The following is a 40,533-nucleotide window of genomic DNA, read 5'->3' as shown; positions in this document are numbered from 1 at the left end:
CTCCCCGGAAGAGGGCGCGGCCGCAGCGTACGCGGCGGAAAGGGAACGCACGGCCTCGCGATAGAGGGCCGCCTTTTCCGGGCCGAGGGCCGCGATATCGGCGGCAAGGCGCCGGTCGGCCTGAAAATGGGACGGGGGGAAGGGCGCATGAAGCAGCGCGGCGTGAAAGCGCGTCTGAAGGACGAAGAAGCGGCGCTCGGCCTCAAGGCGGGCATATTCGCTCACCAGAAGATCGAGATTCGGAGAAAAGACGGCAGAAAACGCTTCGGACGCCCTGCTCCACGCCTCGGCGGAAAGACGGCCGTGCTCCTGCGCTGCGGAGGCGAGAAGAAGCACGAGCCTGTCTTCCGAAGAAAGCTCGGGAGGGGCGGAGCCGGGAAGAGGCGGCATGATATCCGCAGCGGTGACGGCAGGGCCGGTGATCTCAGTATGTTTTTCCATGTCACGCTTCCCCGAAGTCTGGATGAGGGAGGCCCGAAGCACCGGCGGGAAAGGGAAGCTGCGCCGCACGCTCCGGGAAGAAAGAGTCCGGGTTCTTTTTATGATACGCCACTTTTTTGCCGGAGTCCATGGCCTCCCTTCCCCCATGCATCGGGACTCCTGTAAAGAACAGATGCCTTCCGCACCGCCCCTCCGCCACTCTGCAGAACTCTCACTTCTCCTCCCGGAGCAGGATTCCGGCATGGCCGATGCTGCCCCTGTGTACCCGCAGGCATTTCATACCGACTCCGACAGGCAGGCCCGCCGCGGCCCGTAACCGGGCTTCCGGCCTTCGGAAAACTCCTTCGCCCGCCGAGAGGCTGTTTTTGCCGTATCGGCAGCAGAACCCGCCGTCGTGATAAAGGAATTTTCGGTCTCCTGACTGCCGTATGTCGTTCCACAGGCCGCCCTTCCCGTTCCCGCTGCTCCTCGGCCCCCTCACAGGACACGGAACTCTCGGAATAAACGTCCCTTTCCGTACTCTTCGTCATATCTGCCCGCCGCCTCTTTCTCCCCGGCATGGAAAGGATGCCATACCTTGAGGCAGTCTCCGCCGCCTTCGGCATACGCCGGATTCCCCGCATCGTCCGTTATGCCTTCCCCGGTCTTCCCGGGGCGGGGTCGACAGCTCCCTCACGCTTCGGGCAGATCAAGGGCGCCTGTTCCCGACTGCAAACATGATGCCCCATCTCCGTCTGTTTGTTTCGTTTAACCAAAAAGCCGGTTCCCCGAAGGAAACCGGCTCCCGGAAAAAACGGGACTGGCGGACTACTTGTGGTAGATCTTCACCAAATTGGTGCGGCGGCGCATTTCACCGGGCGCATATTCGCCGGCGGTGATGACTACGTCCTTGCCCATGGGGAACTTCGGGCTCGTGGCGATGAAGTTCTGCACGCGGCGCAGGTGGGAAATGCTGCTGTCGCTCACGGGGATGCAGTAGGGCTGCACGCCCCACACGAAGTTCAGGGCATGCTCCACGCGGGAGTTGGAGGTGAGGGCGTAAATGGTCTGGGTGGGGCGACATTCGGCGAGCATGCGGGCAGAGCCGCCGCTCACGGAATGGGCCACAATGGCGCAGGCGTCTTCCGTGTTGGCCAGAAGGCAGGCGGTGTAGGCCAGGAAGCGGGAAGAGTCCTTCTCGTCCTTGGGGGCTTCCAGCTTGCGGGAGGAGAACATGTACCTTTCCGCCTCATCGGTGATCTTGCGCATGTAGCGCACGGCCTCGATGGGATAGTTGCCGGCGGCGGTTTCATCGGAAAGCATGACGCAGTCGGCGCCGTCGAGCACGGCGTTGGCCACGTCGGTCACTTCCGCACGGGTGGGCACGGGGGTGTTCACCATGGAAAGCAGCATCTGCGTAGCCACGATGACGGGCTTGCCCGCACGGTTGCAGGTGTGGATGATGTGCTTCTGCAGGGCGGGAAGCTCGGGCATGGGGCACTCCACGCCGAGGTCGCCGCGCGCCACCATGACTACGTCGGTGGCTTCCACAATGGCTTCGAGGTTCTCCACGGCGGCGTTCTGGCGTTCCAGCTTGGCCACCACGGGAATGTCGTCGCGGCCGTAGGAATGGAGCAGGGCCTTGAGCTGCTGCACGTCTTCCACGGTCTGCACAAAGGAAATGGCCACGGCGTTCACGCCGAGCTCCATGCCGAGGGCCAGCTTTTCGCGGTCCTGCTCGGTAATGGCGGGCAGGGCCAGAGACTTGCCGGGCAGGGCCAGGCCCTTGCGCGAGGAAATGGCGCCGCTTTCCTGTGCTACCATGAGGAAGCGCTCTTCCTCAAGCTTTTCCTCAATGCTGAAGCGCAGGCCGCCGTCGGCGAGCACCAGAGTGTCGCCGGGCACGAGGGCGGCAAGGATGCGGGGATGGTCGAAGGGAATGAAGGGCAGCTCTTCCTTTTCCCTACGCTCGCGGCCGAGAATGAGCTTGTCGCCGCGGCGCAGCTCAATCCTGCCTTCGGGCAGGATGCCTATGCGGATCTTGGGGCCGGGCAGATCCTGCATGATGGTCAGGGGGCGGCCACATTCCTTTTCCACATCGCGGATGTTGGAAACCACGTTGCGGAAAAAGTCAGGATCACCGTGGGAGAAGTTCAGACGAAAGATGGAAACGCCTTCATCGGCCAGCTGGACGATTTTTTCCCGCTCACAGGTGGCAGGACCAATGGTGGCAACAATTTTGGTACGCATATATGCACTTCCTTAAAAACGAATGACTGACATACCCTGAAGGAAAAACCCGCATTCCCCCGGCGTCCGTCGTTGTTCGGGCAGTCTGCCCTTTTTTGGGAAAAAAGTCGAGAGGCGAAGCCCCTTCTGCCGGAGCGACGGCAAGAAAACGCCCGCCCCCCCCGTTCCGGAAAAGGAAAAGGCGGCCTTCCCGCCGGAAGGCCCGCCTCCGGGAAGCGCAGGGCTTTTCGCCCTTTCGGCTGTGCCTGCGCACCGGGGGGGGAGGCACAGCTCCCCGGAAAAGGATTTCCCGCCGGGCATGAGACCGGGAAGAAAAAGGGGGCCAACCTCCCCTGTGCCGGGATTTTTCCTGCGCTTTCTGCTCCGCCTCGCCCAGGCATCCGCCCCGGAAGGGCAGGCCCGGCGCGGAAACTTCTTCGCCAAAACGCCCTCCGGCCCGCAGGCGCGCAGCCTCCTTGCCCGCCGCAGGGAGGGTACCCTCCTCTCCCCCCTCCTGATTTTTCTTTTGATATATGCGGCAGGTCCTCCACAATCTTTCCTCCGGCCTTGACAGTTTCTTTTTTATAGGCAAAAAGTGGGAAAAAGTGGCAGAAAGTGGAAAAGAGCTATGGTTTTCAGAGGAAGGTATTCCCGCAACCTCGATCAGAAGGGCCGTCTGATGCTCCCGCCGGAACTGCGTTCCGCCCTCCCGGCGGAAAAGGACGCAGGGCCGGAGTCTTCCGGCGCGGCCTTCGTGCTCACCACCTACGACGGCTGCCTTGCGGCGTTCCCCTGGAAGGACTGGACCGAGCTTGAAGAAAAATTCATGCGCATCCCCAATCCTTCCCCGCGCGTGCGCGCCTTCCGCCGCCTGGTCATAGGCGGGGCGGAAAGGCACGTCCCCGACGCCCAGGGCCGTATTCTGCTTTCCCCCGATCACCGCGCCTATGCCGGGCTGGAGCGGGAAGCCACCATTCTCGGCCTTGTGGACCGCTTTGAAATATGGAACCCCGCCGCGCTCCGGGCTTCCATGGCGCCGGAAAATCTGGAAGGCGTCACGGAGGAGCTCGCGGCAAGCGGCATCGATTTTTCCCTCTAGCCCCTTTGCGCCATGCCTCATCGTTCTTCCTCCTCCCTGCACGTCACCGCCGAAAACGCCGGGCACGTTTCCGTACTTCTTCCCGAAGTGCTGGAAGCTCTCGCCCCGCGCCCGGGCGGCCGCTATCTCGACGGCACGCTGGGCCTTGCCGGACATTCCGCGGCCCTCATGGAGCGCGCACGGGGCGAGGCCTTTCTCTGCGGGCTGGATCGGGACCCGCAGGCCCTCGTACGGGCCGAAAAGCGCCTTGAGCCCTACAAGGAGCACTGCCGCCTCTTTTCCCTGGAATACGCCTCCTTTGCCGACGCGCTGGACGCCCTCGGCTGGGACTGCGTGGACGGTGCGCTTCTGGATATCGGCATCTCCTCCCTTCAGCTCGACGTAGCCGAGCGGGGCTTTTCCCTGCACGGCGACGCGCCGCTCGACATGCGCATGGACATGGGCGGCATCGCCCATGCGGAGCGGGAGCCGTGGGCCGAATCGGCGCGCACGGTGGTGAACATGGCGGATGTGAACACCCTGCGCCGCATCATCGAAACCTACGGGGAAGACCCGCAGGCTCCGCGCATCGCCCGGGCCATTGTGGAGGCAAGGCAGCTTGCCCCCATAGAGACCACGGGACAGCTTGCCGATATCGTATGGCGCGCCTACCCCGCGAAGTGGCGGGAAACGGCGCGCAACCACCCGGCCACGCGCACCTTCCAGGCCATACGCATGGTGGTCAACGACGAGCTCGGCCAGCTTGAACGCTTTCTCGACGCCATACTGCCGAGGCTGGCCGTGGGAGGCAGGCTTGCGATCATCACCTTCCACTCGCTGGAAGACCGCATCGTCAAGCAGCGCTTCCGCACCTGGAGCAGCGACTGCCTGTGCCCGCCGCACCTGCCGCGCTGCGTGTGCAACCATCACGCCGAGGCTCGGCTTCTGACAAGGAAACCCATCGTCCCGGGAAAGGACGAAATTCTCATCAACCCGAGAGCCGGCAGTGCGAAGCTTCGCGTCGTGGAAAAGCTGCCGCCGTACAAGAAGGAGGAGCTGTCATGAATTCACACACCGCCACGCTCGGTTCCGGAGGCTGGTTCCTCATGCTCATCGTCTCCATCCTGTTCAGTCTCATCATGGGCGTGGCCCTCACCTGGCTCAGCATCGACAGGAGCGACACGGCCTACACCATCCAGAAGATGCAGAGGCAGACAGACTCCGCCCGCGCCCACGTCGCCAAGCTGGAAGTGGAGCGCGACAGCCTTCTTTCGCCCTACGTTCTCGGAAAAACCGCCGAACAGCTCGGCATGAGCATGGCCGATCCCGGCCAGATCCGCCGCATCAAGGCGGGCAGGAACCAATAATCCCATGCGCCCGAACAGCTCTTCCTCGTCGTCGCCCCGCCTGCCGGGGCGACGGCGCGCCAATCGCCGTCTTCCCGCCAGCCAGCCCTCTGCCGCCCAAGGCAAAGGGCTGTTTGCGCGCCTGCGCGCGCGCTGGGTCTGGCTGCTCGGGCAGCGCTTCCACTATGCGGCGGCGCTTTTCATTGTGTGCTGGGTGCTTTTGTGGCTGCGCGCCTTCGAAGTGCAGGTGCTGCTCGGGCCCGTGTACGGCGACATGGCCGAACGCCAGCACACCTATACCGAAGTCATAGAAGGGGCGCGCGGCAGCATACTCGACCGCAACGGCCGTGTGCTGGCCCGCAGCGTGGCCTGTCAGTCCGTATACGCCAATCCCCGCGTCATGGAAGATATCAACGATGCGGCCAAGCGCCTCGCCCCGCTGCTCAAGAGAAGCCCCGACGAGCTTGCCGCCGTATTCCGCAAGAACCGGGCCTTCATCTGGCTCGCCCGCAAGGTGGACGACGCCACGGCCACGGCCATACAGAAGGAAGGCATACCCGGCATCGGCCTTTCGCGCGAATTTGAAAGAGTGTACCCCTACCGGCACCTTGCAGGGCAGCTCCTCGGGTTTGTGGGCGTGGACAGCCACGGCCTTGAGGGCGTGGAGCTCGCCTACGACGAAAGGCTGCGCGGCACCAGCGTGAAAAGCCGTGTGTCCCGCAACGCTGCGGAGCAGATACTGAACCGGAAGGAAGAGCCTTCGGAGCAGCGCGGGGAAGATATCACCCTCACCATCGACGTGCAGGTGCAGTTCATCGCAGAGGACGTCATTGCCGACGCGGTACGCGCCTCGGGGGCGCACTGGGGCGGCGTGCTCGTTTCCGAGGTGGAGAGCGGGGAGATCCTCGCCTGGGCCCAGTACCCCTTCTTCAACCCCAACAATTACCGGGAAGCGAGCTCCTCCGTTTACCGCAACCGCCTCGCAGGAGACGGCCTGGAGCCCGGCTCCACCTTCAAGCCTCTGGTCATGGCCACCGCGCTGGAAGAGAAGCTCGTCACCCCGGAAACCAGAATTTTCTGTGAAAACGGCGTGTGGCGCACCCGCTACGCCCCCATACGCGACGATACCCATGCCTACGGCGAACTCACGGCCACGGAAATCATTTCCCGCTCCAGCAATATCGGCATGGCGAAGATAGGGCTCACCCTGGGCGTGCCCAAGCTTCATTCCTACCTCTCCCGCCTGGGATTCGGGCAGAGAACGGGCATAGGCATCCACGAAAGCCGGGGCATACTGCGCGCCCCGCGGAACTGGAGCGAGCTTGATCTCATGTCGGCATCCTTCGGCCAGAGCCTTTCCGTTACGGGCATACAGATGCTCCAGGCCTACACCATTCTGGCGGACGGCGGGGAATTCCGGCCTCTCCGCCTGGTCATGGACGAGCCGGGGCAGAGCGAGACGGCCTCGGGCCAGCGCATTTTCTCCAAAAAAACCACGCGCACCGTGCTCAAGATGATGGAAGAGACCGTGGACGGCAACGGCACGGGCACGCGCGCCCGCATCCCCGGCCTCAGGGTGGCGGGCAAGACGGGCACGGCCCAGAAGGCGGACAAGTCCGGCCGGGGCTACAGCCGCAAGCGCCTGGCCTCCTTCGGGGGCATAGTGCCCGCAGACGCGCCGCGCTACGTCATCTACGTCATGCTCGACGAGCCCACCACCACAGGCTACGGCGGCGCCATTGCCGCGCCCGTGTTCCAGAAGGTGGCCTCGCGCACCCTGGCCTACAACGGCTATCTGCCGGACGTTACTTTCGCCATGGCCGAGCAGGCACAGGAAAGGGCGCTCACCCCCGCCCAGAGGGAACAGCGCAGAAAAGACGCCATATACCTCGCCAACCTTGCCAAATACCGCGCGGAAAAGGCCAGAAAGGAACGCGAGCGCGCCCTGAAAATGGCCGGGAAGGCCCTCGCGGACAACACCCTCATGCCCAACCTCCAGGGGCTCACCCTCAGAAAGACCATAGAAACCTGCGTCGCAAGGGGCATCATCCCCACCATGGAAGGAAGCGGCACCTTCGTCCTCAGGCAGAGCCCCGCACCGGGCAGCCGCATCAGCGAGGACAGCACCTGTACCGTATGGCTCACCGACACCCTTCCCCACTCCGAAACTTCCCCCTCCGCCGCAAAGGAGTAAATCCATGCGCATCACTCCCTCCAAGCTCTGCGAAGAACTCCGCACCGGTTCCCGCAATATCCAGACCGACTCCCGCCTCGTGCAGCCGGGCGATGTTTTCGTGGCCCTGCCCGCCGCCGTGCCCGGCGAACGCAGCAAAACGGCGCAGCACATACGCATGGCACTGGAAAAGGGAGCCTGGGGTGTTGTCGCGCCCACCCGCAGCATGGCCCGGATGAACATCAAGACGCGGGGCGACAGGGAGCACGCCTGGCTTCTATGCGACGATTCCCGCGCCATGCTCGGCGCCCTGGCCGCCGCGCGCTTCGGCACGGATAAAAGCGAGGCGCCGGTGATCGCAATCACGGGCACCAACGGCAAGACCACCTGCGCCTATCTTCTGGAGCACCTCTACAAGTCCAAGGGCATCCCCGTGGGGGTGATGGGCACCATAAGCTACCGCTGGCCCGGGCATGAGGAGGCCGCGCCCCTCACCACGCCGGGCTGCCTCACGCTGCACCGTTCCCTTCAGGCCATGCGTGAGGCCGGGGCAAAGGCCGTGATCATGGAAGTCTCCTCCCACGCCCTCGACCAGAAGCGCGTGGCGGGCATCAATTTCAGCGCCGCGGCCTTCACCAACCTCACGCAGGACCACCTCGACTACCACAAGACCATGGAAAACTACTTCCTGGCCAAGCGTGCGCTTTTCGCAAGTTTCCCCCTGCGGCGCAAGGCCATGGTCATCACCAACGACGACCCCTACGGCCACAGGCTGCTTGAGGAATTTCCCCTGGCCATGGGCGTGGGCATACGCACCCCGCTCGTGGGCCGTCCCTTCCTTCTGGCCGACGTGCGCCGCGCCGACACCGGGGGCCTTTTCCTGCATTTCTACTGGCAGAAAAACCGCGAGGAGCGCCTCGACTGGACGCTGCACAGCCCGCTCATCGGCCTGCACAACGCCAACAACCTGTGCACGGTCTGCGGCGTGGCCCTCAGCATGGGCTTTTCCGTGGAAGATCTCGCATGCCTTTCCCGCTTTACGGGAGTGCCGGGCCGCCTGGAACGCATCGTCGTGCCCTCCGCCGCCGGGCATGAGGACCCGCAGGCCGGCATTTTCGTGGACTACGCCCACACCCCCGACGCCCTCGCCCATGTGCTCAAGACACTGCGGGACGCGAAGTTCCGCCGCCTCATCACGGTGTTCGGCTGCGGCGGCGACAGGGACCGCACCAAACGCCCGCTCATGGGCGAGGCCGTGGCGAAGATGAGCGATATCGCCATAGTCACTTCCGACAACCCGCGCACGGAAAACCCCGAGGCTATCATCGACGATATCATGCCCGGCCTGGCCGGGGCGAAGCACGTCTACCGCGAAGGCGACCGACGCAAGGCTCTGGAACTTGCCGTGAGCCTGCTTCAGGAAGGCGACGCCCTGCTCGTGGCGGGCAAGGGGCATGAAGACTATCAGATCATCGGGACAACGAAACATCACTTCAGTGATCAGGAAATACTCAGGGAGCTGATCTCGTGCAGATGACGCTGGAACAGGCCGCAAGGCACGCAAAGGCCACGGTGCTCTATCCCTCTTCCGTGACTATCACGGGAGCCTGCACGGACAACCGCCGGGTTGCGCCGGGCGATATCTTCGTCGCCATACCCGGGGAAAAGGCGGACGGGCACGATTTTGCCGCCTCCGCCGTGAAGGCCGGGGCCGCGGCAGTACTCGCCGAGCGCGACCCCTTCCGCGGCGAGCCCCTCGCCCCGGTGCTTCTCGCGGAAAACAGCGTAGCGGCCCTCGGGCGCATGGCCCGCGCCTGGCGGAAAAACTTCGGCGGACGCGTGGCGGGCATCACCGGCACGGCGGGCAAAACGACCACCAAGGAACTTCTGGCCAACATCCTCGCCGTGCACGGCAAGACGGCAAAGAACCGCATGAACCTGAACTCGCAGATAGGCATGCCCGTCTCCATGCTTTCGGCGGACGGCGACGAAAAATTCTGGGTCATGGAAGCGGGCATCAGCCGCCCGGACGACATGGATGAGCTCGGGCCCATCCTTGAGCCCGACCTTGCCGTCATTCTCAACGTAGGTCCGGGCCATGCCCTGGGCCTCGGGGACAAGGGCACGGCGTATTACAAGTCGCGCCTTCTGGCGCACCTCGCGCCGGGCGGGCGGGCCCTTGTGAGCGCCGATTACGGCGACCTCGCAAAGGAGGCTCTCGCCCTCAGGCCGGATACGATATTCTTTTCCATCACCGGGAAGGACGTTCCCTACAGGGCGCGTTATCTCGGACTTGACGAAACGGGCCGGGGAAACTACGGTCTGTGGCTCGACGGCGAAGAGCTCACCGTGCAAAGCGCCCTTTCCGGCCCCTACGCGGCGGAGAACATCATTGCCGCCGCCGCTGCGGCCCGCCTTTTCGGCCTCTCTGCCGAAGAGATAAAAAAAGGCGTGGCGGATGCCCCCTTCCCGGCCCAGCGCTTCGCCCGGCACGAACTTCCCGGCTGGACGCTCATCGACGACACCTACAACGCCAATCCCCTTTCCGCCCGGCGCATGCTGGAGGCGGCGGCGGAGCTTGCGCAAGGCAAAGATCTTGTCTGCGTCATGGGCGCCATGGGAGAACTCGGCAGCGTGGCGGAAGAGGAGCACCGCGCTCTCGGCAGGGAACTCGCCGGCACGGGATGCCGGGCCGTGTTCTGGCTGGGCGCTCACGCCGCCGAAGTGGAGGAAGGGCTGAAAAGCCTCTCCTTCGCAGGCTTCTTCGCCGCCCTTTCCGGGCCGGAGGATTTTCTTCCCGCCTTCGGGCATTGGGAAAAAAGCCGGGCGGCACAGCGCCCCGGCCTTGTGATTTTCAAAGGTTCGCGCGTCAACCGTATGGAACGCCTCGTCACCCTCTTCATGGAACAGAAAAACCATGCTTTATAACCTGCTTGTCCCCTTCAGCCAGGATATTTCCCTGCTGAACGTGTTCCGCTACATCACCTTCCGCTCCGCGGGGGCGCTCATCTGCGCCCTGCTCTTCACCATACTCGCCGGGCCGTGGTTCCTGAAAAAGCTCACGGCCCTCAAGGTGGGGCAGCCCATACTCTCCTATGTGCCGGAACATCAGGCCAAGGCGGGCACGCCCACCATGGGCGGGCTGCTCATCATGGCCGGGGCCGTAGCCTCCACCCTGCTGTGGGCCGACCTTGCCAACGTGTACATCTGGCTCACGCTCTTCGTCTTCGTGGGCTTCGGCGCGGTGGGCTTCGTGGACGACTACGCCAAGATACGCCATCATGAGAACAAGGGCCTCTCCCCCCGCGCCAAGATGCTGGGCCTCATCATCGTGTCCGTGCTGGCCATAAGCCTTCTGCTCATGGAACCGGCCTATTCCAGCCGCCTTTCCGTGCCCTTCTTCAAACAGTTCATGCCCGACCTCGGCGTGTTCTATGTGGTCTTCGCCGTGGTGGTGCTCATCGCATCCTCCAACGCCGTGAACCTCACCGACGGGCTGGACGGCCTGGCCATACTGCCCGCCGTCATGTGCTTCATGGTCTACGCCATATTCATTTATGTGGCGGGCCATGCGAACTTCGCCCAGTACCTCCAGGTGCCCGCCGTGCCCGGCGTGGGCGAAGTCACAGTGCTCTGCTGCGCGCTCATGGGCGCTGGGCTCGGCTTTCTGTGGTTCAACTGCTTCCCGGCCCAGGTCTTCATGGGCGACGTGGGCTCCCTCAGCCTCGGCGGCGTGCTGGGCTTTCTGGCCGTCCTCTGCAAGCAGGAGCTCATCCTCATCGTGGCGGGCGGCGTGTTCGTCATGGAAACGGTGTCCGTCATCATGCAGGTGGGCTTTTTCAAGGCCACGCACGGCAGAAGGCTCTTCCGTATGACTCCCCTGCACCATCACTTCCAGAAAGGGGAACACCCCCTGCCGGAATCCAAGATCATCGTGCGCTTCTGGATCATTTCCGTGCTTCTGGCCATTATTTCCCTTTCCGTCCTCAAACTGCGCTGAGGTGCATCATGGCTTCCTTTTCCCTTGAACATCTCCCTGTAGCCGTGGTGGGCGCGGGCAGAAGCGGCAGGGCCGCCCTGCGCCTGCTCCATGAGGAGGGCGCCAGCGTGCGCCTTCTGGAAAAATCGCCGGAAAACATGCCGGAAGATTTCTCCGCCTGGCTTTCGGAGCGGCATATTCCCGTGTTCGGCGGGGAACATGTTCCCGCCTATTTCGAGGGCGTGGAGCTCGTCATTCCGAGCCCTGCGGCGGCAAAGGCCGTGATCGAGCCTCTTCTTCCCCTGCGCGCGGACGGCACAAAGGCCGAAATCATGGCCGAAACCGAGCTGGCCTGGCGCCTTCTGGAAGGGGAACCCGTCGTCGGCGTCACGGGCACCAGCGGCAAGACCACCACCACGAGCATCATCTCCGCCATGCTGAAGGCCCACGGCCTTTGCGTGTTCACGGGCGGCAACATCGGCGTGCCCCTTTCGGAATATGTGCTCGCAAGAAGGCGCGGGGAGAAGAAGGCCGACGTCATAGTGCTCGAACTTTCGAGCTTCCAGCTCCAGACCTGCTCCACCCTGCGCCCGCGCGTGGGCGTGCTGCTCAATATTTCCGAAAACCACCTCGACTTCCACAAGGACATGGAAGAATACACCGAGGCGAAGATGCGCCTCTTTGTCAGGCAGACGGAAGAGGACACGGCAATCCTCTCCCCCACGCTCCGGCATCTGCCGGAAAAGTTCGGCATGAAGGCGCGCGTTCTCTTCCTCACGCCCGGGGCGCGGCCCTTCCCGGAAACAAGGCTCATCGGCGCGCACAACCAGAGCAACGCGGAAGCGGCCTTTCTCGCGGCCTCGGCCTTCGGCGTGACGAAAGAAGAAGCGGCGCGCGCCATGCGGGAATTTACGCCCATCGCCCACAGGCTGGAACATGTGGCGGACATTGCGGGCGTACAGTATGTGAACGACTCCAAATGCACCACCATCGAGGCGCTCAAGGTGGCGCTTTGCGCCTTCGAGCGGCCCGTCATACTGCTGGCCGGGGGCAAGTTCAAGGGAGGCGACGTGGAAGGCATGAAGCCGCTTCTGGCAAAGCATGTGCGCGCCGTGGTCCTGTACGGGGCCTCGCGGGAGCATTTCGAGCCCGCCTGGAAGGATACCGTGCCCGTCACCTGGGATGAAACCATGGACGAGGCCCTTGCCCGCGCCCGCTCCCTGGCAAGGGAAGGCGACGCGGTGCTCCTCGCCCCGGCGACTTCGAGCTACGACCAGTACAGGAACTACATGGAGCGCGGCGGGCACTTCCGCACGCTGGTGCTGAAAATGAAGGAAGAAAGGCCGTAGCCGGGCCTGCCCGGGGCCCTTCCCCCGGACGGAAAAGCCCTGCGGCAAACGCGCCCCCGGCCTACAAAAAAACGGCGGCAGGTCCCGGCCCCGCCAACGAGCCCCGGCCTCCCTCCGGGACGATGAAGAAGAGGATTGCATGAACCTGCGCATGAAAAAACAGCCTGCCCCCGAACCGGAAATGCCCTTCGGCCCGGTGGACTGGTGGCTGCTCGCCCTGCTGCTTCTGCTTTTATGCGTCGGCCTTGTGGCCGTCCTTTCCGCAAGCGGGCCCATCAGCCAGCGCACCTACGGCGAATCCTACCACTTCTTCCACCGCCAGCTTCAGACCATGCTGCTCGGCGGGGTGTTCGTGGCGCTCCTCTGCTGGCTGCCGCGCTCGTTCATCAACAAGCTGCACTACTGGGGCATAGCCGTGGTCGTGGTGCTGCTTCTGCTGTGCCTGCTCATAGGGCCCGTCATCAACGGCGCGCAGCGCTGGCTCGATTTCCACTTCATGATGGTGCAGCCCATGGAGTTCGCCCGCATCGCTCTCGTCATGTACCTTGCCTATTTCATGAGCAGCAAGCAGAGCATGATCCGCGAGTTCAGCCGCGGCCTTCTGCCGCCCACGCTCATCACGATGCTCATCTGCGCCCTGCTCGTGCTCCAGCCGGACCTCGGCGGCACCATCATCATGCTGGCCATACTCTTCTTCATGTGCCTCGGCGGGGGCACGCGCGGCTGGTATCTCGCCATGGTGCTCGTCATTGCGGCCGTGCTCGTGGTGGCGCTCATCATCGTGGAACCCTACCGCTGGGCGCGCTGGACGGCCTACCTCGAACCCTTCGCCAACGCCAAAGGCTCGGGCTATCAGATAGTGCAGAGCCTGCTCGCCCTGGGCAGCGGCGGCATCTTCGGCGTGGGCCTCGGCGGCAGCATACAGAAAACCGTGTACCTGCCCGAAGCCCACAACGACTTCATCATGTCCATTGTGGGCGAGGAAACGGGCTTTGTCGGCATCACCGTCGTCATGGTGCTGTTTGCGCTCTTCTTCTATCGCTGCTATCGTGTGGCGCTCGGGCAGCGGAACCTCAGGGACAGGCTTTCCGCCTACGGGCTCACCCTGGTCATCGCGCTGAGCTTTCTGCTCAACATGGCCGTCATTCTCGGCAACGTCCCGCCGAAGGGCATCGCCATGCCCTTCATCAGCTACGGCGGCAGCAGCCTGCTTGCAAACATGATCTGCGCCGGGCTTCTGCTCAACTATTCAAGAACCATGCGGGAGTAGGCATGCCTTTTCGCATCATCATCACCACCGGAGGCACGGGCGGGCACATTTTCCCCGCGCTTGCCGTCGTCGAGGCCCTCAGGAAAAAACATCCCGACGTGGAAGTGCTCTTCGTGGGCGGGCTCTACGGGCCGGAAAAAGATCTCGCCTCCCGTGCGGGCGTGCCCTTCAGGGGGCTGCCCGTGCGGGGCTTTCTCGGGCGCGGCGTAAAGGCCCTTTCCGCGGGCGCGGCCATGCTCGCGGGAGTGTGGCGCGCGCTTTTTCTCGTGCGTTCCTTCCGGCCCGACGCCGTCATGGGCTTCGGCGGCTACGCGGCCTTTGCCGCCGTACTTGCGGCCTACCTTCTCGGCCGCCCCTGCGCCCTGCACGAACAGAACGCCGTGCCCGGCGCGGCCAACAAGGTTCTCGGCAGGCTGGTGCGCCGCATCTGCCTTTCCTGGCCGCAGAGAAAAGACGACCCTTCCTTCCCTGAAGAACGCTGCGTGCTGACGGGCAACCCCATACGCGAAGGCATCGCCGCCCTCGGAGCGCAGGAAAGAAAAGGCGGGAGAACCCTTCTCGTCATGGGCGGTTCCCAGGGCGCGCGGGCTATCAACAACATGGTCATATCCATGCTCCCCGCCCTTCGGGAAGCGGGCGTGAACATCGTGCATCAGACGGGCGCGGGCGAATATGAAAGCGTGCGCCTCGGCTACATGGAAGCGGGCTTCAGCCGGGAGGAGACCGACACCGTGGTGCGGCCCTTCATCCACGACATGGCAGAGGCCTACGCCTCCTGCGACCTCGCCCTGTGCCGCGCCGGGGCCACCAGCCTTGCGGAACTTGCGGCCACGGGCACGCCCTCGGTGCTCATCCCCTTCCCCTTTGCGGCCCACGACCATCAGACGGGCAACGCCCGCGCCATGCAGGACGCAGGCGGCGGCATACTGCTGCCGCAGAAGGATGCGCAGCGCATGGCTGAGGAAGGGAGCCTCGCCCCCATGATCCTGGAACTTCTCGGCAACAGGGAGCGCCTCCTTGCCATGCGCAAGGGCGCGCTTTCCCTCTCCCGGCCCCATGCGGCAAGCGACGTGGCCGATGAGCTTCTCGCCCTCGCCTCCCACAAAAAAAGTAATACATGGTGATATATGAACAATAAAATCCGTGCCATACACATGATAGGCATAGGCGGCTCCGGCATGAGCGGCATTGCCGAAGTACTGCTCAACTTAGGCTACAGCGTCCACGGTTCCGACCTGTCCACCGGAGCGACGGTGCAACGCCTGCGCTCTCTCGGGGCCGTCATCCACACCGGGCACTCGGCCGAGAACCTGGGCGACGCGCAGGTGGTGGTACGCTCCTCTGCCGTCTCCGACTACAACCCCGAAGTGCAGGCCGCACGGGAGCGGGGCATACCCGTCATCCCGCGCGCGGAAATGCTGGCCGAGCTCATGCGCCTGCGCACGGGCATCGCGGTGGCGGGCACGCACGGCAAGACCACCACAACCTCGCTCACGGCCTCCATCTTCGACGCTGCGGGGCTCGACCCCACCGTCATCATCGGCGGCCTGTTCAACGCCTACCGCTCCAACGGGCACCTCGGCCAGGGCGAATACCTCATTGCGGAATCCGACGAATCCGACGGTTCCTTCCTCTGCCTCTTCCCCATCATCAACGTGGTGACCAACGTGGACTATGACCATGTGGACCACTACGGCAGCCAGGAAGCCATAGACGATGCCTTTGCGGCCTTCATGAACAAGGTGCCCTTCTACGGCATGAACATCATCTGCTCCGACGACCCGGGCGTGCGCCGCCTCATCCCGCGCATCAAGCGCCCGTTCCTCACCTACGGCTTCGGCAGGGACTGCCGCATCCGGGGCGAGATTGCGGAATGTGGGGCGACAAGCCGCTTCCATGTGTGGCTGCGCGACCGCGACGGGCAGGAAAAAAAGCTTCTTGAGAACGTCACCCTCACCCAGCCGGGCCGCCACAACATCCTGAACGCGCTCGCGGCCATAGGCGTGGCGCTTCAGGCGGGCATTTCCCCGGAAAAGTGCGCGGAAGGCCTTGCCGGATTCTCCGGCGTGGGCCGCCGCTTCGAGCTCAAGGGCGAAAAGGAAGGCGTCACAGTCATCGACGACTACGGCCATCATCCCACGGAAATCCAGGCCACCATACGCACGGCCCGCCAGGTCTTCCCGGGCAGGCGCCTCGTCATGGTGTTCCAGCCGCACCGCTTTTCCCGTACGCAGGCGCTGTTCGGGGAGTTCTGCCACACCTTCGAGAATGTGGACAGGCTCTACCTCACGGAAATCTACCCTGCGAGCGAATCGCCCATCCCGGGCGTGAACGGCGTGAACCTCGCCCTCGGCATACGCCAGTTCTCGAAGACGGACGTAACCTACAAGCCGAACTTCGACGAAATCGTGGATGCGCTCAAAGACGACCTCCGCCCCGGCGACGTGCTCATCACCCAGGGCGCGGGCAGCGTGACTACCGTCGGCCCCCGGGTACTGGAGAACATGGCGTGATCATCACTTCCCGCCCGGCCCTCGCGCCCCTCACCACCCTCGGCCTCGGAGGATACGCCCTTGCCGGGATCACGCTGGAGCAGCCCGACGACTGTGCGCGCCTCGGGGAGGCCCTCGCTCAGACGGGGGGGCTGCCCTGCGTGCTCGGGGGCGGGAGCAACCTGCTCATCCACGACGGGGAGCTGCCCGTCACCGTGCTGCGGCCTCTTTTCGGCGCGAAGGACGCGGAGCCGGAAATCTTGGGCGAGGAAGAAGAAGGCGGGGCAAGGCGCGTCCTTTTCCGCGCGGGCGCGGGCATGCCCATGCCCCGGCTTCTTGCCTGGTGCGCGAAGAAGGGCCTTTCCGGACTGGAGGGCCTCGTGGGCGTGCCCGGACGCCTCGGCGGGGCCGTGGCCATGAACGCCGGGGCCTACGGATGCAGCACGGCGCCGCTTCTGCGCTCGCTCTCCGTGTACACGCCGGAAAAGGGCCTGCATACGCTTTCGCCGGAAGGCTGGAGGGCGCGCTACCGGCACTTTTCCCTTGTCGCGCCCTGCGCCTGGTACATGAGCGTTTCGGCCGTGCTTTCCCTTGCCCTGGCGACGCCCGAAGCCGTGCGCGGGCGCATGAAGGAGAACTTCCTGCGCAAGAAGGCGGTGCAGCCCGTGCACGAGCGCACGGCGGGCTGCGTATTCCAGAACCCGGAAGGCGAATCTGCGGGCAGGCTCCTGGATCAGGCGGGCATGAAGGGAAAAAGGCGGGGGGCGCTCTACTTCTCCCCCATGCACGCGAATTTTCTCGTGCATGAAAGAACTTCCGGCGCGGCAGGCAGGAGCGAGGACGCCCTTTTCCTCATCGGTGAGGCGAAGCGCGCCGTGCGCGAGCGCTTCGGCGTGGAACTTCAGCTCGAAGTCAAGGAGTGGCCGCCATGTCGTTGCTGAACCGCCAGAGCCGCCGCAACACCTACGCACAGAGAAAAAAGAGCGCGGCCGAGCCTTCCTCCCGGCAGCGCAGGAGCAGCGCAAACCGCAGGAAAACGAAGGAAGCGCCGAAAAAGACGCGCCGCTCCCCGAAGCTGCACCTGCCCTCCGTCCATGTGAGCGCGAAGGGCTTTCTGCGCCTTGTGCGCTGGAGCGTCCTTCTGGCCGTGGCGGCGCTTTTTCTCTACGGCGCGGCCGTGGGGCTGGTGAAAGCCTGGAATTTCTGCACCACAAGCGCCTATTTCACCATAGAAAAGGTGAGCGTTGAAGGAAACAAACAGATAAAAACGGCGGACATTCTGGAAGAGTGCGGTATACGCAAGGGGGAGAACAGCCTGCTTGTGAACGTGCACGAGGCAGAACAGAAGCTGGTGTCCAACCCGTGGATAGAGCATGTCTCCATCAAGAGGGAACTGCCCGGCTCCTTCCACATCACGATCAAGGAGCGCGTGCCGCTTTTCTGTGCGCGCAAGGACAACACGCTCTACTACATCAATGCCGAGGGCCGGCTCATCGCGCCCGTGACTACGGAGAATTTCCGCTCCCTGCCGGTGCTGGAGATAGGCCCGGGCGGGGAGGACGCCCTGCCCATGGTGGCGCAGTTCGTGGAGGAGTTCCGCCATGCGGGCTTCCCCTTTGACATTTCCCAGATTTCGTGGATACGATTGAGTGCTGGCGGGGGCTTCGAGCTCTACTGGGAAACGCGCCGGCTGCGGCTCAGCATCGGGGTGGAGAACTGGAAGGACAATCTGAAGCGCATCGCCTCGGTCGTTACCGACATTGAAAAAAGAAAGGAAACCGTGATGGTCACCAGCATCCGCGCGGCGGACGGGCAGGTATGGATGACCAAGTCCGGAAGCTAGGGGCAGAACAGCACCAACTGACTCGGGAAAGCCGTTCTTTCAGAGTGTTGCGGCACAGCAAGTCATGCGTGTTGTCCGGCAAAAAAATGCTGGACAATGCTGCATTTTTGTGCTGCTCTTTTTCCAGTCTGTATTAACAAGGCACTCCTTTCACAGGTATGCTCAGGGCATGGGGAGCTTACAATGCCAAAATCCGAACTCATCGTCGGCCTTGACATAGGCACGACAAAAATCTGCGCCGTTGTCGGCGAACCCTCCGAAAACGGAATAGATATCATCGGGATAGGCACAAGTCCCTCCAACGGCCTGCGCAAGGGCGTGGTCGTCAACATCGATCAGACCGTGCAGTCCATCCGCAAGGCGGTGGAAGAAGCCGAGCTCATGGCGGGCTGCGAGATCAAGTCGGTGTATGCGGGCATCGCGGGCAGCCACATCAAGGGCGTGAACAGCCACGGCGTCATCGCCATAAAGGGCGGCGGCGAGGTGACGCAGCACGACGTGGAAAGAGTGCTCGACGCGGCCAAGGCCGTGGCCATTCCCATGGACAGGGAAGTGATACACATCCTGCCCCAGGGCTACATTGTGGACGAGCAGCGCGGCATAGCCAATCCCATCGGCATGTCGGGCGTGCGCCTTGAAGCCAACGTGCATATCGTGACGGGCGCCGTGACTTCGGCGCAGAACATCATCCGCTCCTGCAACAGGAGCGACCTCGACGTTTCCGACATAGTGCTGGAATCTCTGGCCTCCTCCAAGTCCATCCTCACGGAGGAGGAGCGGGAGATAGGCGTCGCCATAGTGGACATAGGCGGCGGCACGAGCGATATCGCCATATTCGTCAACAATGCCATAAAGCATACGGGAGCTGTGGCCCTCGGAGGCCACAATCTGACAAGCGACATAGCCTTCGGCCTGCGCACCTCCATATCCGCGGCCGACAGGATAAAAATCAAATACGGCTGCGCCCTCACCGACATGGTCCGCCCTGAAGAGACCATCGAGGTGCCCGGGGTGGGCGGCCGGCCCTCGCGCACGGTGGAGCGCCGCGTGCTGGCCGAAATCTGCGAGCCCCGCATGGAAGAAATCCTTGCGCTGGTGTATCAGGAACTTGAACATTCCGGGCTGAAGCGTCAGCTTGGCGCGGGCGTGGTGCTCACGGGCGGCGCGGCCCTCATCCCGGGTTGCGCAGAACTGGCGGAGGAAATCTTCCAGCTGCCCACGCGCCTGGGCTATCCCCGCAACGTGGGCGGCCTCAAGGACGTGATCAACAATCCCAAGTTCGCCACGGCCGTGGGCCTGCTTTTCTATGGAGCGGAAAAAGAAAGCGAGGAAGCGCCCACGCGTTTTGCCAATGCGCCCTCCTCCGCCGCCGAATCCAGCATGTTCCACGGAGTGTGGGAACGCATGAAGCGCTGGTTCGGCGATATCCGTTAAATCAATTCATGTAGAATACCCGGAGCACAGAACTATGGACGATATGGTTCCCGATACGGAACAGGCCGCAAAAATCAAAGTCATCGGCGTGGGCGGGGGCGGCGGCAACGCCGTGCAGAACATGATCAACTCCCGCCTGGAGGGCGTATCCTTCATCTGCGCCAACACCGACATGCAGGCGCTTTCCCGTTCCCTTGCCGAAGAACACATACAGCTCGGCAAGGAACTGACGCGCGGCCTCGGCGCGGGCGCGAAGCCCGAGGTGGGCCAGGCGGCGGCGGAAGAGAGCGTGGAAGACATTCGCCGCGCCGTGGACGGGGCGGACATGGTCTTCGTCACGGCGGGTATGGGCGGCGGCACGGGCACGGGTGCGGCCCCGGTCATTGCCAAGGTGGCCAAGGAAAAGGGCGTGCTCACCGTGGGCGTAGTCACGAAGCCCTTCCGCTTTGAAGGCGAAAAGCGCATGAAGGCGGCTCTCAAGGGCATTGAGGAACTCAAGCAGCATGTGGACAGCCTCGTCATCATTCCCAACGACCGCCTTCTCGCCATTGCGCCCAAGAACGCCAAGGTTACGGAAATGCTGAAGAAGGCCGACGACGTGCTCTACGACGCAGTGCGCGGCGTGACCGACCTCATCACCAAGCCCGGCCTCATCAACGCCGACTTTGCGGACGTGCGCACCGTCATGAGCCGCCAGGGCATGGCGCTCATGGGCGAAGGCCGCGCCTCGGGCGACAACCGCGCCCTCGACGCCGCGAAGCGCGCCATTACGAGCCCCCTGCTGGAAGACCTCTCCATCACGGGCTGCAAGGCCATGCTCGTCAACATTACGGCCAATGAAGACCTCGGCATGGACGAGTTCAGCACCGCCGCCTCCTACATCGAAGAAGCCGCGCGCGGGGCCAACGGGGAAGACCCGGAAATCGTGGTGGCCATGTCTTTGGACGAGAGCTGCAGCGAGGAGATCCGCATCACGGTCATCGCCACGGGCATAGAACCGGCGACGGAAAAGCCCGCCAAGGCCACGGGCACCGTGGTAACCATGAACGAAGGGCGCAACGAAGCGAATGTCCCGCCGGTAGTGCAGGGCTATTCCCGGCAGAACCGCCATCGCGACCCGACCGTCATCCTGTCCCGGTACAGACTGCCCAGCGACTATCCGCAGGACGATACCGACACCCCCGCCTACCTGCGCTACCAGGAACGGGCGAAACAGTATCAGGAACCGGCGGAGGATTTCACCATAGAGGAAGACGACAGCCCCGCCTACCTGCGCAAGCAGAACCATTGATCCCCAAGCCCCCGGCACAATGCCGGGGGCTTTTCTGATTGGAGCCCGGCCGTTCTCAGGGGGAAAACCATAGTGTCCCATGTGATGAAAAACTCCTTCTGATTTCTGAGAAAGGGCCCGGCAACGGCGCCCCGGGCCGATCAAAAGGATGCCTCGGGGAACTTCAGCGCACAGGCAAGAAAACAAGCACAGGGCTTTTGCCCCGAAATATCGCAGGCAGCTTTTCCAAGGCGGGAAGAAAAAGGCGGCCGACGAAATATGGTGAACACTTGGAAGGGGCAAGGAGAACGAAGGCGCAATGTTGCCCCGGCCATATCCCTATCTTGCCGGAAATACCGCCGAAGATATGTGTATCGTCGATTTCAGGGAAGAGCAGCCTGATGCCGTGCGGGCCGTCCGGAGAGCTGCGACATGGCCCTCTCAAACTCTGCGCGGTATTTACTCAATGGATACGGGGCAGGAACAAGGCAAAAATATCTGGGCATCGGGCATCCTCCGGCCGAAGATATGCCTGGCGGGCGTTGCGCATCCCGTGGGCCTAAAGCCCGTTTACGGGCCGCCTGCACAAATACTGAGGCCAGACCGCACATGCGCCTGTCCGGGAAGCAAGAGAATCTTACAGGCGCGCAAGAGAAAGTACCGGCCATACGGGGAGGGCTTTCTGCCCCCGGGGAGCCCCGCAGACCTCTCCCCGCGCAGACAGGACCACCACACCGAGCCTTCTGCCCTGCCGCGCCCTTCCCGAAATCCCCCGTCCGGCCAGGAAAAGGACGACTCGCCGGGGCAACCCGCCCTGCCGCCGACGTGATCGCGCACAAAGGGAGCCGCAGAGAACCCGCAGGATTGCGCCCAGCGCAAGGAGCCGCGCTCCACTTTTTTGCCGCCACGGTGCGCGTCCGCAGCTTCGCTGATAAAAGCCGGGAAAAGCCCTGCCGCGTTCCGCGCCGAAGCGCCCCTTCTGTGCGCCGGGCAGCTCTTCGCCCGGCGGGAACAGCGCAAAGGCCGCCCGTTTTTCCGCCCGAATGTTGCTCTCCCACGCGGCGCAAGGATGCCGCAACGCCCTCCGGAGCACGCGCAAAACCGCCATGACGACGGTATACCCGTTGAAAGAAATCGTTACAAACGTAAAAATCCGCTCTCCACAAGGAAAATCAGAAAAAATACATATTAATGCCGTATTTTTGAGGCTTGCGCTTGTGCACAATATCCGGCATACAGGATTTCCGGCCCAAGGCGTCTTTCCCGATGGTGAAAGTATTGTCATTACGGCGCGTGCTGCTTTTTAAAGTAACATGGCGCTGCAAGGAAGCAACTGTCCTGTTGCTGCTTTTTAAGGAGTTTTTATGTCCCTTTCCCGCCTTTGTGCAACCGTCCTGCTCTGCCTCACGCTTCTTGCTACCCCCTGCCTTGCCTGGGAGCTGCCCGAACCGGGCAGGCTCAGCCCCGCCGAGGCCACGGAAGTAGTGCAGAATCTTCAGGATGATCTCGTAATTCTCGACGTGCGTACCCCCGGGGAATTTGCCGAAGGGCATGCGGAAGGCGCGCTGCTCATTCCTCTGGAAGAACTCGCCTCCCGCGCGGATGATATCCCTGAAGAAAAGCCCGTGCTCATCCTCTGCCGCTCCGGCAGACGCGCGGCTGCGGCCTTCGATATCCTTGCCCGTGCCGGCAGGAACATGGAAGAGGTGTGGTATCTCGAAGGCTATACCGATTACAAGGCCGGCGAACCGCATTTTCATCGTTGAAAAGCAGGGCGCTGAACGGCGGCCTTCTGCGCGGCGCATCACGCGCAGGCCTGCCTGAGCCTCCTTTCTCCCACACCGCCGCCGGGCTTTTCCCGGCGGCGTTTCCGTTTAAGCCAGGATCACCGTACCAAGGCGAGTTCCTACAAGATTGCCGGGTTCGGCACGATTTCCGGCTCCTCGCCGATACGGCACCGGTTCGAGCATAGACATGAAGAGCCTGTCCCTGCTCACCGGCCTTGCCTGAAGCGCGCCTCTCACCCCCGGCACGTTCTTTGAAGACGGCAACGGCTCCTACGCCCCCTGGAACTCATTCATCAACACATCATCCGTGCACGGCGACGCCTGGTATGCGGGCGGCGGCGTTCTGCGTCCCACAGCGCAGGCTCCCAGCACAACGATTACGACACGGCCTGCGTGAATTCTCCGGCAGGCAGGCCGCCTACGACGGCAGTTCCGCCTATTACGGACTGCATGCCGGTCCCGGCCATGTCCGGAACATCGCCGACAACGCAAGCCTTGCAGGAAGGAGAAGGCCTGACCCTGTCCGCAGGCGAGCACCTGCGCCTCGGCGGACGCCTCTCCCGCATCGTGAACGAACATCTGCGCCCCTGCATCGGCGCGGCATGGGAACACGAGTTCGACGGCAGGGCGCACGCCGCGGCCAGCGGCTTCGCCATCGACAGCCCGAACCTCAAGGCGATACCGGCATAGGCCTGCCCCCCACACCCTCCGCAGACCTGCCGCTCACCCTCGGCCTCGGCGTGCAGGGCTATACCGGCGCGCGCAAAGGGTGACGGGCGCTTTGCTGATCCACTGGAAATTCTGGGCCTTTCCGAAACTTCCCGCTCCCGGCGCCTGCGGCAACGCGGGCGCCGGGGGTACATCGCCTGAACTCGGCCGGGGCATGCGCGATTCCTCTGCCCTCCGACGCCGAAGGAGCGTTGAGAAAAGGCGATGCCTTAAAGTACGGGCAGCATGAAGGGCGGCCCGGAATTTTGCCCGAAAACATCTTTTCCGTCCTTCCTTTGACACCACGGCCCGCAACGCCGGGACGGCCCTGCACGACGCGCTCACACCGATTTGGCGGCAGGAGCACGCCGGGGCAAATCTTTCCCGCATCTGTCCGTATGGGCGGCAAAAAAATTTCGTCCCTCTCCGAAACGCTCCAAAAAGCCGGGCGTCGAAAAGGGGCTTCTGCCCTTTTCTGCGCGCGGCCCTGCCGGATGCAGGGGCCCGCGCCACGGCTTGCCTGTGCGCGCTTTTCCGGCATTTCCTGTGCTGTTGCCCTTGCCTTTTCGGGGCAAGGGGTCTAACGTGTGGCCGCCTCTCTTTTTCATGAGAGCTTCACGTCTAGCATCTTGGGGAATGTATGGACAGCCTTCTTCTCGCCCTTCTGGTAATGGCGGCGGGCGCGCTGATCACGGGGCTTACGGCCCTGCGGCCGGTGAGCGCAGCCACGAACAGGACGGCCAACGTATTCGGGCCGGGGGCGGCGGCGGTCGCGTGCCTTCTGGGCCTGCACGGGCTTTTTTCCGGCGGCTGGAGCAGTGCGGAGAGCTTTCTTCTGCCCTGGGGGCTGCCTTGCGGGGCTTTTGCGCTGGGGCTCGACCCTCTTTCGCGGCTTTTTCTTCTGCCGGTATTTGTATTGGGCTTCACCTGCGCACTTTCCGGCTGCGCATCGCTCAGGCACAGCGACCCTTCCGAGCACAATCTCGGGGCGCACTGGCTTTTCTATCTCCTTCTTCTTCTGGGCATGACGTGCGTGATGACGGCGAGGGACGCGGTGTTCTTCATGCTGGCGTGGGAAATCATGTCGCTTTCGCCCTTCTTCCTCATTGATTTCAACGACCGCGACCGGCTGGTGCAGGACGCCTCGTGGGTGTACCTTGTGGCGGCTCATCTCGGTGCGGTGCTGCTCATCGCGTTCTTTGCGCTCCTGTGGCAGGAAAGCGGCTCCACCTTCTTTTCCGCCATGGCCATGCATCATCCGGCGAACGCCACGGCGCTTTTCCTGCTTGCGCTTTTCGGCTTCGGGGCCAAGGCGGGGCTTGCTCCCCTGCACGTCTGGCTGCCGGAGGCGCATCCTGCGGCTCCGAGCCACGTTTCCGCCCTGCTTTCCGGCGCCATGCTGAACGCGGGGCTGTACGGCATCATCCGCTCCTTCGACTTCTTCGGCCCTGCGGACTCCATGCCCCTCTGGTGGGGCTGGCTGCTCATGGCCCTGGGCGCGGCAACGGCGCTCATGGGCATACTGAAGGCCCTTGCCCAGAGCCACCTGAAAAGGCTGCTCGCCTATTCCAGCGTGGAAAACATGGGCATCATGATTATGGGCGCGGGCATCGGGCTTGTGGGCATACACAACGGCAGCGCGTGGACGGCGGCGCTGGGCTTTTCCGGCTGCCTTTTCCACATGCTGAACCACGCCGCGTTCAAGGGCCTGCTCTTTCTCGGCGCGGGCGAAGTGCTGCACGCCGTGGGCACGGCGGACATGGCGCGCCTCGGCGGGCTGCAGAAGAAAATGCCTTTCCTGGGGGCGCTTTTCGCGCTGGGCGCGGCGTCCATCGCCTGCCTGCCGCCGTTCAACGGCTTTGCCGGGGAATTTGTGCTCTCCCTTTCCATGGCCGCATCCCTTTCCCTCCCGGGACTTGAGCAGAAAATAGCCATGATCGCCTGCCTGACGGCCCTCATGCTCACGAGCGGCCTTTCCGCCGCAGTGTACATCAAGGCCTACGGCATGACTTTCCTCGGCCAGGCGCGCACCCGCTTCGCCGCCGAGCCCCACGTCCCGGAAAACCGCCTCCTCATGCCCCTGTGCATCCCGGCGGCGGCATGCCTTTTCGGCGGGCTTTTCGCGCCCCTGGCCTTTGCCATGGTCCAGCCCACGCTGGACTTCATTCCCGCCATGCATGAAGGCGTGGCGGAAGGGGCGCGCCTCGCCATAGCGCAGACGGAACATCTGCTCGGCAACATATCCCTGTTCGGCTGGGCGGGCATCGGCCTTGTACTTGTTCTTGCGCTCATACGCCGCATGCTCCTTGCGCGCAGGGGCGTGAAGCGCGGCCCGGTGTGGGGCTGCGGCTATCAGTACGGCACAAGCCGCATCCAGTATACTCCCGCATCCTTCGCGGAACCCGCCACCCGCATCTTCGGGCCCGTCATGGGCACAAGGGTGCGCGCGGTGAAGGGCGAAGGGCTTTTCCCCGCCCGCGCCTCCCTGGGCGTGGACGCGCCGGACGTGGTGCGCGGCAAGGGCTACACGCCGCTCTTCCAGCTCATGGAGCGCGCCTGCAACGCGCTGAAAATCGTGCAGAACGGCCTGGTCAACATCTACATCCTCTACATTCTCGTCACGCTGGTGGCGCTGCTCATCTGGGGGGTGGCGTAATGGACATGCAGCTCTACCTCGCGCATTTCGTGCTCGCGCTTATCCTCGCGCCGCTCCCCCTCGGCATCATCGCCAAGGTCAAGGCGCTTTTTGCAGGCAGGCACGGCAAGCCCCTGCTTCAGCCCTACTACGATATCGCCAAGCTCCTTTTCAAAGGAGAAGTCACAGGCGAAGGCACAACCTGGGTCTTCTCCGCCGGGCCAGTCATAGCCCTGGCCTCGGCCGCGGCTGCACTCGCCCTGCTGCCCCTCGGCGGCGTATCCTCGCCCTTCGCCTTTCAGGGCGATTTCATACTCTGCGCCTACCTCCTGGGCATGGGGCGCTTCGCCACCGTGCTCGCAGCTCTCGATACCGGTTCCCCCTTCGAGGGCATGGGCGCAAGCCGCGAAGCCCTGTTCGGGGCCATTGCGGAACCCGTGCTCTTTCTGGCCTTCCTCGCCCTTATCGGCACGGCCGGGAGCCTGGGGGAAGGTTCCCTTTCCCTCTCCGGCCTGTTCAACGGCTTCCCCGTCACGGCCTGGACGCAGGGCAGGCCCGAACTTGTGCTGCTTGTGTTCGTCATAGGCGTGCTGCTCCTTCTGGAAAACTGCCGCATCCCCGTGGACGACCCCACCACGCACCTGGAACTCACCATGATCCACGAAGTCATGGTGCTCGACCATTCAGGCCCCAACATGGCCTTCATCCTCTACGGCTCCGCCGTGAAACTGTGGATATTCTCCACCCTGCTCATCGGCCTCGTCGTCCCTCCCCTGCCCTTCCCCCTGCACGCGGCGGCCTCCCTTTGCGCCACGGCCCTCGTCGCCTGCCTCGTGGGCGTGGTGGAATCAGTCATGGCGCGCCTGCGCATGCACGTCGTGCCCGCCCTGGTGGGCCTCGCCGGTTCCGTGGCCGCCTTCGTCCTCATCCTGACTCTGGTCCGGTAAGCCTATGTACCCGCTCTTCCAGTTCGTCATACTGCTTCTGCTCGTCGCCGACCTCATCATGCTCTGGTCGGGCCGCATCCTCATGCTCATCCGCCTCTCGGCCGTGCAGGGCGTGCTGCTCGCCGCGCTGCTGCTCCTGCCCGTGGACGGAAAGCTCAATGCGGAACTCGTGTTCCTTTCCCTTGCCGTGTTCTGCCTCAAGGGCGCGGGCTTTCCCGTGTTCCTGCGCCATGTCTGCCGCAAGCTCGGCCTTGAACCCGTGGTGCGCCCCCGCCTCGGCCGCATGTATCCCATGGCCGGGGGCCTCGCCTGCCTCGCCTTCTCCCTGTGGCTCGAAGGCCGCATCCCGGCGGCGGAAGGCCTCTTCCCCCCGCTGCTCTTCCCCGTGGCCCTCACCACCCTCTTCTGCGGGCTCATCCTTGTGGTGGGCCGGGCCAAGGCGCTCGCCCAGGTCGTCGGCTACCTGGTGGTGGAAAACGGCATCTTCCTGCTCGGTATCCCGCTCATGACCGAAGGCTCGGTGTGGTTCGAGCTCAGCATCCTGCTCGACGTGTTTGCCGCCATATTCGTCATGGCCATTGCCATAAACCACATAAGCAGCGCCTTCGACTCCATCGACGTGGCGCGCTTCCGCAACCTGAGGGACTGACATGACGCTCGCGCTGCTTCTCATCATCCCGCTTCTGGCCGGGCTTCTCATGTTCCTTCCCGGGGCATGGCCGCGCCGGGGCCTGCTCACGGCCACGGCCTTTTCCCACCTCGCCCTTTCCTGCCTCACCCTGCGCGCCGTGCTGAACGACGAAAAGCCCTCGGCGCTGTTCGGCCTGCTCCAGCCCGACGCTCTCGGCGTGGTCTTTCTCATGCTCGCCTCCGTGCTTTTCACCGCCGCCTCGGTGTACGCCGTAGGCTACCTCAGGGAGGAGGAGAAAAAACACGTCAAGCGCGACATTCAGAAGGGCCAGCTCTTCACCAACGCGCCGGAAACGCGCTTCCTCTCCTGCCTGTGCTTCTTCGTGGCCGCCATGACGCTCGTCACCGCCACGGCCAACCTCGGCGCACTGTGGGTGGGCATAGAGATCACCACCCTGGCCTCGGCCCCGCTCATCTATTTCCACCGGCACCAGAGCTCCATGGAAGCCACCTGGAAATACCTCATGATCTGCTCCGTGGGCATCGCCCTTGCGCTGCTCGGCAACATCCTCATGAGCGTGGCCTTCCACAACCCCGCCGCCCCTGCGGCCGAGGGCATGGACCAGCTCTCCGCCTTCATGGCAAGGGCGCGCGAGGTGCAGGGCACGGGCCGCGCGCTCTGGCTCAAGGCCGCCTTCATCTTCCTTCTCGTGGGCTACGGCACCAAAATGGGCCTCGCCCCCATGCACACCTGGCTGCCGGACGCGCACAGCCAGGCCCCCTCCATGGTCTCGGGCATGCTCTCGGGCGCGCTGCTCAACTGCGCCCTGCTCGGCATACTGCGCGGCCATCAGATCATGCGCGCCGCCGGTCTCGGCGACTTCAGCGGCGGCCTTCTCGTATTCTTCGGCCTCTTTTCCATGGTCACGGCCGCCGTGTTCATCGTGGGACAGGGGCACTACAAGCGCCTTCTCGCCTATTCCAGCGTGGAGCACATGGGCATACTCGCCCTGGCCTTCGGCGTGGGCGGCGGCGCGCTCTTCGGCGGCATGCTGCACGCCGTGTGCCATTCCCTCACGAAATGCATGCTCTTTCTCGTGGCGGGCAACATCCTCACCCGCTACCACACCCTCTCAAGCTACGACGTGCGCGGCCTCCGGCAGGACATGCCCCTTTCCGGCGCACTGTGGACGGCGGGCTTCCTCGCCATTGTCGGTTCCCCGCCCTTCGGGCTTTTCATCAGTGAATTCACCATCCTGAAGGGAATCTTCGCCCACGGCGGCCTCACGGTGGCCTTTGTCTACCTCGCCGCGCTGGCCGTCATCTTCGTGGGTATGTCCATCCCCGTGCTGCGCATGGCCCAGGGCACGCCCCCGCGCGACGTGCCCATGGACTACCATGAATCCCTCTTCAGCGTGCTTCCGCCCGCCGCACTCTGCCTCATGGTGCTCTGCCTCGGCCTCTATGTGCCGGACTGGCTTGTGGAAACGCTCAACCGCGCCGCCGCGCTTCTGGGGGCCTGATGTTCCACTATCAAGAATCCATCGCCTGGGCCGATATCCCCGTCCTTCCCATGGAAGAGCTCTGCCGCTCCGTTGCCGGCCGCTGCCGCAAAGGCTGGCGCATCCTGGCCTTCTTCGGCCTGCCGGGCAGGGAAGGCACGGAACTTGTCTGCATCCTTGCCGACGCCTCGACGCGCCTTCTCGACGCCGTGCGCGCCCTGCCGGGGAAACGCTACGACGCCCTCACCCCCTCCTGCCCGCAGGCGCATCTCTTCGAGAGGGAAATCTTCGAGGCCTGGGGCGTGCAGCCCCTGGGGCACCCCTGGCTCAAGCCCGTGCGCTACCGCCCGCAGGAAGGGAGCAGCCGCGCCCTGCGCCCCGGCCCGGCGGAAACCTCCTATTACCGCGTGGACGGGCCGGAAGTGCACGAAGTGGCCGTGGGCCCGGTGCATGCGGGCGTCATAGAACCCGGGCATTTCCGCTTCCAGTGCTACGGTGAAAACGTCATGCACCTGGAAATCCAGCTCGGCTTCCAGCACCGCGACGTGGAGCACCTCATCCTGCACAGCCCGGAAAAGCTTGTTCTGCCCCTCATGGAAAACATTGCGGGAGATACGGCCATAGGCCACGCCACGGCGTACTGCACCGTGCTTGAGCGGCTCGCCTCCGTGAAGCCCACGAAAAGGGCACAGCGCATCCGCCGCCTGGCGCTGGAGCTTGAGCGGCTCGCCAACCATACCCGCGACCTCGGGGCCATAGGCGGCGATACGGGCTTCCTGCCCACCTCGGCATGGAACGGCCGCATTACCGGCGACTTTCTCAACATCACCTCCGAGCTGTGCGGAAGCCGCTTCGGCCGCAACCTGCTCTGCCCGGGCGGCGTGAAGTGGGATGTTGATTCCGTGCTCGGCGAAGCGCTGGCAAAGCGCGTACGCGCCGCCTACCGCGACGCGAGAGGAAGCGTGGACGTGATGCTGGAAAGCTCCGGCGTGCTCGCCCGGCTCACGGGCACGGGCACTGTCTCCTTTGAGGACGCCCGCGCCCTCGGCCTTGTGGGCTTGGCCGCCCGCGCCTCGGGCGTGGATATGGACGCCCGCATGGACTGGCCCCTTTCCGGCCTGGAACAGGGAGCGCTCAAAAAACGCATGCGCACCACCGGCGACGTGCTCGCCCGCACCCTCATCCGCAGCAACGAGCTGGACGATTCCGCCGCTTCCGCCGAAGCCGACCTGCATGTTCTTGCCGCTACCAGCGGGGAGGAAGGCTGCCGCACGCCCATGCCCTCCCTCCTCCCGGAAGGCCGCCTCGCCGTGGCCCAGGTGGAAGGCTGGCGCGGGGAAATCTGCCATGTGGGCATCACCGGGGAAAACGGCCGCTTCCTGGCCTACAAGGTGGTGGATCCCTCCTTCCACAACTGGACGGGCCTCGCCATGGCCCTCCGCGATGAGCAGATTTCCGACTTCCCGCTGTGCAACAAGAGCTTCAATCTGTCCTACTGCGGGCACGACCTGTAAGGAATACGCCATGCTGAACATCATCAGAGAACGCCTCCATCAGGGCTACCGCACGCTGGATTATCCCTTCACCCTGCCTTCCATAAGCCCGCGCTTCGCCGGGCTCCCCTCCCTCACCCCCACAAGCTGCAAGGCATGCAAAAGCCGCGCCTGCCTTGCCGCCTGCCCCACGGGCGCAATGCGTATCCTGCCTTCCGGGCCGGAACTCGACATGGGCCGCTGCCTCTTCTGCCGCGCCTGTGAAAACGCCTGCCCGGAAAAGAAAATCACCTTCACCCACGAACACCGCATCGCCGCATACAGCCGCGAGGCCCTCATCGTGCGCGGCCCCGCGCCGGAAGATATCTGTACCCCCGGCATACGCAAAACCCCGGGCGAACAAAAACGCGACCTCTCCCTCTTCGGCCGCTCCCTCAAACTGCGCGAAGTGAGCGCCGGCGGCTGCATGGCCTGCGAGGACGACGTGAACGTGCTCGGTACCCTCATCTACGACCTCGGCCGCTTCGGCATAGAATACGCCGCCTCCCCCAGACACGCCGACGGCATCCTCGTCACCGGACCCGTCACCGAAAACATGCGTAAGGCCCTGCTCGATACCTGGGAAGCCGTGCCCGAACCCAAAATCGTCATAGCCGTCGGTACCTGCGCCATTTCCGGCGGTACCTTCCGGGGAAGCCGCGAAGGCTGCGGCGGCGTGGAATCCGTCCTCCCCGAAGGCTCGGTCGATATCTACGTCCCCGGCTGCCCCCCCAACCCCTGGTCCATCCTCGACGGCTTACTCTCCGTGGCCTGGAAAAAACGCAGAGCCCGGTAAAAGGCGGGGCCCCACCTGCCTTTCCTACTTCCCGGCCTTCCGCGTTACGATAAGGGATGCCCCGACGACGAGGGCGATAGCGGCCCACTGGCGGAGGGAGAGGGCTTCGCCGAGCAGGATGAGGCCGAAGAGTGCGGCGGCTGCGGGTTCAAGGCTCATGAGCACGCCGTAGGCCTGGGGGGGAACGAGGCGCAGGGCCACGATTTCGAGGGCATAGGGGAGAGCCGAGGCGGTAAGGCCCACGAAGAGGGCGAGGGGGAGGACTTCGGCGAGGGAAGCGGGCATGAAGGGGGCCGCGCCGCGCACGGCGAGGGCCCAGGGCAGGGCCGCGAAGGAGCCTGCGAGCATGCCCCAGGCGGCGGCGCTCATGCCCACGCCCCCGGCCCTGCGGCCGAAGACGATATAGCCCGCCCAGCCTGCGGCAGCGCCGAGGGCGAAGAGGAGGCCCGCGAGGTCGATGCCGCCTTCCATGCCGCTTTCGGGCAGGATGAGGATCATGCCGGCCACGGCCATGGCCATGCCCGCGAAGTCGGCCCATCGGCGGGAGGAGCACACGGCCACGAGGAGCGGGCCGGAGAACTCCACGGCCACGGCGATGCCGAGGGGAAGGCGCGCAATGGCCTGGTAGAAGCATCCGTTCATGAAGGCCATGGCAAGGCCGTAGACCACCACGTTTTTCCATTCCTTTCCGCGCGGCATGTGTTTCCACGGGCGGAGGACGGCGAAGAGAATGAGGGTTGCGGCGACAAGGCGCAGCGCCACGGCCGCTTCCGGCCCCACGGAAGCGAAGAGGAACCTGGCGGAGGCGGAGCCGAGCTGGGTGGAGGTGATGGACACAAGCAGCATGGCGACGCCCGTGCCGACGCCCCGGGAAGAAAAGTCCTTCCCCGCCATGTTACCTTCCCGCTTCCGGCTCCACATGGATGACGATCTGCCCGAGCTCCGGGAGGCGCGCGCGGATATCGGCCTCAAGGCGTGTGGCGAGGCTGTGGCCTTCGCCCACGGTGGACGCGCAGGAGCGGCAGTGGAAGGTGACGGAAGTGCCCTCCTCGCCGGTGTGGACATGGAGGTGATGGGCGTCGTGCAGGGGGGAAGCGGCGAGGGCCTCTTCCACGGCCTGCGTGACTTTTTCCAGGCTCACCGGGGCCGAGCCTCTTGCCCGGCTGCCCCGGGGCTCCATGTGGGAAACTACATAGACCGCGCCCACACGCTTTCTCAGGTCGCCTTCATAGGCCGTCACCTTGGCGTGGGCCTCGGCGAGGGGCATGTCGTCGGGAAGCTCGATATGCACTTCCACATGCATGCCGTCTTCCTGCACCACGAGACGCAGGTTGTGGATCATGAGCCTGTGCACGGCGGCGAGGCGGTAGGAGGTGGCGTAGAAGTCGCGGCGGTTTTCCTCTTCCGGCTCCACATGCACGGTAGTTTCGGCGTCGGGCAGCACGCCGCGCACGATGTTTTCCAGCATGGTGCTCACCTCATGGGCCGTGTCCACGCGGAAGCTGGAAGGGGCGGAGACCACAAGATCCACGAAATGCCGCGCCCCGCTCTCGCGCACGCGCACGCTTCTGGCCGCATAGGCCGGGGCCCCGGAGGCCAGGGCCGCGCGCACACGGCGGGCCTCTTCGCCCATGCCGCCGTCCATGAGCGTGAGCACGGCGTTGCGCGCCATGTGCCAGCTCACCATGAGCACGATGCCCGCCACGCCCAGGGCGGCCACGGCGTCGGCCCGGGTAAGGACGGTATGGAGCAGGGAATCCGGCTCCACAAAGGCCGCGAGGGCCACACAGACAAGGCCCGCGAGCACCACGGCGGAAGACCAGATATCGGTGGTGAAGTGCATGGCGTCCGCCTCAAGGGCCTGGGACCTGTGCTCCCGCGCCACGCGGCGGAGCATGGCGGAGCGGCTGATATCCACGGCAAGGGAAATAATCACCACGGCAAAGGCCCACCAGGAAGGCTCCACCGGCCCGGCGCCGAAAAAGAGCCGCTCCACGGCCTCCATGACTATCCATGCGCACGTTACGATGAGCAGGGCCGTTTCCGCAAGCGCGGCGAGGCTTTCGGCCTTGCCGTGGCCGTAGGGATGGCGCTCGTCCGCAGGCCGGGCGGAAATGCGCACGGCAAGGCAGGTGATGCCTGCGGCCACAAAATCCAGCGTACTGTGCAAAGCCTCGGAAAGAAGGCCTAGGCTGTTGGTGGAAAGGCCCGCCGCCAGCTTGATGACGGTGAGAAGCGCCGACCAGAGCACCGAAGAGAAGGCGGCCTTTTTCTTGGCGGCATCGGCCAGGGCGGCCTGCTCTTCGGCCAGGCGCTCAAGCCTTTGCCCTTCCTCTTCGACGCTTTCCGCCCCGGAAAGGGCCGCCTGCTGCAACTTGTCGTTATCCATAATCCTTCACCTTTTTCTCTCCCGCCGCTTCCGGGGTGCGGAGCGCCCTTTTTTCCGGCGGGCTTTCCGTTTTAATAGGGGGGGGAAGCGGAGTCAAGCCGGGCGCGAGTTGCCATGAACCGGTAAAACGGCTATCCTTGCCCCGTTCTCTTCCCGGCCCCGGCAGGCGGCCTGCCGGGAGGCGCGAACCGGAAGAAAACGCCCTTTTATGCGCCGAATCCGCCGGGGAGAGGGCAAAGATCCGCCCTGTTACGCGCCCCGGCGCACCTTTAATCCAAGGAGTCTTCCCATGCCCAAACATATCCTCATCACCGGCGCGACCTCCGGCTTCGGCCTCGCCACCGCGCGCCTTTTCGCCTCCGAAGGCTGGCTCGTTTCCGGCACCGGCCGCCGCGCCGACAGGCTGGAAGCCCTGCGCGAGGAGCTCGGCGAGGCCTTCCTGCCCCTTCCGCTGGACATGCGCGACAAAGATGCCGTCATGGAAAAGCTGGGCAATCTGCCCGGCGAGCGCCACGACGTGGACGTGCTGCTCAACAACGCGGGCGCGGCCCTCGGCCTGGAACCTGCGCAGGAATGCAGCCTGGACGACTGGGATACCATGGTGGACACCAACATCAAGGGCCTGCTCTACGCCACGCGCGCGGTGCTGCCCGGCATGGTGAAGAGAAATTGCGGCCATATCGTCATGCTCGGCTCCATTGCGGGCAATTATCCCTACGCGGGCGGCAACGTGTACTGCGGCTCCAAGGCCTTTGTGAAGCAGTTCAGCCTCTCCCTCAGGGCCGACCTTCTGGGCACGAAGGTGCATGTCACCAACATCGAGCCCGGCCTTGCGGAAAGCGAGTTCTCCATCGTGCGCTTCCACGGCGACACGGAGCGCGCCGCTTCCGTGTATGAGGGCACGAGCCCCATCACCCCCGAGGATATTGCGGAAACCGTGTTCTGGGTCACGCATCGCCCGGCGCACATCAACATCAACCGCGTGGAAGTCATGCCCATCTGCCAGTGCCCCAGCGGGCCGCTGGTGAAAAAGGGCATGTAATTCCGGCCGGGCGCTTCCTTACCCTTTCCGGGCAGGCGGTTGCCCCTTCCGTCGGAACAAAGCCCGGGAAAGAAGCTCCCCGCGGGGAAAACGCCGTATCACGGATGAACACGGATTTCCTCTGCGGGGAAAAACGCGCCCCCTTACCGCAGAACGTCCTTCCGGCCCTCCTCCCCGGGGAGGAGGGCCCTTTTCCGCCCTGCTCCTTTTTCTACCTCAACCCGCCCCTTCCGGGGCGGCCGACGCTTTTCAAGGACGCCCATGGAAGAAACCTTTTCCGAAATCTGGCTCCCCCACTATGTTTCCTATGGCGAAACCGACGCCATGGGCGTAGTGTACTACGCGGAATACATTCACTTTTTCGAGCGCGCCCGCGGCGCTTTGTGCCGCGAGGCAGGCATAGGCTACGGCAAAATAGAGGAATCGGGCTTCATGCTGCCCGTGAGGGAAGTGGAATGTCGCTACCGCTCGCCCGCGCATTACGACGAGCTTCTGCAGATACACGCGCACATTACGGAATGGCGGCGGGCCTCGGTGCGCTTCCAGTATGAGATTTATAATGAAGACCGCACGAAACTGCTCTGCGAAGGCATGACGCTGCACGCCGTGGTCAATAAGGAAGGCCGCCCCGTGGCCGTGCCCGCATGGATCAAGGACACGCTCTCCCGCCCGAAAAATGACGCTCAGGGGGAAAAGGCCTGAGGCGGCACGCGCTTTCGGGCCTGTTTCGGCAAAAGGCGGGAGCAGCCTGCCTGCAAAAGCCCCTCACGGCCAAAAGTTCAAGCGCTGCTTCAATTTCTGGCCGGATAGGCAGAGGCGCTGCCGCCATGTCCGCCGAAGATGCGGCAAAAACGCCGGGATGCGCCCGGCGCATGCCCCTTGCCCCACAAGCCTGCCTGAACCCCACGGCCCCGAAAAGAGCTCCGGCGGGCCGAAGCTGCGGCAGGGCACGCCCCGCGCCCCGAAGAGTTCCGGTAAGTCCGGCCCATTCCCCGCGCACGGCACTTCCCGACAGACGCCCCCTTTCCGGGTGGAGAGGGGGCGTTTTTCGCCTCTCACGGCGTTCCGGGCCCGGACATGCGCCCGGCCCTTCTCTCTTTGCTCTTTTTTGTTCCCCGGAAGGCGGCTTTTCCTGCGCGGAAGGCCGCCTTTTCCCGTTGCGCGCCCGGCTTTGTATTGCCTGTGCCGCTGTTTTCCTGTATATTGCCTCGCAGGCAAAACATCACCTTTTCACTTTTCCGCGAGGCAGCTATGAAACGTCTTTCCTGCATCCTTGCCGCTCTCGCCGTGCTGTGCATGGCGGCCGGCGCCCAGGCGAAATCCTACGTCAACGGCATCGACGCCAACTATCCTCCTTTCGCCTACGTCGGCGAAGACGGCAAGCCCGCCGGCTTCGACGTGGATTCCATGGACTGGATCGCCAAGACCATGGGCTTTGAAATCACCCATCAGCCCATGGACTGGGACGGCATCATCCCCGCGCTCATGAACAAGAAGATCGACATGGTCTGCTCCGGCATGAGCATTTCCCCCGAGCGCGCGGCCGTGGTGGCCTTCTCCGAACCTTACTACACCATCCAGAAAGTCATTCTCGTCCCCGCCGGCTCCTCCCTTACTGCCGAGCAGGCAATCAAGGGCAAGACCAAGCTCGGCGTGCAGCGCGGCACCAACGAACATGAGCTACTCGAAACCCGGAAGGTGGAAGAAAAGCTCCAGTATGAACTGCGCTTCTACGACTCCGCGCCCCTTGCCGTGGAAGACCTTCTGAACGGCCGCATTGAAGCCATAGCCATGGACAGCGCCCCCGCCAACGACGCCATAAACAAGGGCAAGGCCGTGAAGATCGCGGGTACCTTTGCCGACGACGACCTCTTCGGCGTGGCCATACGCAAGGACGACAAGGAACTTCTCGACCTCGTGAACGAAGGCTACCGCAAGCTGAAGGCCGACCCGTACTGGAAGGAACTCCAGGCCAAGTACCTCACCAAGTAATACGCCTGCGTCAAGGAGGCCCTCCCGGCCTCCTTTTTCGCGCCTTTTTTCCGGCAGGGCCGGACGAAGCTTCGCCCGGCGCCGCCCGGCCCCGTCAATCCCGCCAGGATAAACCGTGCATATCCTATCCACCATCATCGAAGCTTTCCCCTATATCCTTGAAGGGACGCTGGTCACCATCGTTCTCGTCGCAGGCGCGCTTTCCCTGGGCTTCTGCCTCGGCGTGCCCATGGCTGTGGTGCAGGTCTACGCTCCCCGGCCCGCCGCCATGCTGGTGGGCTTCTACGTATGGTTTTTCCGGGGCGTACCCGTGCTTTTGCTGCTCTTTCTCTTTTATTACGGGCTGTTCGGCCTCATAGGGCTGGATATCGGCACCATCGGGGCCTCATGCATCGTGCTCGGCATGACCAGCGCGGCCTACCAGTCCCAGATATTCCGCGGCTCCATCCTTTCCCTGCCTTCGGGGCAGTTCAAGGCGGGCAAGGCCCTCGGCCTGACCAAAGGCCAGACCATACGGCACGTCATACTGCCGCAGGCGCTCAGGCTCTCCATTCCCGGCTGGTCCAACGAATATTCCATCCTGCTCAAGGACTCGGCCATGTGCTTTGCCCTGGGCACGCCGGAAATCATGGCCCGCACCCATTTCGTGGCCTCGCGCACCTATGAGCACCTGCCGCTCTACATTACCGCCGGCCTCATCTACTTCGCCATAACCATGGCGGGCGTGACTCTGCTCCGCCGCCTCGAACACAAAGCCCGCATCCCCGGTTACAACAGCGCCGGCATGTAGTGTGGAACGCATCATGAACGCCCAGAACGACACTCCCATTCTCCGCGCGGAACATTTCTCCAAATCCCTCACCGGCCGCAAGATTCTCGACGACTGTTCCATCAGCATGAGCCCCGGCGACGTGAAGGTGCTCATCGGCCCTTCCGGCGCGGGCAAGAGCACCTTTCTGCAGTGCATCAACTGCCTTCTGGAGCCGGACGAAGGGGAAATCTGGCTCGGAGAGCGCCGCATCGACTTCAAGAACACGAAGGAACTTTACGAGCTGCGCCAGCACGTCGGCATGATCTTTCAGGATTTCAACCTGTTCGACCACCTTTCGGCGGAGCACAACGTGGCGCTTGCGCTGCGCAAGGTGCGCGGCCTCACCAAGGCGGACGCCCTTGCCCGCGCCCATGAGGAACTGGCCCGCGTGGGCCTTGCGGACAAGGCGAAGCTCTACCCCGCCCAGCTTTCCGGCGGGCAGAAGCAGCGCGTGGCCATAGCCCGCGCCCTGGCCATGGATCCGACCATACTCCTGCTCGACGAACCCACCTCCGCGCTGGACCCGGAACTCGTGGGCGAAGTGCTCACCGTCATCCGCGACCTCGCGGCCCGCGGCATGCCCATGATCATGGTCACGCATCAGATGGAATTCGCCCGCGCCGTGGCCACGGAAATCCTTTTCATGGAAGGGGGGCGCGTCATAGAACAGGGCTCGCCGGAAGAGCTGCTCGCCCCGGGCGCGCAGACGCGCACGCAGGATTTCTGCACCCGCCTCTTCGAGCTGTGCGGGGAATCTCCGGCGCAGGAAGGCTAGCCATGGTGCAATTTCTCGATTTCGACTTTCTCACCGGCCGCGTCATGCCCTATCTCGACAGGGGCCTTGTCATGAGCCTTCAGCTCATCATTCCCGCCGCGCTCATCGGCGGATTCATCGGCGTCGTCATGGGGGTGCTGCGCGTGTTCGGCTCCCCGTGGGTGCGCCGCACCACCGACTCCGTGGTGGCCGTGATCCGCGGCGTGCCGCTCACGGTGCAGCTCATGGTGCTCTATTTCGGCCTGCCCAGCGTGCCCGGGCTCAAGATCTACCTTTCGCCCTACGCGGCCGCGCTCATCGGCTTCATCGTGTGCACGGCCTCCTACCAGTCGGAATATGTACGCGGCGCGCTGCTTTCCATCCGTCAGGGGCAGATACGGGCGGCCCAGGCCCTCGGCATGACGCGCTGGCAGACCATCCTTTCCGTGGTGGTGCCGCAGGCCGTACGGCGCGCCCTGCCCGGCTGCGGCAACGAGATCATCTACCTTGTGAAATACTCATCCCTCGCCTACATCGTGACCTGCATCGAGCTCACAGGGGAAGCCAAGGTGCTCGTCTCGCGCACGTTCCGGCCCACGGAAGTATACCTTGTGGCGGCCTGCTACTACCTCGTCATGGTGAGCGCGGCGACGTACCTTCTGGCAAAGCTGGAAAAGAAGCTCTCCATACCCGGCTTCGGCGCGCAGAAGTAACCCGGGCCTTGAGCTTCTTCGCCCCATGCGCTAACCTTTTCTTTTCACGGCAGAAAGCCGGCAACTTCTACCCTGACGACGCATGACTTCTCTCGACCATATCCGCAACTTTTCCATCATCGCCCACATCGACCACGGCAAATCCACCCTGGCCGACCGCATCCTCGAATACACCGGCGTGGTCAGCGCCCGCGAAGCCCGCGACCAGTACCTCGACAGGATGGATCTGGAGCGCGAGCGCGGCATCACCATCAAGGCGCAGACGGTGCGCATCCCCTACACCGACAAGGACGGGGAAAAATACATCCTGAACCTCATCGACACTCCCGGCCATGTGGACTTCGGCTATGAGGTCTCGCGCTCGCTCGCGGCCTGCGACGGCGCGCTGCTCGTGGTGGACGCCACGCAGGGCGTGGAAGCGCAGACGCTCGCCAACGTGTACATGGCCCTCGACCACGACCATGAGATCATCCCCATCCTGAACAAGATAGACCTGCCGAGCGCCGACCCTGACCGCGTGCGCAAGGAGATAGAAGACAGCATCGGCCTCGACTGCACCGACTCCGTGGATGTGTCCGCCAAGACCGGGCTCAACATCGACAAGGTGCTCGACGCCATTGTGCATCGCCTGCCCGCGCCGGAAGGCTCTCCCGACGCGCCGCTCAAGGCGCTGATCTTCGATTCCTGGTACGACAGCTATCAGGGCGTGGTGGTGCTCTTCCGCATCATGGACGGGACTCTCAGGCTCGGCGACGTGATCCACCTCATGGCAGGCAACCGCGACTACGAAGTGGTGCGCCTCGGCGTGTTCTCGCCCAACGCCATAGACGTGCAGAGCCTCGCCGCAGGCGAAGTGGGCTTTCTGTGCGCCAACATCAAGGAGCTCGGCCATGCCCGTGTGGGCGATACCATCACCCTGCGCGACAACCCGGCCGATGAGCCCGTGCCCGGCTTCAAGGAAGTGAAGCCCATGGTCTTCTGCGGGCTCTACCCCACTGAGGCCGCAGACTACGAAAACCTCAAGACCGCGCTGGAAAAACTCCAGCTCAACGACGCGGCCTTCTCCTACGAGCCGGAAACTTCCACGGCGCTGGGCTTCGGCTTCCGCTGCGGCTTCCTCGGCCTGCTGCACATGGAAATCATCCAGGAAAGGCTGGAGCGCGAATTTCAGGTGGAGCTCATCGCCACGGCCCCTTCCGTCATCTACAAGGTGGATACCACCGACGGCAAGACCCTCACCATCGACAACCCGGCCAAGTTCCCCGACGGCTCCAAGGTCAAGGCCCTCTATGAGCCCTATGTGAGCATGGATATCCACGTCCCCACCGAATATGTGGGCAACGTGCTCAAGCTCTGCGAGGAAAAGCGCGGCATACAGAAGAACCTCGGCTTCATCACCACCAACCGCGCCG

The 40,533-nt window shown here is 63.9% G+C and carries 35 protein-coding genes; 31 read left to right on the top strand and 4 right to left on the bottom strand.

All coding sequences use genetic code 11. From position 1 onward, the window contains the following. The coding region (locus K8W16_RS01340) for a hypothetical protein (protein WP_304120487.1) at positions 1-441 on the bottom strand (441 nt) is incomplete at its 3' end. An 807-nt stretch (positions 442-1,248) separates the two neighbouring features. Next, positions 1,249-2,670 carry a pyruvate kinase gene (gene pyk / locus K8W16_RS01335; RefSeq protein WP_304120486.1) on the bottom strand — a complete coding sequence of 474 codons (1,422 nt, stop codon included), beginning with the start codon at positions 2,668-2,670 and terminating at the stop codon, positions 1,249-1,251. Positions 2,671-3,277: 607 nt separating this feature from the next. On the opposite strand from pyk, the gene K8W16_RS01330 reads away from it, so the two are divergent. The 24 genes from K8W16_RS01330 (at position 3,278) to K8W16_RS01215 (ending at position 31,420) form a co-directional block, all read left to right on the top strand. Next, entirely contained in the window at positions 3,278-3,748 is a 471-nt protein-coding gene (locus tag K8W16_RS01330) for a division/cell wall cluster transcriptional repressor MraZ (RefSeq protein ID WP_304120485.1), read from the top strand. Between the two features lie 12 nt (positions 3,749-3,760). Continuing rightward, positions 3,761-4,792, top strand: coding sequence for a 16S rRNA (cytosine(1402)-N(4))-methyltransferase RsmH (gene rsmH, locus K8W16_RS01325; protein WP_304120483.1), 1,032 nt, complete (start codon positions 3,761-3,763; stop codon positions 4,790-4,792). Beyond that, positions 4,789-5,094, top strand: coding sequence for a hypothetical protein (locus tag K8W16_RS01320; RefSeq protein ID WP_304120481.1), 306 nt, complete (start codon positions 4,789-4,791; stop codon positions 5,092-5,094). The genes rsmH and K8W16_RS01320 overlap by 4 nt, the downstream gene beginning before the upstream one ends. A gap of 4 nt (positions 5,095-5,098) precedes the next feature. After that, positions 5,099-7,267 (top strand): penicillin-binding protein, encoded by a 2,169-nt coding sequence (locus tag K8W16_RS01315; protein WP_304120480.1) that lies wholly within the window; start codon positions 5,099-5,101, stop codon positions 7,265-7,267. Between the two features lie 4 nt (positions 7,268-7,271). Next, the gene (locus tag K8W16_RS01310; RefSeq protein ID WP_304120479.1) at positions 7,272-8,783 is read left to right on the top strand and encodes a UDP-N-acetylmuramoyl-L-alanyl-D-glutamate--2,6-diaminopimelate ligase; all 1,512 of its coding nucleotides are present in this window, start codon (positions 7,272-7,274) and stop codon (positions 8,781-8,783) included. Next, positions 8,780-10,174, top strand: coding sequence for a UDP-N-acetylmuramoyl-tripeptide--D-alanyl-D-alanine ligase (gene murF, locus K8W16_RS01305; protein WP_304120478.1), 1,395 nt, complete (start codon positions 8,780-8,782; stop codon positions 10,172-10,174). The genes K8W16_RS01310 and murF overlap by 4 nt, the downstream gene beginning before the upstream one ends. Next, positions 10,164-11,246 (top strand): phospho-N-acetylmuramoyl-pentapeptide-transferase, encoded by a 1,083-nt coding sequence (mraY, locus tag K8W16_RS01300; protein WP_304120476.1) that lies wholly within the window; start codon positions 10,164-10,166, stop codon positions 11,244-11,246. The genes murF and mraY overlap by 11 nt, the downstream gene beginning before the upstream one ends. A gap of 8 nt (positions 11,247-11,254) precedes the next feature. Next, the gene (gene murD, locus K8W16_RS01295; RefSeq protein ID WP_304120473.1) at positions 11,255-12,574 is read left to right on the top strand and encodes a UDP-N-acetylmuramoyl-L-alanine--D-glutamate ligase; all 1,320 of its coding nucleotides are present in this window, start codon (positions 11,255-11,257) and stop codon (positions 12,572-12,574) included. 151 nt (positions 12,575-12,725) lie between these two features. Continuing rightward, complete coding sequence (ftsW, locus tag K8W16_RS01290) at positions 12,726-13,844, top strand: putative lipid II flippase FtsW (protein ID WP_304120472.1); 1,119 nt, start codon at positions 12,726-12,728, stop codon at positions 13,842-13,844. A 2-nt stretch (positions 13,845-13,846) separates the two neighbouring features. Beyond that, entirely contained in the window at positions 13,847-14,968 is a 1,122-nt protein-coding gene (gene murG, locus K8W16_RS01285; RefSeq protein ID WP_304120470.1) for an undecaprenyldiphospho-muramoylpentapeptide beta-N-acetylglucosaminyltransferase, read from the top strand. Positions 14,969-14,971: 3 nt separating this feature from the next. After that, positions 14,972-16,357 carry a UDP-N-acetylmuramate--L-alanine ligase gene (gene murC, locus K8W16_RS01280; protein ID WP_304120468.1) on the top strand — a complete coding sequence of 462 codons (1,386 nt, stop codon included), beginning with the start codon at positions 14,972-14,974 and terminating at the stop codon, positions 16,355-16,357. Then, positions 16,354-17,277: a UDP-N-acetylmuramate dehydrogenase gene (locus K8W16_RS01275; RefSeq protein ID WP_304120466.1), complete on the top strand. Its 924-nt coding sequence runs from the start codon at positions 16,354-16,356 to the stop codon at positions 17,275-17,277. Before murC ends, K8W16_RS01275 begins: the two co-directional genes overlap by 4 nt. Next, positions 17,265-18,179: a cell division protein FtsQ/DivIB gene (locus K8W16_RS01270; RefSeq protein ID WP_304120465.1), complete on the top strand. Its 915-nt coding sequence runs from the start codon at positions 17,265-17,267 to the stop codon at positions 18,177-18,179. The genes K8W16_RS01275 and K8W16_RS01270 overlap by 13 nt, the downstream gene beginning before the upstream one ends. A 183-nt stretch (positions 18,180-18,362) precedes the next feature. Continuing rightward, positions 18,363-19,613 (top strand): cell division protein FtsA, encoded by a 1,251-nt coding sequence (gene ftsA / locus K8W16_RS01265; RefSeq protein ID WP_304120464.1) that lies wholly within the window; start codon positions 18,363-18,365, stop codon positions 19,611-19,613. Between the two features lie 34 nt (positions 19,614-19,647). Continuing rightward, on the top strand, positions 19,648-20,904 hold the full coding sequence (gene ftsZ / locus K8W16_RS01260; protein ID WP_304120462.1) for a cell division protein FtsZ: 1,257 nt from the start codon (positions 19,648-19,650) through the stop codon (positions 20,902-20,904). Between the two features lie 1,085 nt (positions 20,905-21,989). After that, complete coding sequence (locus K8W16_RS01255; protein WP_304120460.1) at positions 21,990-22,190, top strand: hypothetical protein; 201 nt, start codon at positions 21,990-21,992, stop codon at positions 22,188-22,190. A 57-nt stretch (positions 22,191-22,247) separates the two neighbouring features. Next, complete coding sequence (locus K8W16_RS01250) at positions 22,248-22,649, top strand: rhodanese-like domain-containing protein (protein WP_304120458.1); 402 nt, start codon at positions 22,248-22,250, stop codon at positions 22,647-22,649. Between the two features lie 516 nt (positions 22,650-23,165). Further along, a complete protein-coding gene (locus K8W16_RS01245) occupies positions 23,166-23,360 on the top strand; it encodes a hypothetical protein (protein ID WP_304120457.1) in 195 nt (64 codons plus the stop codon). Between the two features lie 658 nt (positions 23,361-24,018). Beyond that, positions 24,019-26,034 (top strand): proton-conducting transporter membrane subunit, encoded by a 2,016-nt coding sequence (locus K8W16_RS01240; RefSeq protein WP_304120455.1) that lies wholly within the window; start codon positions 24,019-24,021, stop codon positions 26,032-26,034. Next, entirely contained in the window at positions 26,034-26,960 is a 927-nt protein-coding gene (locus tag K8W16_RS01235) for a respiratory chain complex I subunit 1 family protein (RefSeq protein ID WP_369694448.1), read from the top strand. Before K8W16_RS01240 ends, K8W16_RS01235 begins: the two co-directional genes overlap by 1 nt. A 4-nt stretch (positions 26,961-26,964) precedes the next feature. Continuing rightward, complete coding sequence (locus K8W16_RS01230) at positions 26,965-27,609, top strand: hydrogenase-4 component E (RefSeq protein ID WP_304120454.1); 645 nt, start codon at positions 26,965-26,967, stop codon at positions 27,607-27,609. A gap of 1 nt (position 27,610) precedes the next feature. Continuing rightward, positions 27,611-29,113 carry a proton-conducting transporter membrane subunit gene (locus tag K8W16_RS01225; protein ID WP_304120452.1) on the top strand — a complete coding sequence of 501 codons (1,503 nt, stop codon included), beginning with the start codon at positions 27,611-27,613 and terminating at the stop codon, positions 29,111-29,113. Further along, positions 29,113-30,606: a hydrogenase gene (locus tag K8W16_RS01220; RefSeq protein WP_304120451.1), complete on the top strand. Its 1,494-nt coding sequence runs from the start codon at positions 29,113-29,115 to the stop codon at positions 30,604-30,606. Before K8W16_RS01225 ends, K8W16_RS01220 begins: the two co-directional genes overlap by 1 nt. A 10-nt stretch (positions 30,607-30,616) precedes the next feature. Continuing rightward, positions 30,617-31,420, top strand: a complete 804-nt coding sequence (locus K8W16_RS01215; RefSeq protein ID WP_304120450.1) for a 4Fe-4S dicluster domain-containing protein — start codon at positions 30,617-30,619, stop codon at positions 31,418-31,420. A gap of 24 nt (positions 31,421-31,444) precedes the next feature. On the opposite strand, the gene K8W16_RS01210 is transcribed toward K8W16_RS01215, so the two are convergent. Together K8W16_RS01210 and K8W16_RS01205 are read right to left on the bottom strand one after the other, a co-directional pair. Next, complete coding sequence (locus K8W16_RS01210) at positions 31,445-32,314, bottom strand: DMT family transporter (protein WP_304120449.1); 870 nt, start codon at positions 32,312-32,314, stop codon at positions 31,445-31,447. A 1-nt stretch (position 32,315) separates the two neighbouring features. Beyond that, on the bottom strand, positions 32,316-33,809 hold the full coding sequence (locus tag K8W16_RS01205) for a cation diffusion facilitator family transporter (RefSeq protein WP_304120447.1): 1,494 nt from the start codon (positions 33,807-33,809) through the stop codon (positions 32,316-32,318). Positions 33,810-34,098: 289 nt separating this feature from the next. On the opposite strand from K8W16_RS01205, the gene K8W16_RS01200 reads away from it, so the two are divergent. The 7 genes from K8W16_RS01200 to lepA all read left to right on the top strand — a co-directional run. Continuing rightward, positions 34,099-34,851 carry an SDR family oxidoreductase gene (locus tag K8W16_RS01200; RefSeq protein WP_304120445.1) on the top strand — a complete coding sequence of 251 codons (753 nt, stop codon included), beginning with the start codon at positions 34,099-34,101 and terminating at the stop codon, positions 34,849-34,851. Between the two features lie 261 nt (positions 34,852-35,112). Beyond that, complete coding sequence (locus K8W16_RS01195; protein WP_304120443.1) at positions 35,113-35,553, top strand: thioesterase family protein; 441 nt, start codon at positions 35,113-35,115, stop codon at positions 35,551-35,553. Between the two features lie 549 nt (positions 35,554-36,102). After that, positions 36,103-36,843 (top strand): ABC transporter substrate-binding protein, encoded by a 741-nt coding sequence (locus K8W16_RS01190; RefSeq protein ID WP_304120442.1) that lies wholly within the window; start codon positions 36,103-36,105, stop codon positions 36,841-36,843. A 115-nt stretch (positions 36,844-36,958) separates the two neighbouring features. Then, positions 36,959-37,633 (top strand): amino acid ABC transporter permease, encoded by a 675-nt coding sequence (locus tag K8W16_RS01185; RefSeq protein WP_304120440.1) that lies wholly within the window; start codon positions 36,959-36,961, stop codon positions 37,631-37,633. Positions 37,634-37,646: 13 nt separating this feature from the next. Next, positions 37,647-38,429 (top strand): amino acid ABC transporter ATP-binding protein, encoded by a 783-nt coding sequence (locus K8W16_RS01180; RefSeq protein WP_304120438.1) that lies wholly within the window; start codon positions 37,647-37,649, stop codon positions 38,427-38,429. 2 nt (positions 38,430-38,431) lie between these two features. Continuing rightward, positions 38,432-39,121, top strand: a complete 690-nt coding sequence (locus K8W16_RS01175; protein WP_304120436.1) for an amino acid ABC transporter permease — start codon at positions 38,432-38,434, stop codon at positions 39,119-39,121. An 82-nt stretch (positions 39,122-39,203) separates the two neighbouring features. Next, positions 39,204-40,533 (top strand): translation elongation factor 4 (gene lepA, locus K8W16_RS01170; RefSeq protein WP_304120435.1); only part of this gene is annotated, 1,330 nt, incomplete at its 3' end.

It is taken from the genome of Mailhella massiliensis (assembly GCF_020741395.1).
Taxonomy (GTDB): domain Bacteria; phylum Desulfobacterota; class Desulfovibrionia; order Desulfovibrionales; family Desulfovibrionaceae; genus Mailhella; species Mailhella massiliensis_A.
This window is presented reverse-complemented; position numbering and strand designations above follow the sequence as displayed.

What these genes read in the sequence shown, in the direction of transcription:
- murG (WP_304120470.1), top strand. Translation starts at nt 13,847, where the DNA reads ATGCCTTTTCGCATCATCATCACCACCGGAGGCACGGGCGGGCACATT.
- ftsZ (WP_304120462.1), top strand. Translation starts at nt 19,648, where the DNA reads ATGGACGATATGGTTCCCGATACGGAACAGGCCGCAAAAATCAAAGTC.
- K8W16_RS01210 (WP_304120449.1), bottom strand. Translation starts at nt 32,314, where the DNA reads ATGGCGGGGAAGGACTTTTCTTCCCGGGGCGTCGGCACGGGCGTCGCC.
- K8W16_RS01235 (WP_369694448.1), top strand. Translation starts at nt 26,034, where the DNA reads ATGGACATGCAGCTCTACCTCGCGCATTTCGTGCTCGCGCTTATCCTC.
- K8W16_RS01195 (WP_304120443.1), top strand. Translation starts at nt 35,113, where the DNA reads ATGGAAGAAACCTTTTCCGAAATCTGGCTCCCCCACTATGTTTCCTAT.
- pyk (WP_304120486.1), bottom strand. Translation starts at nt 2,670, where the DNA reads ATGCGTACCAAAATTGTTGCCACCATTGGTCCTGCCACCTGTGAGCGG.
- K8W16_RS01225 (WP_304120452.1), top strand. Translation starts at nt 27,611, where the DNA reads ATGACGCTCGCGCTGCTTCTCATCATCCCGCTTCTGGCCGGGCTTCTC.
- ftsW (WP_304120472.1), top strand. Translation starts at nt 12,726, where the DNA reads ATGAAAAAACAGCCTGCCCCCGAACCGGAAATGCCCTTCGGCCCGGTG.
- murC (WP_304120468.1), top strand. Translation starts at nt 14,972, where the DNA reads ATGAACAATAAAATCCGTGCCATACACATGATAGGCATAGGCGGCTCC.
- ftsA (WP_304120464.1), top strand. Translation starts at nt 18,363, where the DNA reads ATGCCAAAATCCGAACTCATCGTCGGCCTTGACATAGGCACGACAAAA.
- K8W16_RS01200 (WP_304120445.1), top strand. Translation starts at nt 34,099, where the DNA reads ATGCCCAAACATATCCTCATCACCGGCGCGACCTCCGGCTTCGGCCTC.
- murF (WP_304120478.1), top strand. Translation starts at nt 8,780, where the DNA reads ATGACGCTGGAACAGGCCGCAAGGCACGCAAAGGCCACGGTGCTCTAT.
- K8W16_RS01215 (WP_304120450.1), top strand. Translation starts at nt 30,617, where the DNA reads ATGCTGAACATCATCAGAGAACGCCTCCATCAGGGCTACCGCACGCTG.
- K8W16_RS01205 (WP_304120447.1), bottom strand. Translation starts at nt 33,809, where the DNA reads ATGGATAACGACAAGTTGCAGCAGGCGGCCCTTTCCGGGGCGGAAAGC.
- murD (WP_304120473.1), top strand. Translation starts at nt 11,255, where the DNA reads ATGGCTTCCTTTTCCCTTGAACATCTCCCTGTAGCCGTGGTGGGCGCG.
- K8W16_RS01320 (WP_304120481.1), top strand. Translation starts at nt 4,789, where the DNA reads ATGAATTCACACACCGCCACGCTCGGTTCCGGAGGCTGGTTCCTCATG.
- rsmH (WP_304120483.1), top strand. Translation starts at nt 3,761, where the DNA reads ATGCCTCATCGTTCTTCCTCCTCCCTGCACGTCACCGCCGAAAACGCC.
- K8W16_RS01220 (WP_304120451.1), top strand. Translation starts at nt 29,113, where the DNA reads ATGTTCCACTATCAAGAATCCATCGCCTGGGCCGATATCCCCGTCCTT.
- K8W16_RS01255 (WP_304120460.1), top strand. Translation starts at nt 21,990, where the DNA reads ATGACGACGGTATACCCGTTGAAAGAAATCGTTACAAACGTAAAAATC.
- K8W16_RS01230 (WP_304120454.1), top strand. Translation starts at nt 26,965, where the DNA reads ATGTACCCGCTCTTCCAGTTCGTCATACTGCTTCTGCTCGTCGCCGAC.
- K8W16_RS01175 (WP_304120436.1), top strand. Translation starts at nt 38,432, where the DNA reads ATGGTGCAATTTCTCGATTTCGACTTTCTCACCGGCCGCGTCATGCCC.
- K8W16_RS01180 (WP_304120438.1), top strand. Translation starts at nt 37,647, where the DNA reads ATGAACGCCCAGAACGACACTCCCATTCTCCGCGCGGAACATTTCTCC.
- K8W16_RS01310 (WP_304120479.1), top strand. Translation starts at nt 7,272, where the DNA reads ATGCGCATCACTCCCTCCAAGCTCTGCGAAGAACTCCGCACCGGTTCC.
- K8W16_RS01250 (WP_304120458.1), top strand. Translation starts at nt 22,248, where the DNA reads ATGTCCCTTTCCCGCCTTTGTGCAACCGTCCTGCTCTGCCTCACGCTT.
- K8W16_RS01315 (WP_304120480.1), top strand. Translation starts at nt 5,099, where the DNA reads ATGCGCCCGAACAGCTCTTCCTCGTCGTCGCCCCGCCTGCCGGGGCGA.
- K8W16_RS01330 (WP_304120485.1), top strand. Translation starts at nt 3,278, where the DNA reads ATGGTTTTCAGAGGAAGGTATTCCCGCAACCTCGATCAGAAGGGCCGT.
- K8W16_RS01190 (WP_304120442.1), top strand. Translation starts at nt 36,103, where the DNA reads ATGAAACGTCTTTCCTGCATCCTTGCCGCTCTCGCCGTGCTGTGCATG.
- K8W16_RS01240 (WP_304120455.1), top strand. Translation starts at nt 24,019, where the DNA reads ATGGACAGCCTTCTTCTCGCCCTTCTGGTAATGGCGGCGGGCGCGCTG.
- mraY (WP_304120476.1), top strand. Translation starts at nt 10,164, where the DNA reads ATGCTTTATAACCTGCTTGTCCCCTTCAGCCAGGATATTTCCCTGCTG.
- K8W16_RS01270 (WP_304120465.1), top strand. Translation starts at nt 17,265, where the DNA reads ATGTCGTTGCTGAACCGCCAGAGCCGCCGCAACACCTACGCACAGAGA.